Source organism: Phocaeicola sp. (assembly GCF_057861905.1).
This window is the reverse complement of record NZ_DBMACV010000022.1, coordinates 1-46,663: the sequence shown is the minus strand read 5'-3', so window position 1 is coordinate 46,663 and position 46,663 is coordinate 1. Positions and strand designations below refer to the sequence as shown.

Sequence of the window (46,663 nt, the reverse complement as noted above, 5' to 3'; positions counted from 1 at the left end):
ATCTGCCATACAAAATAATTCTGTAACTTTGTCCTCGGTGATCATAGCGATTATTGTTTGTAATACTTTGTAATTGAACACTATAAAGTTACAACAATTTTCGCTAATCACCAAATTTACAAATAGTTATAATTCATCGAACTCACGTTAAAATACTATGAAAAATTTAATTCTGCCGATAGGTCTTTTGTCACTTTACTCATCGGCTTTTGCACAACAAATGCCTGAGCGTCCTAACGTGTTACTTATTTACGCCGATGATATCGGTTATGGAGATTTAAGTTGTAATGGTACGTCGGCTGTACGTACTCCCAATGTTGAGAAACTGGCTTCCGAAGGAATACGTTTTACAAATGCTCATTGTGCCGCTGCTACAAGTACTCCTTCGCGTTATGCTTTGTTAACCGGTGAGTATGCTTGGCGCAGAGAAGGGACTGGCATTGCAGCAGGAAATGCAGCCATGATTATAACCCCCGAACGTTATACCATTGCTGATATGTTTAAGGATGCGGGATATCAGACAGGGGTAGTAGGAAAATGGCATCTCGGATTGGGGAATGAAACCGGCAAGCAGGACTGGAATGGAGTAGTTAAGCCTAATCCGGCAGATCTTGGTTTCGATTATTCTTATATTATGGCGGCAACTGCTGACCGTACTCCGTGTATCTTTATGGAAAATGGCAGAGGGGTTGGTCTGGACCCTAATGATCCTGTGTATGTAAGTTATACAGAGAATTTTCCCGGTGAACCTACAGGGAAGGATAATCCGGAACTGTTGCGTATGTTTCCTTCGCACGGACACGATCAGTCTATCGTCAATGGTATTTCACGTATCGGATATATGAAAGGTGGAAAGAGTGCTTTATGGCGGGATGAAGACATAGCCGATAGTATAACGGCTCATGCCATCCGTTTTATAGAGAAGAGTCAGCAGTCTAAAGAGCCTTTCTTCCTCTATTTGGCTACAAACGATATTCATGTGCCTCGTGTACCTCATCAGCGTTTTGCCGGTAAGAGTGGGTTAGGCCCTCGGGGGGATGCATTGTTGTCTTTCGACTGGACTGTGGGGCAGGTGATGGAAACATTGAAAAAGCTGAATCTGGATGATAATACGATTGTGATTCTTTCGAGCGACAATGGAGCCGTTATAGATGACGGTTATCAGGATCGGGCAGTAGAGTTATTAGGGGATCATAAGGCCACTGGTGTGTATAGAGGTGGTAAGTATAGCAGTTATGAAGGCGGGACACGTGTCCCATGCATTATACGCTGGAAGGGACAGATTACCCCCGGAGTTTCGGATTATTTGGTTAGTCAGGTTGACTGGTTTGCATCGTTTGCTTCGATGTGTGGAGTCGAGCTTCCGGTAGGGAGTGCACCCGATAGTGAAAATCACTTGAATTCATGGTTTGAATCTAATGCGAAGGGACGTATTTGGACGGTAGAACATAATGTGCAGAATAACTTGTCGATAACGGATGGTGTGTGGAAGTATATTCCTGCGGCAAATGGTCCGGCAATTAATAAGGAGACCAACACTGAACTGGGAAATAATCCGGCTGAGGATCAGTTGTATAATTTGTTGTCCGATCCGGGTGAACGGATCAATGTGGCAGACGGAAATCAGGAACTTGTCCAAAAAATGCGTAGTGAACTTGTGCGCATCATAGAAAGTGGGCAGCATATTCAATCTGGGTATTTTATTTCGAAATAAGTTTCTTTATATGTAGTCGCCAACGGGCTGTTGGTTTCGTGTTCCAGATTGACGAGAGAAACCAACAGCTTGTTGGGACATTGTTTGCCGATATAACCCACTGGTAGATTCTCCGTGTGTTCCATCACGTCCTCCTTTCTTTATGAGGTTATACTTCGGTTATCGTTCTTGAAAGTGCGATTTCTCGCCAAGCCCATTGATGCGAGCATCATGGGTCTTCTGGCTTACGAAATCGTTCCGTTACGGGCGGAATTTTTCCCGCCCGACGGTTCACTGTTTCTTCAATGTAGGCAATGCTCCGGTGAGTTCGTAACGCCACTCTGAGCCTGCGTTCTGCAAGGCGGTGTTCATGGCATCAACGGCCTCCTTCCAGTTGACGGTCGTGCCGTCCACCTTGATGGGTGTGCCTATGCTGGCGTTGTCCTTGCCGATACCATTGCCATCATAGTCGCTCCAATAGCAGGCGGTTAGGACACCACCAGTATTCTGTCCTATAGCACCTCCGATGTTGCCTTGTCCGGTAATGGTACCGGAGGCATGGTAACAGGCAGTGATAGTGCCGGTGGTGCTATTTCCTACAGCACCGCCGGCATTTGCTGCATATTCTGTTCTTGTTGCCACCACGTCGCTTGTGGAATAGCAGGCGGTAATGAAGCCGTCAGTTATAACGCCTAATACACCACCAACACTACTTTCTCCTTGGACGGTGGCTGAAGATGAGCAACCAATGATGTCGCCATGTTCTCCAGTTCCAAGTGATCGAGAATATCCAACTACTCCACCTGCCACTGTAAGAGAGGCCGTCACGCTGCCGCCCTCAACCGAGCATCCAATAACGGTACCCAGACTGGCTCCTGCTATGGCACCAACTTCGCTTTCTCCAGATATATTCACATTCTTCAGCTGCACATTCTTCACCGTGCCACCTTTATCTATACAACCAATCAATCCTACAGCAAATCTTGCTTGATTGATCGTAAGTCCGGAGATGGTATGGCCTTGACCGTCGAATGTACCGGTATATCCGGTATAGACATAGTTTATATTGCTGCCTATCGGCGTCCACTCTTTGCCAGTAAGGTCAATGTCGGCGATTAGGGTACAATTTATCGACAGGTCATTCCGTGCGGCTTCGTTCCATTCCAGCAGGCCGTTGGCGTTGTAAACTTCGTAGGTCTTGCCGTCAGCAGACAGGTTATATCCCTTGTCATAATTCAGTGTGATATTGTAGAACTTGCCCGCCTCGGGTGTGAAGGCGGCGGAGAGGTTGCGTTCCTCGGTGCCGTTTGCCCTCAGTTTCTTGATTTCGTAGCCGGACACCACGTTCGCCTCCCAGCAGGTGATGGTTGCGCCGTTCTCGGTGTATTCGCACTTCTTCATCTCTATCCAGCCCTCTTGCGAGCCCTGTCCGGCATTGCCTTTTTCGTAGGTACACTGTGTATAGGTATAGAGCTGAAGGCTTTGCACCTTGCCGAGTGCATCGTCCGAAGGCGTGATGCGTACCTTCGCCAGAGCGTGGGTGAAGTTCAGCGTGACGGGATCCGGATATTTGCCCGTGCCCGTACCGCCCAGCAGATAAGCAAGACTTTGGCTCTGGTTGCCGAGGTCGATGGTGCCGTCCGTGGCGGGGTACCAGGCGGTGACGGTGTGGTCGTTGCGGTCGCTCCAGTACAGGGGTGTTTCGGCTCTGACGGTGTGGTCGTCCTGCACGGTGTAGGTGCCGACCTCTTCCTTGCCGTCTATCTGCACGGCGAACCGGTCGCCCGCGTCGAACACGCTGCCCGTGCCGTCCGCAATCTCGCTGACGCGCGTCTGCGGTGCGCCCCAGGGCTGCGCCTCGCCGCCCTCCACGCCAAGGGTGATGCGGGCTATCTCAAGGGGGTATTGTCCTTCGGGCAGACGGTTGCCGTCCGCCAGTTCGTCCGTCGTGCAGGCAGCCGTGGCAAGGAGCAGCGCGGCTGCTGCCGGGTAAGTAAAATGTTTCAATAAGTTCATATCGCTTCTAAGTTTTATGTTTCCAATACTACTTACAAGCGTTCCGAACAAAAGAATGATAAGGAAAGAAAATGATTATTTCAGCAACTTCCGGTTTGTGTCTTCCAAAATGCGCATCTGCTGTATGGCTATCCGGTTCAGTTTGACGAGCCGTTCGCTCTGGGACAGTCCTTCGTTGATGAGCACGGCATTCAGGCTTTCCATGTTCGACAGGCATATCAGTTCGTTTATGCCTGCATAGTCACGGATGTTGCCTTTCAAGTCTGGATGGGCATCGCGCCATTCAAGTGCCGTCATGCCGAAGAGGGCGACATTCAGCACGTCAGCCTCGCTGGCATATATGCGGCTTGCCTGCTGCGCCGTTACTTCCGCTGGAATGAGATTTTGCTTGATGGCATCCGTGTGAATGTGGTAGTTTATTTTAGAGAGTTCTCGCTTGGCCGACCATCCCAGCAAAGTCTGTTCCTGCTCTTTTAACCTCTGGAACTCCTTGACAAGATACAGCTCGAACTCCACGGAAACCCAGCTGGCAAACTTAAACGCGATGTCGCGCTGCGCATACGTCCCGCCTCCGGCACCGTTTTTCGACAGGATGCCGACAGCCCCGGTCAGTTCCACCCACCTTGAAGGACTCATGGTGAACGCATTGCTGCCCGCTTCTGCTAAAAGGGGGTCGAATTCGACCCCTTTAAACGCAGGGTTGTTCAGCTGCTCCCACAGTCCGAGGTATTCCAGCGTGTTCTTCAGCCGCATCCAGTTCTTCACCACGTCTTTAGGCTCGGCAGGATTTTTCTGGCGGGCGATGTCCGTGATGCAGATGTAGTCGATGCCGTTATGCTGCAAGGTTCTGATGGTGGTACCTTTCACCTGGAGGGACGATTTCTTTGCCATAGTATTCTTTTTCTTTTGATTACGTTAACAAAAATAGCCCTTTTCCGGCAATAATCATTCTGTTTCCTATACAATCTTTTTAAAGAACGCTTATTTTGTGCTGCCGCCGCCTGCGAAAACGGCCGTCGCACCATATTGTCTATGGGCAGCTCCGGCTTGTCGCTTGCGCCGGGGCAGCTGTATGTGGAACTTACAGCGTAGAGTTTGCATTGAACGAATCTCCGTCTTTCCACGGAGTAATTGTGGGTTCGCTCACTTCGATGTCCTTATTATTGAGCGTGATGTTGTAGGTGTAGGCATAGCCTGCTGCATAGAAATTGGCTGTGGGTGTCTCAGGCAGTTTCAGTGTGGCTTTGTAGCTCTGTCCGTTGTAAGACACGCTCAGGTCAAGAGGAATGGTCACTTCCTGCGGTAGAATGATGACTTGCGAAGCGGTGGCGCCGTTAAGCTGCATGTTAATCGGCGAGTTGTCGGCTGCGGTTACGGCAGTCGCGCCGGTAGCCGTGTCGAATGTGCCTTCGTGCTTCAACCCGCCCAACGTGTAGCTGGCAGGTTCCATTCCGTTGAAAATGATGCCATCGCCCGCCTTGAAGGTGAACTTGATGAGACTCATGCAGTGTTGGAAGGAGTTGTCTGGGCCGCCTTTGTCGGTTTTGTCGGTGAAGCTCACCTCTGGGTTGTGGGTGTCGCCCGTGGCTCCCGAGGCAAAGAGGAAGTCGATGCCCGTGCCCTGTTTGTCGGCTGCGGTGCTGACGGTCACCGTTCCGCCCTCAGCCTGATACGGATAGTAGGCATGGAAGGTATGGGTTTCGGTGTCGTCAAAATAGATGACCGTACCGTCAGGCACGAACATACCGTACTCTCTCTTGTAGGGCACGTTGGTAAAGCCTGCGCCGGTGACGCCGATGCGGTCACCTTCGGTCCACTCGGTTCCTTCAGAATTGACGCGGGTAGCGGGCGTAATGTCGGCGATAAACTTGGCGGCTACCGGGCCGTCATTCAGGTTCTCGTTGTCGTTGTTACAGGCGGCAAGTGTCAATGCCAGCGCTGCAAAAGCAAAAAATCTTGTCTTCATTCTGTTTATAGTCTTTAATTGTTAATTTGCATGGGGGCGTTACATTTCCGCACTGGCATCGCCACCTTCCACATCGTGCCACGGTGAAATTGTGGCTTCGCTGACTTCGAGCTCTTTGTTGCGTACCTTGACGGTATAGGTATAGTTGTTGCCCGCCTGCAGTGCGCCTTCGGGCACGGTGAGTATGGCATGATAATTCTGACTTCTGTAATTCACAGTCAACGGCAGGGATGCAGTTGTCTGCGGGAAGAGGATGACCGATGACGTGAGGTTGCCGTCTGCCAGCTCCATGGTCAGTTCTCCGGTCTGTGTCCCGTCGTCTGCGGTGGCAATGCCGTCGGCCGTGTTGAACGTACCGGTGAGTATCAATCCGTCCAGCGTGTAACGTTCAGGCTTGATCACACTGAAATCCACGCCGTCGCTCGCCTCGAAGGTAAGGGTTATCTGGCTCATGCGGTGGTGGAAGGAGTTGTCTGCACCGCCATCCTTCGTTTTGTTGGTGAAGCTCACCACCGGGCTGTTTTTGTCTCCCGTGGCTCCTGAAGCAAAGAGGAAGTCGATGGCAGGCTGGTTCTGCTGCGCCGTGGCATCGGTCGTGGCTGCGAGGGTGCCTCCCGCCGCGTTGTACGGATAGTAGGCGCGGAAAGTATGGGTCTTTGCATCTTCGATATAGATGACCTTTTCTTCTGCCTCAAATGTTCCGTTCTTCAGGATATAAGGCACGTTGTCGTACCGCGTACCGATGTCGGTGATGCCGATACGGTCGCCGGCGTCCCAGGTAGTTCCGTTGGCGCGGGTGGCGGGGGCGATGTCGGCGATAAACCGGGCGGCCACGGGATCGTCATTGTTCAGAATCTCGTTGTCGTTATTGCAGGCTGCCAGTGCGAGGGCGAGCGCTGCAAGTGCAAGGTGTCTTATCTTCATCATTGCTTATAAGTGTTAAAGTTGTTAATAATCAGTTCTTATAAGCGTTCCTTGGCATAAAGGGAAAAACGAACGTCCCGCCATATTCCACAAAAGGAACATGGCGGGACGGGAAACCTTAGACCTATAAAGCGGTCTTAAAGCATGGCGGCGTGCTTGCGCACCTCCTTGAGCCGCTCCATGAACGATGGGTTGTCAGCAGCCTGCCGCATGTTGTATTTCATCTGCAGACGCATCAGCGAATCTGCCGGTATATTGAGAACCGCCTCGAAGAGCATGGCCGTCTGAGCCGTAACAGGGCGGCGACAGTTAAGAATATCGTTCAGCATCTTGTATGAGATGCCCATCTGCTCTGCCAGCCTGCGCTGCGACAGTTTACGGTACTCAACTTCTTCTTTCAGCACTTCACCCGGGTGAGTAGGATATGCCGCCTTAAGGTTGTTGGCAATCATATTCGGATCTGTTCCTTGTATCTCAATCATAATCTGTCACTTATTTATAATGGTTCGACAAATCTGTTATATTGCATATTGTAGCTATGGTTTCGCCTTCCTTTGTCCGTTCCTCAAACTCGATGCGGTACTGGTCATTGACCCTTACTGACGAAAGTCCAGCCTTGTCGCCTTTCAGCTTCTCATAATTCAGCGAATTATATCTCATAAGCCCTTGTACGTTGGATGTCTCCATCATTACATCGATTACGCGGATATATTTGCGCACCACTTGCGGTTGATAGCGGTGTTTTTTGTCAGTATGTCCTGTAACATACATTTCTTGCAAATATTTTTCGTTGAATATGATTTCTATATATTCTGGTTAGTCCACGTGGTAAAGATAGTGAAAGGCGAGAGCAAAGTCAAGCGAAAACGCAGTTTTCAGATTGTTCTATGCCGAGGCGACTCATATTTTTTACAAAAAAAGTAAATTATTTGCAATAGTCCACTAATTAAGTGGATTTATTTTGCATGTCTGCCATCAGTTTCCCGTTTTCCCAATATGTCAAAGAACGCGTAAGTAGAGTCAGAGTCCATTTTCCAAATCATAATTGGATCGCCTTCTTAGTTCCATCGCATGACTGTCTACAGATCCGCATCTACGTCTCCACCGTATCTCTGTGTCCAGTCCGTGATTTCGAACGTGGAGAGCTCGGCTTCTTCCGGTGTCTCTACAAGCGTTCCGCCGAGGGTCAGCGATTCGCCCTTTCCGGTGTTGAACTCCTTGAGAGCTTCCGTAAGGTCGCTTTTCAGCGTGGTGGAGGTCGGGTTGCCGTCAGCATAGCGGATTTCGCCCGTCAGCAACTGTTCCGTGCCGGTCACACCCAGCAGCCGCACCGTGGCTTTCCACTTGCCGGCATCGGCCCCTTCGGTAATCTTTGTGAAGGGCAGCACGACGTTCGAAGCGGCTCCGTAGGTATCGGTAGCGAAGTCGAGTGTCCCGGCTGCACCCGTCAGATGGGCAACAATCTCCGTGATGCGTCCGGCGGCATCACCCGTCGGTTCGACGACAAGCGTCAGCTCGCGCACCTGCTGCTTCATCGCGGCGGTCAGCGGATAGTCCTTGTCTTTCTCGATGCTCAACTGTTCCGTATAGGTGAAGAACCATCCCGGAGCATTGTTCACAAAGGCATCCGTACCTGCTCGGTTTCCCGTGGCGGCGGCAACGGTGGCGGTGGTACCGTTCACCGTGATTCCTTCAGCTGGGTTCCACACCGCGAGTGTGTAGCTGCCCGGAGCAAACAGATGGTCGGGAGCATGGGTGGCGGAAGTCTCCGTATCCGTATAGTCGCCCATGGTGACCGTCCATGTGGCAGGTATGTCGATGCCCTCACCGCGGGCCGACCAGTCGGCTGTCACCGCAATCTTCCCGTAGTCGGGATGCGGCGTGTCATAAAGCGTGTCCTTCACGCAGGAAGAGAGCAGCACGGCGGCTGCCATTCCCATCATATTGATATATTGTCTTGCTTTCATATTCGATTCCTCTCAGTTAAGATTTTCAATCTTCAATAAACGCTGCGCCTCGGCATAACCGGAACAAGTTCCGTTCTGCTCTCGGCTTGCAGTTTATTTAGAATAACTTCCATACCAATGTCACACCGGCATTGATGGGTCCCCACCAGTCCTTTGTTTCGTTGCCGCGGCGCACGCGCACACCGTCGATGACTTCATATTTCTCATAGTCTGTATTCAGGTAGCCCAGACCGAGGTTGAAATCAAGATCTAATGCCTTGTTCAGCCGCAGCCGGTAGCCGGCAGTGATGCCGCCACCCATCAGGTCGCCCTGCTTGCCCGTTTCGGAGAGCTTGTAGTTGAACTGTCCGGCCTTGAACATAGCACCCAGATACCAGGCTTTCTTTTCTCCCATATAGTAACGCACTTCCGGAGCCACTTCCCAGAGTGCATAGCGGCGGTCCTTGTCGCTCCAGCTCCAAGAAGTCCACGAGCCGTTTACGGCAATGCCCCACGACGGGCAGATGCGCCATTCAAGTCCTAAATCGGGTGTCAGGGTAGCCCAACGCAGCAGGTTGGCACGTAGAGAGAGATGATAATCAGTTGGTTTTTTGGTTTCCGACGGCATGTCGGTAAGGGTATTTGGTTGGGCTTCTTCCGCTTTACGCTGTTCTTCGGCAAGCCGTTCTTGTTCGGCACGCTTCTCGGCTGCCAGACGTTCGGCCTCAGCCTTGCGTCGTGCCTCTGCTTCCGCATCAGATACAATAGCCTCCCTTACAGGAACCGTCAGGCGCACGGTGACGAAATCGCCCTCTGTCGCATGGTTGCGGGTGATGAAGTTTTCTTCTTTTATTCCTGCGCGTGTAATCAGTTCCGATTTTACACGGTTGGAACGGATTTTCGCCGTAGCCAGATTCTCGGTTTCGCTGCCCAATGACTTGCAATAGCCGTCAACCAGCAGCGGCAGTCTGCTGTCAAGAATGTCCGTTCGGTTGCTTTCGATGCATTTTAGCAGGCGGGCAAGCTCTATGTTATTTCCACTCCATGGCACATAGAACATATCCTTCTGCGGAACGAACCAGAAGGTGTAGGTCGTGTCTGCTTTTTGCTGTGCCATTGTTGGCAATAATAGTGCAAACATTAGTAAAACAGTAGTCATTAACCTTTTTAATAGCATCATAAATTATTGATTTTTAATACAGCTTAGTCAATCTTATTGGACAAAGTAAAATAAAAAAATTATTAATCCTTGGCTTGGAATAATAAAAAAATCGTTTTGTCCGTTTGACAAATTTTTGCTGTTTAGGCAACCCGCCGGTTGTCGTTTGAGCTATTTTTTGTTATTTAGGCTATAGGAAGACTGTAAAATTATTTTGTTTCAGAACCTTGATTTCCGCCATTTAGCAGGAGAAATACCTTCTTTTTCTCTAAAGATTCTTATAAAATGGCTTAGAGATAAAAAGCCTGATTTTTCGGATATTTCGGCAATGGTTTGCTCTGGATATTGAATCATCAGACGTTTAGCATATTCAATGCGGTAAGCGGTTATCCAGTCGCGGAAAGACTGATGGTATGCAGTTTTGATATAGTTTGAGAGGTATGTACGATTTGTATGAAGTGTTTCAGCAAGTTCTTTGATAGTGAGACCTTGGCGTATGAAACCATCTTCATCCAACCATTTTTTTATGTTTTCTGCTATATCTGTGTAACAAGAGGGGGATAATGTTTCTTTGTTTTCTGATGTTTCTTCTTCCAATGCACGCTCTATCGGTTCGTAGAACAATAAATAGTTCATATAAGAATGATACAGGTAAATATAAAAAGGAATGGAAGAAAGAATCCATATAAAAATATACCGGTCTGGAAGGAAGGTAAGTATTCCGCAACTTACACCAAAAATGGCAGCCCAGTATGTAAAGATGGAAAGCCAGCGTATGTATGCACCAATATCATCGGCATGGGTGTCGTCGAAAAGTCTGACAGCACGCCGGTATGCCAGAATTAGACGGCGTGCCAGCCGGATGCCATACGCAAACAGCCATGTTGCCATACATAGAAGTGCGGAGTTCTGTATCGTTCCCTTGGGCAGATAAAACAGTACGCATCCTGCCAGAATTGTAAACAGCACCCATAGCGTTATGTGTTGTATAAAACGTCGGCGCGTGATGTAAAAGCGGTCAAGCAGTGAAGTCAGAGCAGAACTGAAAAGCCAGTAGCATAAAAAGTAGGTAGACAAGTTCATCAGAATGGCTGCATTGTGGCTGGTAAAGCGAATGCCACAGAACAGATGTACTGCATAGTTTGCCGAAAGTACAAGAAGCGCCGTACCCATTGTACGGCGTGAGCGAAGGTAATTTCTGAAAATAGATTTGTCGGGCGTCTGGGCAAAGATAAAATAGAAGCCGAAAAAAATCATTAGCGCCAATGCCGTGCAAAGTGAATATTCATATAACAGGTGGTTCATACAATTGAGTTATGCTTTTTCAGGCTTATTTCCCGGATGTTTTTTATAAGTACGTTTCTTGCTTTTGTTTCTGCCTGCAGAATTTTTTTTGTGAGTTTCCTTCGGTGCGTACTTTGGGGATTCTCCCAGTTCGTAGGGAACAGGTATCTTGTAGATATCTTTCTCCAGAAAATTTTCTATTTGTTTAAATTTGCTTTGTTCTGTTTCGCTGACGAAAGTAATGGCACATCCGTCATTGTTGGCACGTGCAGTACGGCCAATTCTGTGCACATAGTCTTCACTGTCGTTGGGAACGTCGTAATTGATGACCAATCTGATGTCGTCTATATCGATACCACGTGCTACGATGTCGGTTGCTACCAGCATGTTGATACGTCCGTTACGGAATTCATGCATAATGGCATCACGCTGGCTCTGTTCAAGGTCGGAATGCATTTCTCCTACATTCAGGTTCATTCGTTTCAACGATTTAGCGACTTCTTTTACTTTTAACTTGGATGATGCAAAAATGATAACTCGTTCAGGCTTTTGCTGGCTGAACAGGCTTTCTATGATGCCTAACTTTTGGGCTTCGTAGCATATATAAGCTGCTTGTATTATTTTTTCGGCCGGCTTTGATACTGCCAGCTTTATTTCTACCGGATTTTGCAGTATCGTTTTTGCAAGTTGCTGTATTTTGGCAGGCATTGTAGCCGAAAACATAATGGTTTGTCGCTCTTTGGGCAGATATTTAACTATTTGCATGATATCATCGGCAAATCCCATGTCCAGCATACGGTCGGCTTCATCAAGAATAAAGAAGGAAACTTTCGATAAATCTACATATCCTAAACTTAAATGGCTGATAAGACGTCCCGGTGTGGCAATAACCACATCTGCCCCCAATGTCAGACCTTTCTTTTCCTGCTCAAAGCGTACTCCATCGTTTCCTCCATAGATGGCTACGCTTGAAACCGGCATAAAATAAGAAAAGCCTTCCATTTGCTGGTCTATCTGTTGTGCCAACTCACGGGTAGGGGACATGATGACGCAATTTATGGCATCGGCCGGATAACCTCCTTTACTCAACTGGTTGATGACAGGTAATAAATAAGCTGCCGTTTTGCCCGTTCCGGTTTGAGCTACACCTATTAAATCTTTCCCTTCCAGAATGACAGGTATAGTCTGCTCTTGTACCGGAGTACACTCCTGAAAGTTCATGGCATCGAGTGCCTGTAGTACACTATCTTCTAAGTTCAGTTCTGAAAACTTCATATATTGTTTCTCAAATAAATTAACTATTTCCTCGCTCGTCGAGGTATGAATCCTTAAATCCTAAAAAGTATAATACTCCGTCCAGTCCGATGGTGTTTATTGACTGCTTGGCATTGGCCTTCACCTTGGGCTTGGCATGAAACGCAATGCCTAAGCCTGCAACCGAAAGCATTGGCAAGTCATTGGCTCCATCTCCTACAGCAATTGTCTGTGCGATATCCACGTTTTCTACCTGTGCAATAAGCTGTAATAGTTCGGCTTTGCGTTTTCCGTCTACAATATCGCCTACGTAACGTCCTGTAAGCTTTCCATCTACAATTTCCAGATTGTTGGCGTATACATAATCGATGCCGAAACGTTCTTTCAGGTAGTTGCCGAAATATGTAAATCCTCCTGATAAAATGGCTATCTTATATCCGTAACGTTTCAATACATACATCAAGCGTTCTACTCCTTCTGTGATAGGTAAATGTTCGGCAATATCTTTCATGACGCTTTCATCCAGTCCCTTAAGCAGGGCAACACGTTCTTTGAAACTTTCCCGGAAATCTATTTCCCCTCGCATGGCGCGTTCGGTTATTTCTTGTACTTGCTTGCCTACACCTGCACGTTTTGCCAGCTCATCTATGACTTCAGTTTCTATCAGAGTGGAATCCATATCGAAGCAGATTAGCCTTCGCATCCGGCGATACATGGTATCTTTCTGGAATGAAAAATCCATCTCCAGTGTACTGCTCAGCCGCATTAAGTCTCTTTGCAATTCGTCTATATCGTGAGGAGTACCACGAACTGAAAATTCAATGCAGGCACGTACTTTTGCCTTACGCTCGTCTAAGGGAACACGGCCGGTCAAACGTCTGATAGCATCTATATTCAATCCCTGTTCTGCCAGAATCTTAGTTGCTCCAGCTATTTGCTGAGCTGTAAGTTTACGTCCCAATAGTGTCAGAATATAGCGGTTTTTCCCTTGCATGTTTACCCATTCCTCATATTCTTCCCGTGAAATGGGGTAGAAACGGATGTTGATTCCTAATTCCGATGCTTTGAAAAGCAAATCTTTCATGATATTGCCTGAATCTTTTTCACAGCACTTGAAAAGAATGCCTAACGAAAGTGTGCTGTGAATGTCAGCTTGGCCAATATCCATTATGTCTACATCGTATCCCGAAAGAATTTCGGTGATGGAAGCGGTTAACCCCGGACGATCCAGTCCGCTGATACGTATGAGTACGAGTTCAGTAGTTGTTTTATCCATGTATATAATGCTGATATTAATTGCAAATATACTGTTTTCTTGCTTTTCTACCCATAAAGTCACACAGATTTGTGAATTGTCTTAAAAAATGAAAATATAAAAATATGTTGCAAAACATAAAAAGTAGCATCTTTATTAGGCAATGAAAGAAAAAGTAGTTATCTTTGCGACAGATTTCTCAAGATAATGAAGTTTGTTCTTTGTAAAAAGATGTACTTCATCAGGCAATGTTCCGGGTAGAAATCACTGTGAAAGGGCAGTCCCGGATAGTATTAACTAAAATCAAATTACATGGTTAAAAGTGTAAAATGGTTTTTTGTTGTATTAATTTTAGGTTCCCTAATCTCTCTGAGCTTTAGCAAGGAGAGCGTTCCAGCAGAGAAACTGAAGCTGGGTGATGAAGCCCCTCAGTTGATGCTTTGCGATTCTGTGCAGTTGCTCAATCTGCACAATGCCCGTGAGGGTTACACTTTATTGAGCTTCTGGGCAAGTTACGATGCGGCGTCCAGAGAAAAAAATGCTGCATTGGCGCATCTGGCAGAAAAATATAGCCAGATAAAGTTGATTTCTGTTTCTTTTGACCGCTATGCATCGGTTTTTAATGCAACGGTAAAGCAGGATGGATTGGCAGAATCCGACTGTTATGTAGAAACAGATGGTTCCGATTCGGAGATTTTCCGGGCGTACGACCTGGAGCGTGGCTTTAAGAATTATCTGATAAACAGCCGCGGTATAATTGTGGCTAAGAACGTTACCACAGCCGAATTGGCTTCTTTCCTGAATTGATTTCGGGTAGGAAGGTGGAGGTAGAAAATTTTTGAATACAACAAAAAGCAAAAAGTTGCCCTCTGTACGGATTTTCCGGGAGTGGGCAACTTCTTTTTTATATATAATATATAAGGTGTATTTATTTCTTTTCTGTATCTCTGGCGGAGAATAAAGTCTTGTATAATAATTTATGATTAGCCTTATCTATCTGTTGTTTGTCCAGCGGTTTGATGTATATGCGTGTAGTTCGTTCCGAGGTATGCCCTAATCCTTCGCTGATAACAGGCATTGGGATTCCACACTCTCGTGCCAAAGTTGCCCATGTGTGGCGTGACACATACGACGATAAGCTATATTTTAATCCCAATAAAGTTCCCAGACGGTTGAGTCGTTTGTTATATAATCCCAACTGATAGCGATATTCTTTATAGCACTGTTCGGCTTCCGTACTTGTCAATATCGGAAACAAGTAATCGGCTTGTGAGATGCCACGATATCGGTTGATAATTTTATAAGCAGGCTTTTCCAATCGCACGGATAGGTGTTGGTGTGTTTTGCTGCGCTGGTATTTTAGATAGCCGTTTTCTATGTGTGAATATTGCATATAGGCAATATCTATAAACGAGATGCCACGGGTATAAAAGCTAAATAAGAAAATATCTTTTGTCAGTTGCATTGCCGGATTAGAAGTACAGTCCAGTTCAGAAAGTCTTCGAATGAGCATACATGATACGGCTCTTTTACGTGTAATTTCTGTACCTGTGAAGACATTATTGAAAGGAAATTGCTGGACTACCAGTTGCTGGTCGACGGCTTTGTTATAAATAGCCCTTAATGAACGCATATAGCATGAAATCGTGTTTAGGCTGCATTCCCGGGATTTCAGGAAGTTTTCGAAGTTGGAGATAAATTGTGCTGTAATGCGATTGAAAGGAAGTATGGGAGATTCTGTATACTCTTGCAGGCGTTTGATAGCTGTACGGTGGTTGTGCGAGGTATTATACCTGTGATTAAGTTCTAACTCATTGGCTTCATGGTTGGCAAATCCAAAGAAATCTGGTAAGGAGATATTGCTGCCGGAAACGGAGTGGGGGGACGTCTTATTGTACTTGTTGGGTATGAGTTGAGCCGATTGCTTAAGTTCTTCATAAATAAGTTGAATAAGTTCCTTGTTGCACGCTTGATTTTCTTCCTCGAAAGAAATTTGTAGATTAATGGTTACTGTGTACATGGTTTATATCATTTAAGTTAGTTGATAAAGAGCAATATAAACCATCAAGTGGTAGTTGTGTTCTACGACGGATACATTTCAGGCATATAATGTACGAGGAAAATGTGAGCCCCATAGCATTATATGCCTGAAAAGATAGTATACTGTTTTATTTAGGTGCTTTACGATACAGGTAGATGGCAATAAAAAGATATAGCACATTGGGTATCCATACTGCAATGGCAGGCGACATATTACCGTTTATGGCGAAGGTCGATGAGATAGTCTGGAACAGAATATACGAAAAACTAAGTCCCAGTCCGATACCCAGATGCAGTCCCATGCCGCCTTTTACCTTACGGGACGATAATGATAGTCCGATAGATGTCAGGATAAATGCGGCAAACGACATGGCAATACGCCGATGATATTCTACCTCAAATTCTTTAATGTTGGCAAAACCTCGTTGCTTTTGTTTGGTGATATATTCCCGAAGCTGCGGACTGGTCATTGTTTCCTGCTGTCCACGTGTAATCAGAAAATCCTGAGGTTCCATATTGATGATAGAATCCAGACGGTCGCCCCGCGTGATGTGTTCGCGCATACCTTTCATTTCGCGTATCATGTAATCTCTGATGATCCAACGGTGATACATGGTTGTATCATACGTTGCCCGGCGAGCTGTAAGGTGTGATACAAGTTTATGATCTTCGAATTTGTCCAGCGAAAAATGATAGCCACTCTTGCTGTAGGCGTCATATCTTTCCATATAAGCGACCACTCCACTGTCTACTTCCAACTGGATATTTCGTGCGTAGTCTGCCGATTTCTTCTTCTTGTAGAGCTCTTCAAACCTCAGACGGGTAACACTTCCTGTTGGAATTACTTCCGTACCCAGAACAAATGTTACGGCCGAAATGATGGCAGCCGAAATCATATACGGTACCATGAGTCGTTTAAAACTCATTCCGGTAGAAAACATGGCAATGATTTCGGAGTTTTCCGCCAGCTTTGAGGTGAAGAAGATTACCGCGATAAAAACGAACAACGGGCTGAACAAGTTAGTATAATAAGGTATAAAGTTCAGATAGTAATCAAATATGATTGCTTTCAGCGGTGCCTTATTATTGATAAAGTGGTCAATGTTTTCGTTGACGTCGAATACTACGGCAATAGAGATAATCAAGGCGATGGCGAAAAAGTAGGTTCCCAGAAACTTGACAATTATATAGCGGTCAAGTCTTTTCAGCCATTTCCTTTTTAAAAGTTCTTTCAGTTGGAGTTTGCTTATCAGTTTCATTACCGGAATATTTTATAATCTTGTAGAAATGCGTTTCACCATAGCAGGTTTCCAGGTAGAGAAGTCACCGGCAATGATGTGTTTACGCGCTTCGCCCACCAGCCACAAATAGAAAGCCAGGTTGTGGATAGAAGCTATCTGCAGGGCCAGCAGCTCTTGTGCGTGGAACAGGTGGCGCAGATAGGCGCGGCTATACATTGTGTCTACATACGAAGCTCCGTCGGCTTCGATGGGAGAGTAGTCGTATTCCCATTTCTTGTTGCGCATGTTCATAATGCCGTCTTTGGTAAAGAGCATTCCGTTTCGTCCGTTACGGGTTGGCATTACACAGTCGAACATATCGACTCCGCGTTCAATACCCTCCAGAATATTTACCGGAGTACCTACCCCCATCAGATAACGTGGCCGGTCGGTCGGTAGTATTTCATTGACTACTTCAATCATTTCGTACATCTTTTCAGTAGGTTCGCCTACTGCCAGTCCGCCGATTGCGTTACCATCGGCATTTTTCGATGCGATGTATTCGGCCGAGCGGCGGCGCAAGTCCGGATAAACGCAACCTTGTACGATAGGGAAGAGCGACTGCTGGTAACCGTACTTAGGCTCTGTTTCATTAAAGCGGGTGATACAGCGGTCCAGCCAGCGGTGAGTACGTTCCATCGACTTCTTCGCATATTCGTAATCGGCAGTGCCCGGAGTACATTCGTCGAAAGCCATTATGATATCGGCTCCGATGGTACGCTCAATATCCATCACACGTTCAGGAGTGAACATGTGCTTGGAACCATCGATATGAGAGCGGAACTCTACTCCTTCTTCCTTCATCTTACGGATGCCGGCAAGAGAAAAGACCTGAAAGCCGCCGCTGTCTGTCAGCATCGGGCGGTCAAATCCGTTGAATTTATGCAAACCACCAGCCTTCTCCAGGACATCAAGTCCCGGACGCAGGTAGAGGTGGTAAGTATTTCCTAAAATAATTTGTGCCTTTATATCGTCTTTCAATTCGTGCAGGTGTACGGCTTTTACACTGCCCAGTGTACCTACAGGCATGAAGATAGGCGTTTCTATCTGTCCGTGGTCGGTTGTGATAAGTCCGGCACGGGCATTCGAACGCGGATCAGTATATTGTAATTCGAATTTCATATTCTAAAAACAGGCTTTTACTTTTCTTTCTCTTTTTCTTTTTCGTCGGTTACAGTAAAGTCTATGGCATCGGCTACTTTTTCGTCTGTCAGCGCCAAGGCAAGTACCTCTTTAATATCTTTTACGTAGTGGAAGTTCAGTCCTTTCAGGTATAACGGTTGAATTTCCTCTATATCCTTACGGTTTTCTTCGCACAAGATAATATCGGTGATGCCTGCACGTTTTGCCGCCAGAATCTTTTCACGGATTCCACCTACCGGCAATACCTTTCCACGGAGGGTTATTTCTCCCGTCATGGCCAGATTAGCCTTCACCTTGCGCTGGGTAAGTGCAGAAGCCAGTGAGGTGACCATGGTTATACCCGCAGACGGTCCATCCTTAGGAATAGCTCCTTCCGGCACATGGATATGAATGTTCCAGTTTTCGAAGATTCCCTCCGGCAGGTCGAGCAGATGCGTATGGGCTTTCAGGTATTCCAAAGCCAGCATCGCCGATTCCTTCATGACATCTCCCAGATTTCCTGTGAGGGTAAGGCGTCCGCCTTTACCTTTGCTCAGGCTCGTTTCCACGAACAGAATCTCTCCGCCTACGGCAGTCCATGCAAGTCCCGTAACTACGCCCGCATAATCATTTCCCTGATATTTGTCGCGCGAATATTCGGGAACTCCCAGATATTGGCGGATATCGGCTGGCTTCAGTTCGTGCAATCCTTCGAACTTGTCGCTGGCAATTTCGAGAGCAATCTTTCTCATTACCTTGCTGATCTTCTTTTCCAGTTCACGTACCCCGCTTTCACGCGTATAATTCTCTATGATATACTCGATGGCCGCTTTGGTGAATTTTACATGTTCTTTCTTCAGACCGGTAGCTTCCATTTCCTTTGGAATAAGATGGCGGCGTGCAATCTCGATTTTCTCTTCAGTAATGTATCCGCTCACTTCAATCAGTTCCATACGGTCGAGCAGCGGAGTAGGGATAGTTCCCAGATTGTTTGCCGTGGCAATGAACATTACTTTCGACAAGTCGTAATCCAGATCGATGTAATTGTCGTGGAAAGCATTATTCTGTTCCGGATCCAGTACTTCCAGCATAGCCGAAGCCGGATCTCCCTGACGGTCGCTGCTGAGCTTATCTATTTCGTCGAGGATAATGACCGGGTTTGATGCTTCTGCCTTGATAAGACTTTTGATGATACGTCCCGGCATGGCTCCGATGTAGGTTTTACGGTGTCCGCGTATTTCGGCTTCATCGTGTACACCTCCCAGCGACATGCGTACGTATTTACGCTTCAGGGCTGCGGCGATAGATCGTCCCAGCGAAGTCTTACCGACTCCCGGAGGACCGTAAAGGCAGATAATCGGTGATTTCAAATCTCCTTTCAGTTTCAGCACGGCAAGATGTTCCAGGATGCGTTCCTTTACCTTTTCCAGTCCGTAATGATCCTTGTTCAATATCTTTTCGGCATTAGGAATGTTCAGTACATCGGTAGTATATACATCCCAGGGCAGTGCCAGTAAAGTTTGCAGATAAGTAAGCTGGACGTTATAATCGGGCGACTGAGGGTTGATTCGCTCCAGTTTCGAAACCTCGCGTTCGAAAACTTCAGCCACTTCCTTTTTCCATTTTTTCTTCTTGCCCTTGTCGCGCAGTTCGTCTATCTCGTCTTCCTGACCGCGTCCCAGTTCGTCTTGTATATTCTTGATCTGCTGCTGCAAAAAATATTCCCGCTGCTGTTTGTCCAGGTCTTCCCGTGTACGCATCTGGATATCTTGTTTCAGATTGGCCAGTTTCGTTTCGCGGTTCAAAATCTGTATCAGGCTGTAAAGGCGATCCTTTAACGTGTTTTCGCTGATCATCTGGAACTTGTCTTCTATCGACAGAGGGAAGTTGGTACAGATGTAATTGACAAGAACGTGGTTCTTCGGCAGATTTTTCAGGGCAAAGGCAATGTCGGGACTCATGTGGTCGGCTACATCAATAAAGTTGTTGCTCAGTTCGACGCATGTATCCATGAGTGCCTTGAATTCATCCGAATCCTTAGGCTCCATCTGTTCTTCTATCAGGCTGACCTTTCCTTTCAGGTAAGGACGTGTTTCCGTTGCTTCATCCAGATGCACCTTTACATTGCTGGCCTGCAGGATTACAGTTGTATTTCCGCCCGGCATTTCGAATACGCGCAATACGCGTCCGATAACAGCAACAGGATATAAATCTGCCAGTCCCGGCTCTTCCACTTCCATGACTTTCTGCGTAGCAATGACGATATGTTTCTTTTCCTTCATCGCCTCGTGTACGAGTTTCAGCGTAGTGCGTCTTCCTGCTGTTACAGGCATGACCACGCTTGGAAACATCACCATGTTGCGCAACGTCATGATGGGAATTTCCTTCTCCAGTTCATCGGCAGATAGATTTTCGGGTGCAGTATCTATTTCGGCAACCATTGAGAGTTCATCATCGCCTGCTTTTTTCATCAAACTATCTGTGTCTATTTTTTTTCTTCTTACCATATTCGCGTTTTTGTGTATTTAAAATGAGAGCGTATTTTTACAAAGCTCAGAAACGAGTACAAAGTTAAACATTCCGCTTCGAATACGGAAGCAGATTTGTTGCAAATACAATGTGGCTAACAAAATAAATGCTATTTTTGCGCCCGAAAGCTGCATAATTTATTTATTTTTGACGGAAAATAAGAATTGTAAGTAATATGCCCAATCCATATTTCAAATTCAAACAGTTTACTGTTTACCATGACCGATGTGCCATGAAAGTGGGAACAGACGGGGTGCTTTTAGGCGCATGGACGGAAGTTGCCGGTGCCAAAAGAATTCTTGATGTCGGTACGGGAACAGGACTGATAGCACTGATGATTGCCCAGCGCTCGCAGGCTCCCGTCGTTGGTATAGACATTGATGAACAGGCGGTAGGGCAGGCGCAAGAAAACGTGAAGTCATCTCCCTGGAGAGAACGGATTGATATTTGCCGCAAGGATGTGAGGCAGATGTGCCGGGAAGCCGACGGGACGTTTGATGTGATTGTTTCCAATCCGCCTTACTTCGTGGAAAAAGTTCATTGCCCCGATGCGCGCAGAAATGCAGCCCGCCATACGGCCGGTCTTACCTTTGCCGACCTGCTGGCAGCCGTGGAGAAGCTGCTGGCCGAAGAAGGCGTATTTTCTGTTATCATTCCGGCAGATGCTGCCGACGACTTTATGCTTCTGGCTGCCGACGTACATTTATATCCGGTGCGTAAGACCTTGATACACACTAAACCGGACGCTGTACCCAAACGTGTACTGCTGGCTTTGGGCAGAAAGATAACTGTGTGTGATACGGAACATCTGGTCGTGGAACTTGAGCGACATGTATATAGTCCGGCATATATCGAGCTTACAAAAGATTTTTATTTAAACATGTGATTATTTTCATTTAGGCATGTGGCTTGAATCGTTATGAAGTTCTCTTGAAAATTTGTACAAATTTTCTGAGTTTTTGTACAAAAAATAGGAAAACGTCCCGATGTTTTTAGAAGAACATCGGGACGTTTTTCTCATATCGTGGTGACGTTTTCCGGAACCGGTGCCGTCAATCTCTTTTCGAAAGCCGGCGCAGCAGATTGTGATTAATCTGAAGCAGTTCTTTATGCTTGCGTGTGATGGTCGATGTAATGGGGCGGCTGCCTATAAAATCGGTGAAGTGCTGGAGCACGTTGAAGGCCTCAATGGGCGACTTGCCCTTCTGAGGAGCAATGACTTTCAGCCCTTTAGAGATAATTTCTACTTCCAGATCCTTTCCTCCCATTGCAGGGTCGCCGTCGAAATGGAATACACCTTCCTGTGCACGATGTATTGTTATCTTTTTTTCCTTTAGGGTCTTGATACGGCTGTTCTGGTTGATGGTCTTGTTGAACAACTGAAACGACAAGGCAGGCACATCGAGTACCGTAAACGGTTCCAGTATTGTAACATCCATCATGCCGTCTGTGAGCGACGCCTGAGGGGCGATGTAGGCATTATTGCCGTACTGGGAGGCGTTGGCGCAAGCTATCAGAAAAGCCTTGTAGCGTACCGTTCCCGATGCGTTCTCTATTTCGTATGTTTCGGGGCGGTAAGTAAGGCTCTCGTGTAAGGTATTTTCCAGATAAGTCAGCAGGCCTCTCTTTCCGGAGTCGGCGAACTTCAGGCTTACAAACGCGTCGAACCCGACCCCGCAGGTGCAGAAGAACGGGTGAGAGTCTATCAGGCCATAGTCGATGGTCTTGATGAGTCCCTGGTTCAGGACTTCGATAGCACCGCGTGCTTCCAGCGGAATATGCAGATGGCGAGCCAGTCCGTTGCCCGAGCCGCATGGAATGATGCCCATAGCCGTGTCGGTGTGTATCAGGGCACGTCCTACTTCGTTGATTGTTCCGTCGCCGCCTATGGCCACAACGATGTCTTTCTTTTCTTCGGCGGCCTGCCGTGCTATTTCTATGGCATGTCCGGCATATTCAGTCTTTCGGATTTTATAATTATATAATGTATGGTCCAGTCTTTTTTCTATCTGATGCAGAATGAACTCTTTTCCATGAGTACCTGATATCGGATTGACTATAAATACTATTTCTTTCTTTGGGTCCATCTTGTCTGAGCAGCTTAGTCTTTTCAGTAAACAAAAATACGACTATTTTGTTTATTTCGTGGTACATTTTGTGCAGAAATGATGTTTAAAACGTTTTTTTTGCCGTAACAGGCGTTTAAAACAACGAAAATTATTATCTTTGCGCACTCTTTTTATGAAATTGCCGGCATGAAAGAGTCCGGTTAATTATAATTAATGTAAGTCATCGGGCTTACCAGATATTAGAATATGGGATTATTACAAGACAAACTAAGTAAATTCAGAACACCTCAGATGTACATGGAGAGAGGTGTTTATCCTTACTTCCGCGAGATTGACAGCGCTCAAGACACAGAGGTAATGATGGATGGAAAGAAGGTTTTGATGTTCGGCTCTAATTCGTACATGGGTCTGACTCACGACCAACGTATCATCGATGCAGCGATTGCTGCTACCCGCAAGTACGGAACCGGATGTGCCGGCTCACGTTTGCTGAACGGAACCCTTGATATTCATGTTGAACTGGAGAAGGAATTGGCCGATTTCGTGGGGAAGGACGAAGCTCTCTGTTTTTCTACCGGCTTCACCGTTAATGAAGGAGTTATCCCGCAGTTGGCCGGACGTGGTGACTATATTATTTGTGATGACCGCGATCATGCTTCAATCGTCGACGGACGCCGCCTTTCTTTTGCTACTCAGCTGAAGTATAAGCATAACGATATGGAAGCTCTGGAGAAAGAGCTTCAGAAGTGCGAGCCGGATGCTATCAAACTGATTGTAGTGGATAGTGTCTTCTCTATGGAAGGCGACTTGGCTAATCTTCCTGAGATTGTTCGATTGAAGAAGAAATATAATGCCAGTGTTTATGTAGACGAAGCTCATGGTCTGGGTGTGTTTGGTAGAAACGGACGAGGTGTATGCGATCACTTCGGCGTAACCAAGGACATTGACCTGATTATGGGTACATTCTCCAAATCATTGGCTTCTATCGGTGGTTTCGTTGCCGGTGACAAAGATGTAATTAACTGGTTGCGTCATAATGCCCGTTCTTATATATTCCAGGCAAGTAATACGCCGGCTGCTACTGCTGCAGCAATGGAGGCTCTGCATATTTTCAAAACTGAACCTCAGCGTCAGGAAAACTTGTGGAAGATTACCAATTATGCCTTGAAGAGCTTCCGTGAGGCTGGCTTTGAAATCGGTGATACGGAAAGTCCTATTATCCCGTTGTATGTACGTGATACGGACAAGACTTTCGAAGTTACCAAGCTGGCTTTCGATGAGGGCGTGTTCATTAATCCTGTTATTCCGCCGGCATGTGCGCCTCAGGATACACTGGTACGTTTTGCCTTGATGGCTACTCATACTAAAGAGCAGGTTGACTTTGCTATCGAAAAGCTGGTTAAATGCTTCAAACAGTTGGATTTATTGAAATAATAAATTATAATTTGACTTTTTAAAGGATTTTGAAAGGAGGTTTTTACTATGGGAGCTGCAGGTAATAAAAAACCGAAAGGCATGCATAAAAAACATGCTCCGGCTTATCAAGTAGAAGAGGCCATTCATGAAAATGACCTGAAAAAAGGGAAAAAGAAATAAATCGTTCTGACGGTTTATTTTAGAAAAAGGGTTATATTTAGAGCGTCCGATGCGTTGCAGAGGGGCTCGGATATAACCCTTTTGTTGTTATGTTTTAACTTTAATGCGATATGATACTGAATGAAAGAGACAGCCGCCATGAGCAAGTATTGCAGATTGCTCAGCAGATGATGATTGCTGCTCGTACTGCTCCGAAGGCTAAAGGAGTGGATATCATTGAAGTGGCAATGGTGACGGAAAGTAATATCCGTATTCTTTCGGATACGATGAAACAGATGTATGAGGAAAACGGCTTCAAGTTTTTCTTGCGTGATGCCGACAATATTCTGGAAGCAGAGTGTGTGGTGCTGATAGGAACGCATGAACATCCGCATGGAATGAACTGCGGTCATTGCGGCTTTGCCACTTGCGAGGAAAGAGAGGAGGGTGTTCCGTGTGCCATCAACAGTGTGGATGTGGGTATAGCCATAGGGTCGGCTTGTTCTGTCGCGGCCGACAACAGGGTAGATACTCGCGTTATGTTTTCTGCGGGACTTGCTGCTCAGCAGCTTGACTGGCTGGACGGATGCACACAAGTGTATGCTATTCCTGTAAGCGCATCTTCCAAAAATCCTTTTTTCGACCGTAAACCCAAAAATCCGTAATGGAAAATGAAATAAAATATCGCCGCCGGGAAGAAAAAAACTTTGTTCCCGGCGGCGATAAAATTATGCTAAAATGAACTTTTCTACTACGGCTGCTACACCGTCTTCATCGTTCGACAGTGTAATGTAGTCGGCATTTTCACGTACGACGGGCTGGGCGTTTGCCATGGCGACTCCAAGTCCGGCGTATTTTATCATCGACAGGTCATTGAATCCATCACCTACGGCTATCATCTCGTCTTTGGTCATACCGATTTCCTTGAGGAGAACGGCAAGCGACTGTGCCTTGTCGATACCTTTAGGCACCAGTTCCAAAAAATAAGGTTCCGAACGGAATACTCCCATCCGGTCTTTCAGGTGTTCGTACATTTCTTTTTCGAGTACGGCAAGGCGGGTAGGATCTCCTACAATCAGACACTTGGCTATCGGGTGATGTATTGCTTTAAGAAAATTGTCTACCTTCTTTATTTTCATCACGTTAAGCAATGCTTCTTTTAATACGTATTCGTCATCGGGGTGTTCCGTCAGTACAAATTCGTTTTCGTATGTTACGATGGCAAAGTTATTGTCTTTTGCGCATTGGTATAAATAGGGAAGTACTTCCGGGTCGAGCAGATTTTTATACATTATTTTGCTGGTTTTCCAGTCGATGATTTCTCCTCCGTTGTATGAAAGAATGTATCCTTCGTATTTGTCCAGCTCTAATGCGTTGGCCAGTGGCGCAACTCCGTAGGTAGGTCTGCCGGAGGCAAGCACTATTTTCAGCCCACGTTTTTGTGCTTCAATAAGGGTGGCACGCGTATGTTCTGTGATAGCTTTTTGTGAATTGGTTAATGTTCCGTCGAGATCGAGTACTAAAAGTTTATATTTCATAATTTATCCAGGTGTTTTATCGGCGCAAAGATAGCACAAATCGAATTTTATCCGTATATTCGGGGTAATAAAAGTTTTTTATCAGACTCATTTCTTTTCTGGCAAGATTGTGAAAGTGTATCGGTGTACGGGGAATTTTCGTGAAGGTGGTTGCCGGAGGAAAATGACGAGGGCTTGCAGATGCTGACATCCGGCGATGGCGTGCAGGTTTATTTCTGCACGTGGTAGGGTGCGGATGCAAGGTCTGGGAAGGAAATATAAAAAGGAGTAGATGTTATGAGTATCTTTTGGGATTTTGCCTTGCGCCTTTTTGTTGCTGGAGCAATGGGGGTGCTGATAGGACTGGAACGTGAATACCGTGCAAAGGAAGCGGGGTATCGTACGCATTTTCTGGTAGCGCTGGGCAGTGCGCTTATGATGATTGTTTCGCAATATGGCTTTATGGAAGTGCTTAAGACTGACTTGATTCGGGTGGATCCCAGCCGGATTGCGGCACAGGTGGTAAGCGGAATCGGTTTTATAGGTGCGGGAACGATTATTTTGCAGAAGCAAATTGTCAGGGGACTGACTACGGCTGCCGGTATCTGGGCGACATCGGGGATTGGTCTTGCGGTGGGCGCCGGCATGTATGCTATCGGAATTGCTGCTACGTTTCTGGTGCTGCTGGGACTGGAAACGCTGAGTTACTTTTTTAAAAGCATCGGCTTGCGGAATATGATGATTGATTTTTCTACGGATGATAAGGAGGCAATCAAACGGGTGTCGAAAAAATTTAATACCAGAAATTATGTCGTAGTATCTTATGAAATGACCGAAGCTTATTCGGACGGAAAGAATATTTATCACATCAGTATGGTGGTCAAGGCTAAACGGATGAATGAGGAAGGGCTGCTGTTGATGTTTTTGCAGGAATTTCCCGATATAACCGTAAACAGAATCATCTGATTTTTTGCCTTGACGTGGAAAAATAAAGGTTGCATCTCGAATCTCCTCTGGGAGTGTTTTGATGCAACCTTTGTCTTTTTGCCCGGAAGCTTTGTGGCGTGTTAGCCGATAAATACATTGACTATTAAGAATACGCGGTCGCTTCCTTCATTCATGTCGAAATCAATTTTATCTTCTCTGGCAAGCCAGCCTAAGGCTGCATTCAGGTCTCTGTCGGATAAACCGGAAATTTTTTTAAGGTTGTCATATTCCCAGTGTCTGTTGTCTTTTAGTATATTCCAAACGATCCCTGCATTTTCGCCAATTTGTGTTTTGTTCATATGGCTTCAATTTTAAAGGTTTGTATTCGGTTTTCTAATAGTCTATAGCAAAAATAACTTAAATTCGAGAAAATCGTATGTCTTTTTGATGAATTATTATTATGCAAGTTTTCTTTTAACTTTAATTAAACTCTGTCAGGGAAAGGAGAACGGGAGTGACATTTTTTGTCAGATTAATCTGTATTTCTATTTTTTTCTGCTAACTTTGCACGACATAATAAAAAGATGAATAAGAATTATGAGGAGGAATAGGATGAATTGGGTAGTTCCCAAAGGAGCTGAACTGACAGAGCTCGATAAGAAGGTGCTTTATTTTCAGAACAAGGGACATGAAGTTCCTACCCGTCAATTAATCAAGACTCCTGAACAGATAGAAGGTATCCGTCGGAGTGGTATGCTGAATACAGCTGTATTGGATAAAGTAGCGGAGGTAATCCGTGAAGGAATGAGTACGGCTGAGATTGATAAAATTGTATATGAGTATACGACAAGCCACGGAGGTATACCTGCTCCTTTAAATTATGAAGGTTTCCCGAAAAGTGTATGTACCTCTATTAATGAGGTTGTATGCCATGGTATACCCTCGGAAGAAGAAATTCTGGAGGAAGGGGATATTATAAATGTAGATGCTACTACCATTCTGGATGGGTATTACGCTGATGCTTCGCGTATGTTTATTATAGGTAAGACTACTCCGGAGAAGGAAAAGCTGGTTCGTGTAGCAAAGGAATGCCTTGAAATAGGTATTGAAGCTGCACAGCCTTTCAGCTTTGTGGGAGATATAGGTCATGCTATAGAAAAGCATGCAAAGAAAAACGGATTCTCGGTGGTAAGGGACTTGTGCGGTCATGGTACGGGACTTAAATTCCATGAGGAGCCGGATGTGCTGCATTATGGCAGAAAAGGTACCGGTATGCTGCTGGTTCCGGGTATGGTCTTCACGATCGAACCTATGATCAATATGGGAACCTGGGAGGTTTTCATAGATGAGGAAGACGGATGGACTGTAGTGACGGAAGATGAATTGCCTTCTGCACAGTGGGAGCACACGTTTGTAATGACAGACAATGGTCTGGAGATTTTGACATATTAATAATGAATATATATTATGGATACTATTATATTAGGAATAGAATCTTCTTGTGATGATACTTCGGCTGCTGTAATAAAGAATGGTGTTTTGCTGTCCAGCGTTATAGCAAGTCAGGCTGTACATGAAGCTTATGGAGGCGTGGTGCCGGAACTGGCTTCGCGGGCGCATCAGCAAAATATCGTACCAGTGGTACATGAGGCGTTGAAACGTGCCGGCGTGACAAAGGAACAGCTCAGTGCCGTTGCTTTTACTCGTGGTCCGGGCCTGATGGGTTCTTTGCTGGTTGGAGTATCGTTTGCCAAAGGCTTGGCTCGTTCTCTGGATATCCCGATGATTGATGTAAACCACCTGCAGGGACATGTGCTGGCGCATTTCATCAAAGAATCGGAAGATGATACCGATCAGCCTAAGTTCCCGTTTATTTGCCTGCTTGTTTCAGGTGGAAACTCACAGATTATCCGTGTGAATGCGTATAACGACATGCAGGTGCTGGGGCAGACTATCGACGATGCAGCCGGCGAGGCTATTGATAAGTGTTCCAAAGTGATGGGACTGGGGTATCCGGGAGGCCCTATTATCGATAAGTTGGCACGTCAGGGAAATCCGAATGCCTATACGTTCAGCAAGCCTCATATTCCTGGGTATGATTATAGTTTCAGTGGCTTGAAGACTTCTTTCCTGTATTCGTTGCGCGACTGGCTGAAGGATGATCCGGATTTTATCGAACATCATAAAGTGGATCTGGCTGCGTCGCTGGAAAAAACAATCGTTGACATCCTGATGGATAAGTTGCGTAAGGTGGTAAAAGATACGGGTATAAATGAAGTGGCTGTAGCTGGAGGTGTTTCTGCAAATAATGGTTTGCGTAATGCTTACCGGGAACATGCTGCGAAGTATGGATGGAAAATTTATATTCCCAAGTTCGGTTATACGACAGATAATGCTGCCATGATTGCCATTACAGGCTACTATAAATATTTGGACAAGGATTTTTGCTCGATAGACAAACCCGCATATTCACGGGTTACAATTAAGTAACATTAACCAAAAGAGATTATTATGTCAGTAGAAACTAAAACACTAAGTAAAGAAATAAGCGAAATATTCTGGCGGGAAGGGTATACACTGGCTACAGCCGAGAGTTGTACGGCTGGAAATGTCGCTGCAATTATTACGGCAATTCCCGGAAGTTCTCGTTTTTACAAAGGGGGAGTCATCGCTTATGATAATAAAGTAAAGCAGGATTTGCTCCATGTGGATGCAGAAACACTGGAAAAATACGGAGCTGTAAGCGAAGAAACTGTTGTAGAAATGGTGAAAGGTGTTATGCAGACACTTGATGTTGACTATGCAATGGCTACTTCAGGTATTGCCGGTCCTGCAGGTGGCACTCCTGAAAAGCCTGTTGGCACCATCTGGATTGCTGCTGGCAGTAATAAAAAAGTGATTACTGCAAAGTTGACGGAAGACGAGGGAAGAGAGAAAAATATACAGGCTGCAACGAAAAAGGCGCTCCAATTATTGCTGGAACTCTGCCAAAATCAAGAAAATGAGTGATAAAACTGCAATTAGTTGCTGAAAAGTTTGTGTATATAAAATAAAATCACTTATTTTGCACTCCGTTTGAGAGAAATAGGAATAAAACTATAAAAACTAGATAGAAATGTCGAAAATTTGTCAAATTACCGGAAAAAAAGCCATGATTGGCAACAATGTTTCACACTCAAAGAGAAGAACTAAAAGAACTTTCGATGTGAACTTGTTTACTAAGAAATTCTACTATGTAGAACAGGATTGCTGGATTAGCCTGAATATCTGTGCTAACGGCTTGCGAGTTATTAACAAGAAAGGCCTGGACGCTGCGCTGAATGAAGCTGTTGCTAAAGGTTACTGTGATTGGAAAACTATCAAAATTATTGGTTAATTAAAAGGAGAGAAAGACTATGGCTAAGAAAGCTAAAGGTAATAGAGTACAGGTAATCCTTGAATGCACAGAAATGAAGGATAGCGGTATGCCGGGAACTTCTCGTTATATTACTACAAAAAATAGAAAAAATACCGCTGAAAGATTGGAACTGAAGAAGTACAATCCTATTTTGAAAAGAGTAACAGTACATAAAGAAATTAAATAATAAGAAACCATGGCAAAGAAAACAGTCGCAACCCTTCAGACAGGTAAAGAAGGACGTTCTTATACTAAGGTTATCAAAATGGTTAAGTCACCGAAAACTGGTGCTTACATTTTTGATGAACAAATGGTTCCTAACGACAAAGTTCAGGACTTCTTTAAGAAATAATTGAAAAGAGAATAGTATTTTCTTAATAATGAAAAGCTCCTTTTATCGAAAGATAGAAGGAGCTTTTTTGTTTCTCGATGGTTATCGGTCTGATAAATTCTTCTTGCTTCACTCGTTTTGTGCTGTAATAATGGTGGGGTATTTATTTGTGAGTGAACGAGAATAGTTATATCTTTGTATCATAAATAGATAATAAACGTAAGCCGTATGGGATTTTTTAGTTTTTTTTCGAAGGAAAAGAAGGAAACTTTGGATAAGGGCTTGTCAAAAACAAAGGAAAGTGTTTTTGGGAAGATAGCTCGTGCTGTGGCTGGAAAGTCTAAAGTGGACGATGAAGTGTTGGATAATCTGGAAGAGGTCTTGATTACTTCGGATGTGGGTGTAGAAACAACATTGAAGATTATTAAGCGAATCGAAAAAAGAGTTGCTCAAGATAAGTATGTAAATACGCAGGAGCTTAATAACATCTTGCGGGAAGAGATTGCCGCACTGCTTACAGAAAACAATACAGTCGATACAGAAGAGTTTACTGTGCCTGAAGGTAAGAAACCTTATGTAATAATGGTGGTAGGTGTAAATGGGGTAGGTAAAACTACGACTATCGGTAAATTGGCCTATCAGTTTAAAAAGGCTGGCAAGTCTGTTTATCTGGGGGCTGCCGATACATTCCGCGCAGCAGCCGTAGAACAGCTTGTCATCTGGGGCGACCGTGTTGGAGTTCCTGTTATCAAACAGAAAATGGGTGCAGATCCGGCTTCTGTTGCATTTGATACGTTGAGCTCTGCTGTCGCAAATAATGCTGATGTCGTTATTATTGATACCGCAGGACGCTTGCACAATAAAATCGGTCTGATGAATGAGTTGACCAAGATTAAGAATGTGATGCAGAAGGTTGTGCCGGATGCTCCTCATGAAATCTTGCTCGTTCTTGACGGATCGACCGGACAGAATGCTTTTGAGCAGGCAAAACAGTTTACACTGGCTACAGAGGTGAACGCTATGGCAATTACGAAGCTGGATGGAACTGCTAAGGGAGGAGTTGTGATAGGTATCTCCGATCAGTTTAAAATACCTGTGAAATATATCGGTTTGGGCGAGGGTATTGAAGATTTGCAGATATTCCGTCGTCGGGAGTTTGTTGATTCATTGTTTGGAACAGCTAATAAATGAGAAAAAATACAATAGATATTATTACCTTAGGGTGCTCTAAAAATCTGGTCGATTCGGAAAAGCTGATGAAACAGCTTGAGGCGAATGGCTATAAGGTGACGCATGATAGTGAAAATCCTCAAGGGGAAATTGCAGTTATAAATACGTGTGGATTTATTGGCGATGCGAAGGAAGAGTCTATCAATATGATTCTTGAGTTTTGTCAGGCTAAGGAAGAAGGACGTTTAAAGAAACTTTATGTAATGGGATGCTTGTCTGAACGTTACTTGAAGGAACTGCAGGTGGAAATTCCTCAGGTTGATAAATTTTATGGTAAATTTAACTGGAATGAGTTGCTTGCCGACTTGGGTAAAACTTATCAGTCTGATTATGCTATTGAACGTCATCTGACGACTCCTAAACATTATGCGTATCTGAAAATATCGGAAGGATGCGACCGTAAATGTTCGTATTGTGCTATTCCTATCATTACAGGAAAACATGTTTCTCGTCCGATGGAGGAGATTTTAGACGAAGTCCGTTTGCTGGTTTCCGAAGGCGTGAAAGAATTTCAGGTCATTGCGCAGGAGTTGACTTATTATGGCGTGGATTTGTATAAGAAACAGATGCTGCCGGAATTGATAGAACGTATGGCTGAAATTCCGGGTGTGAAATGGATTCGTTTGCATTATGCTTATCCGGCGCATTTCCCGAAAGATCTTTTCCGCGTGATGCGTGAACACGATAATGTGTGCAAATATATGGATATTGCCTTGCAGCATATTAGCGATAATATGTTGACGAGAATGCGTCGCCATGTGACGAAGGAGGAAACGTATCAGTTGATTGAGGAGTTCCGTAAGGAGGTTCCGGGAATTCATTTGCGTACAACGCTGATGGTAGGACATCCCGGAGAAACAGAACAGGACTTCGAGGAACTGAAAGAATTTGTACGCAAGGCGCGTTTCGACCGTATGGGGGCATTTGCCTATTCGGAAGAAGAAGGCACTTATTCGGCAAAACATTATAAGGATGATGTTCCGCAAGAGGTGAAGCAGAAACGCTTGGATGAGATTATGAGCATTCAGCAGGAGATTTCGAATGAGTTAAGTCATAATAAAATCGGTAAGGAGTTTAAAGTAATCATCGACCGTAAGGAAGGGGATTATTACATTGGACGTACTGAATTTGACTCGCCGGAGGTTGATCCTGAAGTTTTGATTAAAGATGAAGGAAAGTTGTTGCGGACGGGCTCGTTCCATCGTGTGAAAATATATGATGCGGATGATTTTGATCTGTATGCAACATTAGTATAATTAATTTTATTGTGGAGCGGACGACATGAACAATAAAGAATTGACAGGCGAATTGTCACGCCGCTTGGAATATACCAATAAGGATGCTTCGCGTTTGTTGGCATCGGTAACGGCTATTATGGGAGAGGAGTTGCAGGAAGGTAAAACGATTGCAATTCAGAATTTCGGAACGTTTGAAGTTCGGAAAAAGATGGAACGTATTACGGTAAATCCTGTTACCAAGCAACGATTTCTGGTCCCTCCGAAATTGATTTTGAATTTTAAGCCGAGTCCGGTATGGAAGGAACGGCTAAAGAATACTCTGGGTAATGAGTGATAAGTTCACACAGCAAGACTTGGCTGATTTGTTGGCACAACGCCATGAAATGGAGCAGGCAGATGCAGAAGCATTTGTAAAGACTCTGTTTGCCCTGATCGAAGAGTCTATAGAAACGGACAAATATGTAAAGATCAAAGGCTTAGGAACGTTTAAACTGATAGATGTTGATACTCGTGAAAGTATAGATGTCAATACCGGAGAGCGGATTGAAATACAAGGGCATTCACGTATCTCGTTTACGCCGGATTCTTGGATGAGAGAAACGGTAAATAAGCCTTTCGAGCATTTTGAAACCGTACTGCTGAACGAAGGTACTCGGTTTGATGATATAGATGAAGTTTCTTCATTGGACGAGGATGCTGATGCGTCGGAAGAAGAAATCGGCGAAGGTGTTTCTTTGCCGGATGCAAACAGTAATTCTGAAATGGAGGAAGCTGAAGAGGAAAAAGCCAATCAAGAAAAACTTGTACCGGAAGAAGCTGATGGCAATAAGGTCGTGCCTGATAGTCCTCAGAAGGAGCCCGATAGTGAGACGACAGAACCTGTATCTGAAAAAGCGGAAAAGCCTGAAGATGAAACGGCAGAACCTGTACTGAAGGTCCCCGAATCTATACATGAAGATTTGGAGCCTGCCGTAGGAAAAAAGATATTCCGTTTTCCTTGGTGTATGGTTGCTACAGTGTTATTGGTGGGTGTTATTCTGGGAGGTATTATTGTATGGAGTATTTTTTCAGGAAGAAGATACATTCCAGAATCTGTTGTCCATATGCTTATGGAAAAGGAAACTGTACCCCTGAATAAGGATACTGTCGGTATACGCTCAGACTTGGAGAAGGATAGTATATTGCCGGTTAAACAGATTCCTGCGGTTCAGCAAGATACCGTTCGCGAGGTCGTTGCTCAGGTAAAGCCGGATGAAGAAAAACAACAGTTGCCTACCGTTGTCAAACGGGAAACTTTGGCTGATACTGTTGAATATATGATTACAGGTACACGCTCTACTTATACCATAAAATCGGGTGAAAGCCTGGTTCGTGTTGCGCTGAAGTTTTATGGTAATAAGAAGTTGTGGCCCTATCTGGTACAATATAATAAGGATATCATTAAAGATGCGGATGTAGTACCGGTTGGTACGACTATTCGCATACCGGAGCTTACTCCAAAAGAAATGAATAGAAAATAGGAGGAATAGGACAATGTTATTTTTTAAATATCTTTAGTCCAATAAGACTTAAACGAAAGAAGCAACTAATTTTTTTTAATAAAAATTAGTTGCTTCTGTTAATATAATGCCGTACTTTTGGGTTCGATTAAAAAAAGGTCAGTTGACCAATTGATAAAATTGCATATTTGAAACATAAAAATAAAAAATTATGGCTGAAGCTATTGACATTCGTGAATTGAACGAACGCATTGAACGTCAGAGTGCATTCGTGACCAATCTGATGGCTGGTATGGACCAGGTAATTGTAGGTCAAAAACATTTGGTAGAATCATTATTGATCGGCTTATTGGCCGACGGACATATTTTGCTGGAAGGTGTTCCGGGATTGGCAAAGACATTGGCCATTAAGACCTTGGCTTCGTTGATTGACTCTAAGTATAGTCGTATTCAGTTTACTCCCGACTTACTTCCTGCCGATGTGCTTGGTACAATGATATACAGCCAGAAAGATGAACAGTTCGTTACAAAGAAAGGTCCTATCTTTGCAAACTTCGTATTGGCTGATGAAATAAACCGTGCGCCGGCTAAGGTACAAAGTGCTTTGCTGGAAGCTATGCAGGAGCGTCAGGTTACATTGAGCAAGGATACTTTCCGTTTACCTGATCCATTCCTTGTAATGGCAACTCAGAACCCGATTGAACAGGAAGGTACATATCCGCTTCCTGAAGCACAAGTCGACCGTTTCATGCTGAAGGTAATTATCGACTATCCAAAGCTGGAAGAAGAAAAGAAGATTATCCGTCAGAACATTTCAGGTAATAAAACTGAAGTTCGTCCTATCTTGAAAGCTGAAGATATTCTGGAAGCACGTAAAGTGGTTTGTCAGGTATACTTGGATGAGAAGATAGAGCAGTACATTGCTGATATTGTATTTGCAACTCGTTATCCTGAAAAATATGACTTGAAAGATTTGAAGGGTCTGATCAGCTTCGGAGGTTCTCCGCGTGCTTCTATCAATTTGGCCTTGGCTGCCCGCAGCTATGCTTTCATTAAACGTCGTGGATACGTTATTCCTGAGGATGTACGTGCTGTTGCACATGATGTGCTTCGTCATCGTATCGGCTTGACATATGAAGCCGAAGCAACCAATGTTACTTCCGACGAGATAGTAAGTAAGATATTGAACAAGGTTGAAGTGCCCTGATTCGTCTGAAAGAATAAGACATAGCCTGAATGATTGTGTATATTCAATTGTTCAGGCCCCAATTATACATGGCATACAGAGCATACAGAGAAAAGATGTCATGTAAAAAATAGGTATATTTTGCTTTGGTTGTCCGAAGCGTAATCCAAGAAAGAATGGAAACAAGTGAACTATTAAAACGCGTTCGTCAGATTGAAATAAAGACACGAGGGCTTTCCAGCAATATTTTTGCAGGACAGTACCACTCGGCTTTCAAGGGCAGAGGTATGGCATTCTCCGAAGTGCGCGAATATCAGTATGGAGATGATGTGCGCGATATAGACTGGAATGTAACTGCTCGCTTTGACAAACCATTCATAAAGGTGTTCGAAGAGGAACGTGAGCTGACCGTCATGCTGTTGATTGATGTGTCGAATAGTCTGGACTTTGGTACAGTCAAGCAGCTTAAGAAGAGTATGGTTACGGAAATTGCTGCGACATTGGCCTTCTCGGCTATTCAGAATAATGATAAGATTGGAGTAATATTTTTTTCCGACCGTATTGAGAAGTTTATCCCTCCCAAGAAGGGACGTAAACATATTTTGTATATTATTCGTGAACTGCTTGACTTTAAACCGGAAAGTACTCGTACGAATATCCAGTGTGCTATTGAATATCTGACGAATGTTTTGAAGAAACGTTGTACTGCATTTATGCTGAGTGACTTTATTGATGAACGAGATTTTCAGAATGCATTGACTATAGCCAACCGGAAACATGATGTTGTGGCTTTGCAGGTATACGATCGTCGTCTGGAGGAACTCCCGGATGTAGGTTTAATGAAGGTGAAAGATGCTGAAACGGGACATGAGCAATGGATTGATACTTCTTCCAAAGCTTTGCGTAATGCGCATCATGAATGGTGGAAAGCCCGTCAGCAGAAGTTGCACGACATATTTACGCATAGCAACGTCGATTCAGTTTCGGTACGTACCGACCAAGATTACGTAAAAGCATTGCTTAATTTGTTTGCTAAACGAAACTAAAAAGGAATATGAAATACTATAAGAAATATCTGAAAGCGTTGTGGGTTGCTTTATTTTTGTTTATATCCATGCCGGGTATAAAAGCACAGGTTACCGTGGAAGCTACTATTGATTCTTTACAGCTTCTGATAGGTGAACAGGCGAAAATAAAGCTTCAGGTAAGCATGGATGCAAATCAGAAATTACGTTTGCCATTGCTACGTGATACACTGGTCACAGGGGTAGAGATATTAGATGTTGCAAAGCCTGATACTCAGCTATTAAATAATGACAAGCGCTGGTTGATTTCTCAGGAATATACAATTACCTCATTCGATTCGGCGTTATATTACCTGCCTCCTTTTGAAGTTTTTGTAAATGACAAGCCTTATCGTTCGAAAGCGTTGGCTTTGAAAGTTTATTCAGTTCCCGTTGATACCTTGCATCCTGATCAGTTCTTTGGTCCGAAAGATATTCGAGAGGTACCTATTACATGGAATGATATTGCTCCTTTGGTATATTGTGGATTAGCTATGCTCATATTGGGAGCAGCAGCTGTGTTCTTTATCATCCGTTATCGCGATAATAAGCCTATTATCAAGATTATCAAGATAGAACCTAAGTTGCCTCCTCATCAGGCTGCTATGAAGAAAATCGAAGAGATTAAGGCTGACAAGCAGGTACAGCGTGAAGATCCGAAGTTGTATTATACAGAACTGACTGAGGTCTTGCGAACATATATTAAAGAACGGTTTGGATTCAATGCGCTGGAAATGACTTCTTCGGAAATCATCGAACACTTACTGCAAGTAAAGGATCAGCAGTCCATCAACGATTTGAAAAGTTTGTTTGAGACAGCCGACCTCGTAAAATTTGCTAAGCACGCTCCGATGATGAATGAAAATGACATGAATCTGGTTAATGCAGTCGATTTTATCAATCAAACTAAGGTAGAAGAAGATCCGAATGCGAAGAAAGAACCTACAGAAATCAGGGTGGAGGAAAAGCGTTCAAAGCAAGGACGCATCATCTTGCTGTGCAGTATTACTGTGGTAAGTATAGGTGCCGTGGTTTGTCTGTATTTGGTTATCTGTCACATTATCGACCTCTTTTTTTAACGTTTAACATGTAAGGAACTATGATTTTTGCAAATCTGGAATATCTGTTTTTATTACTTCTGCTCATTCCATACATTGTATGGTATTTTATGCGCAGAAAGAAGACAGAGCCTACCATGCAGGTTTCTACGACCCGCATGTATATGAATGCACCAAAGAGTTGGAAGGTATATCTTCTGCATGCTCCTTTTGTCTTAAGGATCGTGACGTTTGTTATGATTGTACTGGTTTTGGCACGTCCTCAAACAACAGATAACTGGCAGAATACTGAGATAGAAGGTATTGATATTATGCTGGCTGTCGATGTTTCGACCAGTATGCTTGCGGAAGATTTGAAGCAGAATCGTCTGGAAGCCGCAAAGCAGGTAGCTGCTGAGTTTATAAATGGACGTCCAAATGATAATATCGGTTTGACTATTTTTGCAGGAGAGGCCTTTACACAATGTCCACTTACCGTAGATCATGGAGTCTTGCTAAATTTATTCAATAGTATAAAAGGTGATATAGCCCAGCGTGGACTTATCGAGGATGGTACAGCTATTGGTATGGGGCTGGCAAATGCTATTAGCCGCTTGAAAGATAGTAAGGCAAAATCGAAGGTAATTATTCTTTTGACAGATGGTAGTAATAACCGAGGAGATATTTCTCCGTTGACAGCAGCCGAAATTGCTAAGCAGTTCGGTATTCGTATTTATACGATTGGAGTCGGCACGAACGGAACCGCTCCTTATCCGATGCAAACATATGCTGGCGTTCAATATGTCAATGTTCCCGTCGAAATAGATGAGCAGACTTTGACGCAGATTGCAGGTACTACGAATGGAAATTATTTCCGTGCAACCAGCAATTCTAAACTGGAGGAAGTTTACAAGGAAATCGATAAACTGGAAAAGACAAAACTGAATGTCAAGGAGTTCAGTAAACGAGAAGAAGCTTATACGACCTTTGCTCTGGTAGCATTCTTCTGTATTTTGTTGGAAATATTGCTGCGTAATACAGTATTAAAGAAAATACCTTAAAACCAAGAATATTATGTTTCGATTTGGAGAACCTGTTTATTTGTATCTACTTATCGTTTTGCCGATATTGGTAGGGCTATATATATATTCCAATTATCGCCGGCGTAAAAAAATTGCTCAATACGGTGATCCTGAATTATTGGCTCATCTGATGCCTGACGTATCGAAATATCGTCCGGATGTAAAGTTTTGGCTGGTTTTTGCAGCCTTGGCTATGGTGATATTTATGCTGGCACGACCTCAGTTCGGCTCAAAAATGGAAACCGTCAAACGTCAGGGGGTTGAAACTGTCGTAGCACTCGATATTTCTAACTCTATGCTGGCGCAAGATGTTACACCCAGTCGTCTGGAAAAGTCGAAAAAGCTGATTTCTCGTTTGGTGGAAACATTCAATAATGACAAGGTTGCCATGATTGTTTTTGCCGGAGAGGCTTTTACACAGTTGCCTATTACAAGTGACTATATCTCGGCAAAGATGTTTCTTGAAACAATCAATCCTTCACTTATCTCGACTCAGGGTACTGATATTGCCGGAGCCATAAATTTGGCAATGAAGAGTTTCACTCCGAATGAAGGGGTCGGACAAGCTATTGTACTTATAACCGATGGTGAAAATCATGAAGGAGGAGCTGTTGAAGCAGCACAAGAAGCAGCCAAAAAAGGTGTTCGTGTTTTTGTATTAGGAGTCGGTTCACCAGATGGTTCACCTATTCCGGCTGAAGGGACAAATGAATTCCGTCGTGATAAGGACGGCAATGTGATTGTAACTCGTCTGAACGAACAGATGTGTCAGGAAATTGCAAAAGCGGGAAATGGTATATATGTACGAGTGGATAATACCAATAATGCTGAAAGAGCTTTGAATGCCGAGATAAATAAATTGGCTAAAGCTGATGTGGAAACTCAGGTCTTTACTGAGTTTGATGAGCAGTTTCAGGTACTGGCATGGCTGGCTTTGATTCTGCTGGCAGTTGATTTGATGTTATTGGAACGTAAAAATCCACTTTTCAAGAATATAAAACTCTTTAAACAGAATTGATTTTATGTTGCGGAAAAAATATGTGATGCTGGGAATAATGTTCGTATCGGTTGCTGCTTACGGACAGAAAACAGAGCGTGATTATTTGCGCAGTGGAAATAAGTTATATAAGGACAGCACATTTGTAAAAGCTGAAGTCGATTATCGGAAAGCTTTGGAATTAGAACCGAAGTCGACGGACGCCATGTATAATCTGGGCAACTCCCTGTTGATGCAACAAAAAGCGAAAGAAGCGATGGAGCAATATGAAGCTGCATCGCGGATAGAAAAAGACAAGAACAAGCTTGCACAGATTTATCATAATATGGGGGTGATTTTGCAGTCGTCTAAACAATTGCCACAATGCATAGAAGCATATAAAAAGGCTTTGCGAAATAATCCGAAAGACGATGAAACTCGTTACAATCTGGCTTTGGCACAAAAGCAGTTGAAAGATCAGCAACAGCAGAAACAGAATCAGGAGAAAGATCAGAAGCAAGATCAAAAGCAGGATGATAAGCAACAAAACAAAGACCAGCAGGATCAGAATAAGAAAGATCAGCAGCAAAATAATCAGCAGCAGCAACAGAACCAGAACCAAATGTCGAAAGAGAATGCAGAGCAGCTTCTGAAGGCAGCTATGCAAGATGAGAAAAATGTACAGGATAAAGTGAAGAAAGCGGTTCAGGTACAAGGACGTAAGTTGGAAAAAGACTGGTAATTAATGGTGAATAATTATAAATGAAATAAAGGAATGATGAGAAAAGTTATTTTCTTTCTACTGTTGATTCTTACTACAGTACATGCATGGGCAGACAACAAAGCTACTTTAACAGCCGATGCACCTGATGTGGTTGTAAGCGGAGATCAGTTCCGCCTGACGTTTACAGTCAACACGCAAAAGGTGAAGGATTTTCGTGCACCTTCTATAACGAAAGGATTTGATGTTTTGATGGGACCAAGTCGTTCTCAGCAAAGCAGTACACAAATTATCAACGGCAAGGTTTCTTCAAGTAGTTCCATTACGTATACTTATATACTGATGGCTGGCAACGCAGGAACTTATACAATACCAGCTGCAAGTATCGAGGCTAATGGAGAAAAAATATTTTCCAATGCCGTTACGATTAAAGTACTTCCACCTGATCAGTCAGCAGGAGGAAGCAAGAGCAGTCAGGGGGGAAGTGCACAGGCTGACCGCCGTCAGACTACAAACGGACGTATTACAAGCAATGATTTGTTTATTACAGCAACTGCCAGTAAGACGACTGTACATGAACAGGAAGCTATATTGCTGACTTATAAGGTTTATACGTTGGTAAATCTTCGTCAGTTATTTGGTAAAATGCCCGATTTGAAGGGTTTTCATACTCAGGAAATTGAATTGCCCCAACAGAAGACTTTCTCATTGGAGCATTATAAAGGACGCAATTACAATACCACCGTGTGGAGCCAGTATGTATTATTTCCACAACAGACCGGTAAGCTGGAGGTTCCTTCGATTACTTTCGAAGGCGTAGTTGCCATACAGACCATGTCGGACGATCCATTTGATGCTTTCTTCAATGGAGGAGGATATCAGGAAGTAAAGAAAAAAATCGTTACACCTAAGCTGACTATCAACGTTCAGCCGCTTCCTGCCAAGCCGGCTAACTTCTCGGGAGGTGTGGGAGAATTTACTCTTGCTTCTTCCATCAATGCCAAAGATGTGAAGACCAATGATGCAGTAACGATAAAACTGACCATCAGTGGTTCGGGAAACATGAAACTGATCAGTACGCCTGAAGTGAAATTCCCTGAAGATTTTGAAGTGTACGACCCGAAAGTAACGAATAACTTTGAAGCATCACGTGCCGGACTGAGCGGAAGCCAGACCATCGAGTATCTGGCCATACCTCGTCATGCGGGAAACTTTACAATACCTCCTGTCGAGTTTACTTATTTTGACTTGAAGTCGAATTCATACAAGACACTGAAAACCGAAGCCTATAATATTAACGTAGCAAAAGGAAATGGAAATGCCGATCAGGTAATTGCCGACTTTACCAATAAGGAAAATGTCAAGGTTCTGGGACAGGATATCCGTTTCATCAAACTGGGCGATACAAAACTGATGCAGAAGGGCGCCGTCTTCTTCGGCACTGTAGGTTACTATTTGTGGTATATCATTCCGTTTGTCTTATTTGTGGGATTAGTTGTCTTCTTCCGCAAGCAGGCTGCCGAAAATGCCAATGTAGCAAAAGTGAAGACAAAGAAGGCTAATAAGGTAGCGACCAAGCGTATGAAACTTGCCGGAAAGCTGCTGGCAGAGAACCGTAAGAATGAGTTCTATGATGAAGTATTGAAAGCCTTATGGGGATATATCAGTGATAAACTGAGTATACCTGTTTCGCAGCTTTCTAAAGATAATATCGAAGCCGAGCTGGTGAAATACGGTGTAGCAGACGATGTAATAAAAGATTTCATCAATGCCTTGAACGAATGCGAATTTGCCCGTTACGCTCCGGGAGATGAAAATGAAGCGATGGACAAGGTATATACGACATCGGTAGAAGCGATCAGTAGAATGGAGAACAGTATCAAACATTAAAAACAGACAGAAGAACCATATTGATATGAAAAGACTATTTATAGTTATTGCATTTCTGATTGGCATAGTCCAGTTCACTTCGGCCGCAGTATCAAAGGCCGAAGCCGACAAGGATTATCAGGAAAACAAGTTTGCTGATGCAATTGAAAAGTACGAAGCTATTCTAAGTTCGGAAGGCGAGTCGGCAGACATTTACTACAATTTGGGAAACAGCTATTACAAGAACAAGAATATAGCCAAAGCCGTTTTGAATTACGAACGAGCCTTATTGATGAATCCTGGTGATGCAGATATACGTTTCAATCTGGAAATGGCGCGAAGCAAGACTGTAGACCAGGTTACTCCTGCCAGTGAAATTTTCATTGTGACATGGATAAACTCATTGATAAACTGTATGAGCGAAAGCGGATGGGGAGTAACAGGTATCGTTTCCTTTATCCTTCTTCTCGCGGGTATGGCATTGTATATTTTTGGAAACAGAATCCTTTTCAAGAAAATAGGTTTTATTTCGGCTGTAGTATTCTTGATTGTAGCCGTATGTGCCAATTTCTTTGCCAGCGAACAGAAGGAAGAGCTTCTGAACCGTACAGGTGCCATTGTAATGTCGCCAAGTATTACAGTTAAAAGTACTCCCAATGAAAGCGGAACCGATCTGTTTGTCTTGCACGAGGGTACTAAAGTCTATATAGAAGACAATTCGATGAAAGGCTGGAAAGAAATCCGTCTGGAAGATGGGAAAAAAGGATGGCTGCCCGTATCGGCAATAGAAGTTATCTGATGTTTTCCAAAATATATAATATTTATGATTGATATACAGCAGCTTATTGAGGCAGATCAGAATCTGTTATTGACCCTGAACGGAAGTGATTCCATGTTCTGGGATGGTTTTATGTGGATTGTATCCGGTACAAAAATATGGATTCCTGTTGCCGCAGTGCTGCTGTATGTCATATTCAAAAATACCAAATTTACTCAGGGACTGCTTATACTTGCCATGATAGCTTTAAGCATAACCCTGGCCGACCAGTTCTCTTCCGGTTTCTGCAAGCCATATTTCATGCGTTTCCGTCCTGCACAAGATCCCGAGATTATGTATATGGTGCATGTTGTCAACGGATACAGGGGAGGAATGTACGGATTTATATCAAGCCATGCAGCCAATACGTTTGCTGTAGCTACTTTTGTTTCGCTGCTTGTACGGAGAAAGGAAATGACCGCTGTCATGTTTATATGGGCATTGATTCCCTCGTATTCACGCATATATCTGGGTGTACATTATCCGGGAGATATTATATGCGGTGCAATTGCAGGCAGCGTTATCGCTTCACTGGTTTATTGGCTTTATGCGTTTATCCGGAAAAAATATTTCGAACAGCCCCAGTTTGTGTCAGAACAATATACTCTGACGGGGTTTGAGGTTGCAGATCTCAAGATTTTCCATACAGTCTTGCTGCTGACTTATTTTTATGCTGTTATGGCAGCTATGGTCATTTCCAGATTATTATCGTTCTGATATATTGCCAGCAAAGTAAAAAAGTTAATTTTTTGTTGGCTTATTCATTTTCTTTCATTACATTTATATCGTGAATTAACAAAAGTTTTGTCTAACACTTTAAATTTTGATTACTATGAATAGAACGATTACTTTCAACGAACTTCGAAAAATAAAAGATTCTTTACCCAGTGGAAGCATGCATCGTATAGCCGATGAGTTAAATTTGAGTGTGGAAACTGTACGCAATTTCTTTGGCGGACATAATTTTAAGGATGGCAAGAGCGTAGGTATTCACCTGGAGCCGGGGCCGGATGGCGGACTGGTAATGCTCGATGATACGACCGTGCTTGATAAAGCGATAGAAATTTTGAAAGAGCAAACAGCCTAAGGTTGAAGATAAGTGGCAAAATCCTAATCGGTATGGTTTCTTACTGATTAGGATTTTTTGTTAATCTCGTAGTGTTTTTATGTGAAACCTTTTAAAACTTTAAACTATGGAAGATAAACTTGTTACATTAGCTATCCTCACTTATTCGAAGGCACAGATTTTAAAGTCTGTACTCGAAAGCGAAGGAATCGAGTCGTACATACATAATGTGAATCTTATCCAGCCTGTTATCTCGTCGGGTGTAAGAGTGCGCATTAAGGAAAGTGATTTGCCTCGTGCCTTGAAGATTATAGAAAGTTCTTCCTGGTTGTCTGAAGAAACTCTGGAAGAGAAGTCCGCCGAATCGAAATCGGAAAAAATCCCCAAGGTACTTGTCCCGGTCGATTTCTCTGCATATTCTCTCAAAGCATGTGATTTTGGTTTTAAGGTAGCTGCACACATGCATGCTGAAGTGGTTCTTCTGCATGTACATTTTACACCTATTTACATACCAAGCTTGCAGTACGATACGGAGAACTATCATGTCCCCTCGGCAAACGATGCCACTACAGTAAGAGGAATGATAGAAAATGTGCACAAGCAACTGAATAAGTTGTCGGCAGACGTAGCCGAGAAAATAGAAAAAGGAGAGTATCCGAACGTGAAATTCACATGCGTGCTGCGTGAGGGTATACCAGAAGAAGAAATAATATATTACATACGTCAGGAGAAACCTCTCATTGTGGTTATGGGAACCCGTGGAGAGCATCAGAAAGATCTGGACCTGATAGGAAGCGTAACGGCAGAAGTTATCGAACGGAGCCGCTCCTTTGTTTATGCGATACCCGAAAATGCTCCGGAGAAATCGCTTGAAGATATTCATAAAATAGCATTGTTTACCAGTTTCGACCAGCGTGATTTGATTGCTTTCGATTCGCTGATTACGACTTTCAAGGACAACAAGTTTGAGATTTCATTCATTCATGTGAACTCCCACGAAGAGAAACGTACATGGAACGAAATAAAACTGGCAGGCATCAAGGAGTATTTCAAGAAGCAATATCCTCAGCTTGAATTTACTTATTTGAATATTGACGAAGAAGACCTGTTGAGCAATGTAGACAAATTTGTACGGGAGAATGGCATTGACGTAATCTGTACTTCTAGCTACAGACGTAATATCTTTGCCCGTCTGTTTAATCCCAGCATTGCACGCAAGATGCTTTTCCATTCCAATACGCCGATTCTGATTATAAAGTAAGGGGAGATTAACCCTATACTCGAAAAGTCTCAGTCCCGCAGAAGGAAATATATAGAATTCTCCGTATATACCTTCGGGACTGAGACTTTTATTTATATTCCTAATTCTAATAGGAGAGGATGAAACAGAGATTCTCCGGCTCTACTTCTTAAGGTGTTTTACGATGAACTTCTCAACCTTATCGAGCATTGCTTCGGTCCAGAACTGCCAACTGCCGTGGTCAGCATTGCGTAAAGCATAAAATTCGTATTCGCATCCGTTTTTCTCCATTTCGTTGGCCAGCAGGTCAGCCTGAGAGAAAGGAACCACCCTGTCTTTTGTTCCATGTGCAAGAAATACCGGAGGCATATCCTTATTATCTTTTATGTAGTAGAAAGGACTTGCTTCCTTAGTCTTCTCAGGGGCGTTCCAGACGGCAATTTTACCGATGAGCAATCCCTCGGGGCTGTTTTCGTCGCCCTTCGAAGCTGCTGTAGGATCATCTTTCAGATGAAGTACGTCGGTAGGAGGATAATAAGCTATGATTCCGTTTATATCCGGAAGAGAATCGTTCTTGCTGTCGGCACCTTTAAGATGAAGTCCCGTAAACAAGGCTGTATGTGCTCCCGATGAACTTCCCCATACAAAGATATTGTTTACGTCGACACTATATTTCTGCGCATTCTCTCTCATAAAGTTTATCGCAGAGATAGCATCATTACGCTGGGCTGGAAAAACAGCCACATCAGACGGACGGTATTCTACAATGGCAACTACATATCCACGCTTTGCCATAGCTGAAATCTGTGGTACATCCACATATAAGTTTTGTTTCATCCATGCAGAACCTCTCACATAAAGAATGCAAGGGAAGGTTTTGTCTGATTCTCCATAGGGCTTAGGCATGACAATCTGCAATTTCAAATCCATATTGTCCTTGGTTGCATATACCACGTCCTTCAGATAATCTAATGAATATACTTCATCTGTCTGATTGAAGAATTGTACTTGACTGTTGGTCGGAACTGCTTCGGGGAAATTTTTACTGTTGTTTCTTGGCCCATTCTGTGCATGCAGAGCCAATGAAAGACTACAGATGCCAAGGCACATTAAAATTTTCTTTTGATTCATATTCTTCCTGTTCTTGATTTTGTATGGCAAAAATAAGACTATCCGTTCGCTTACGCTTCTTGTATAATGCCAAAAACTTATCATATGACGCCAATTCGGATGCGGGCCTGGAGTAAGGGGAGAAAACAAAAAGAAGGTGTGTCAAAAAGCACACCTTCTTTTTTAGCACAAAGCCCCGACTTTCACAAGCTGGGGCTTTGTTATTACCTAAAGATTTTGTATC

48 protein-coding genes and 1 pseudogene are annotated in these 46,663 nt (G+C 44.1%); 28 read left to right on the top strand and 21 right to left on the bottom strand.

Features of this window, described 5'->3' with window-relative positions; all coding sequences use genetic code 11:
• Positions 1-157: 157 nt before the first annotated feature.
• The gene (locus ACZM60_RS06385; protein WP_462507542.1) at positions 158-1,714 is read left to right on the top strand and encodes a sulfatase family protein; all 1,557 of its coding nucleotides are present in this window, start codon (positions 158-160) and stop codon (positions 1,712-1,714) included.
• On the opposite strand, the gene ACZM60_RS06380 is transcribed toward ACZM60_RS06385, so the two are convergent.
• From ACZM60_RS06380 to serB, 12 genes are all read right to left on the bottom strand, one after another.
• Positions 1,687-1,839 (bottom strand): hypothetical protein, encoded by a 153-nt coding sequence (locus ACZM60_RS06380; protein ID WP_489521074.1) that lies wholly within the window; start codon positions 1,837-1,839, stop codon positions 1,687-1,689. The genes ACZM60_RS06385 and ACZM60_RS06380 overlap by 28 nt on opposite strands.
• A 145-nt stretch (positions 1,840-1,984) precedes the next feature.
• Positions 1,985-3,709 (bottom strand): fimbrillin family protein, encoded by a 1,725-nt coding sequence (locus ACZM60_RS06375; protein WP_489521073.1) that lies wholly within the window; start codon positions 3,707-3,709, stop codon positions 1,985-1,987.
• A gap of 75 nt (positions 3,710-3,784) precedes the next feature.
• The gene (locus ACZM60_RS06370; RefSeq protein WP_489521072.1) at positions 3,785-4,600 is read right to left on the bottom strand and encodes a KilA-N domain-containing protein; all 816 of its coding nucleotides are present in this window, start codon (positions 4,598-4,600) and stop codon (positions 3,785-3,787) included.
• A 190-nt stretch (positions 4,601-4,790) separates the two neighbouring features.
• A complete protein-coding gene (locus ACZM60_RS06365) occupies positions 4,791-5,675 on the bottom strand; it encodes a fimbrillin family protein (protein WP_489521071.1) in 885 nt (294 codons plus the stop codon).
• Positions 5,676-5,714: 39 nt separating this feature from the next.
• On the bottom strand, positions 5,715-6,599 hold the full coding sequence (locus ACZM60_RS06360) for a fimbrillin family protein (protein WP_340318608.1): 885 nt from the start codon (positions 6,597-6,599) through the stop codon (positions 5,715-5,717).
• A 137-nt stretch (positions 6,600-6,736) separates the two neighbouring features.
• Entirely contained in the window at positions 6,737-7,081 is a 345-nt protein-coding gene (locus ACZM60_RS06355; protein ID WP_021970084.1) for a HigA family addiction module antitoxin, read from the bottom strand.
• Between the two features lie 10 nt (positions 7,082-7,091).
• Positions 7,092-7,406 carry a type II toxin-antitoxin system RelE/ParE family toxin gene (locus ACZM60_RS06350; RefSeq protein ID WP_489521076.1) on the bottom strand — a complete coding sequence of 105 codons (315 nt, stop codon included), beginning with the start codon at positions 7,404-7,406 and terminating at the stop codon, positions 7,092-7,094.
• A 272-nt stretch (positions 7,407-7,678) separates the two neighbouring features.
• Positions 7,679-8,566 carry a FimB/Mfa2 family fimbrial subunit gene (locus ACZM60_RS06345; RefSeq protein ID WP_489521070.1) on the bottom strand — a complete coding sequence of 296 codons (888 nt, stop codon included), beginning with the start codon at positions 8,564-8,566 and terminating at the stop codon, positions 7,679-7,681.
• Between the two features lie 97 nt (positions 8,567-8,663).
• Positions 8,664-9,725 (bottom strand): DUF3575 domain-containing protein, encoded by a 1,062-nt coding sequence (locus ACZM60_RS06340; RefSeq protein ID WP_489521069.1) that lies wholly within the window; start codon positions 9,723-9,725, stop codon positions 8,664-8,666.
• A gap of 198 nt (positions 9,726-9,923) precedes the next feature.
• Complete coding sequence (locus tag ACZM60_RS06335; RefSeq protein ID WP_340318528.1) at positions 9,924-11,009, bottom strand: AraC family transcriptional regulator; 1,086 nt, start codon at positions 11,007-11,009, stop codon at positions 9,924-9,926.
• Between the two features lie 9 nt (positions 11,010-11,018).
• Entirely contained in the window at positions 11,019-12,263 is a 1,245-nt protein-coding gene (locus tag ACZM60_RS06330) for a DEAD/DEAH box helicase (RefSeq protein WP_021970660.1), read from the bottom strand.
• Between the two features lie 19 nt (positions 12,264-12,282).
• The gene (gene serB / locus ACZM60_RS06325) at positions 12,283-13,518 is read right to left on the bottom strand and encodes a phosphoserine phosphatase SerB (protein ID WP_340318527.1); all 1,236 of its coding nucleotides are present in this window, start codon (positions 13,516-13,518) and stop codon (positions 12,283-12,285) included.
• Between the two features lie 291 nt (positions 13,519-13,809).
• Between serB and ACZM60_RS06320 the strand changes: the two genes are divergently transcribed.
• On the top strand, positions 13,810-14,304 hold the full coding sequence (locus tag ACZM60_RS06320; protein WP_489521068.1) for a thioredoxin family protein: 495 nt from the start codon (positions 13,810-13,812) through the stop codon (positions 14,302-14,304).
• 121 nt (positions 14,305-14,425) lie between these two features.
• On the opposite strand, the gene ACZM60_RS06315 is transcribed toward ACZM60_RS06320, so the two are convergent.
• The 4 genes from ACZM60_RS06315 to lon form a co-directional block, all read right to left on the bottom strand.
• Positions 14,426-15,517 (bottom strand): site-specific integrase, encoded by a 1,092-nt coding sequence (locus ACZM60_RS06315; RefSeq protein WP_489521067.1) that lies wholly within the window; start codon positions 15,515-15,517, stop codon positions 14,426-14,428.
• A gap of 148 nt (positions 15,518-15,665) precedes the next feature.
• The gene (locus ACZM60_RS06310) at positions 15,666-16,796 is read right to left on the bottom strand and encodes an LptF/LptG family permease (RefSeq protein WP_021970664.1); all 1,131 of its coding nucleotides are present in this window, start codon (positions 16,794-16,796) and stop codon (positions 15,666-15,668) included.
• A 12-nt stretch (positions 16,797-16,808) separates the two neighbouring features.
• On the bottom strand, positions 16,809-17,939 hold the full coding sequence (gene tgt / locus ACZM60_RS06305) for a tRNA guanosine(34) transglycosylase Tgt (protein ID WP_021970665.1): 1,131 nt from the start codon (positions 17,937-17,939) through the stop codon (positions 16,809-16,811).
• A gap of 17 nt (positions 17,940-17,956) precedes the next feature.
• The gene (lon, locus tag ACZM60_RS06300; RefSeq protein ID WP_489521066.1) at positions 17,957-20,446 is read right to left on the bottom strand and encodes an endopeptidase La; all 2,490 of its coding nucleotides are present in this window, start codon (positions 20,444-20,446) and stop codon (positions 17,957-17,959) included.
• A gap of 197 nt (positions 20,447-20,643) precedes the next feature.
• Here lon and ACZM60_RS06295 point away from each other — a divergent pair, with 197 nt between their 5' ends.
• Positions 20,644-21,354, top strand: coding sequence for a tRNA1(Val) (adenine(37)-N6)-methyltransferase (locus tag ACZM60_RS06295; RefSeq protein ID WP_489521065.1), 711 nt, complete (start codon positions 20,644-20,646; stop codon positions 21,352-21,354).
• Between the two features lie 166 nt (positions 21,355-21,520).
• Here ACZM60_RS06295 and ACZM60_RS06290 read toward each other — a convergent pair whose 3' ends face one another.
• Positions 21,521-22,555, bottom strand: coding sequence for a diacylglycerol/lipid kinase family protein (locus ACZM60_RS06290; protein WP_489521064.1), 1,035 nt, complete (start codon positions 22,553-22,555; stop codon positions 21,521-21,523).
• Positions 22,556-22,783: 228 nt separating this feature from the next.
• Here ACZM60_RS06290 and spt point away from each other — a divergent pair, with 228 nt between their 5' ends.
• The 3 genes from spt to ACZM60_RS06275 all read left to right on the top strand — a co-directional run bounded on the left by spt (position 22,784) and on the right by ACZM60_RS06275 (position 24,777).
• Complete coding sequence (spt, locus tag ACZM60_RS06285) at positions 22,784-23,971, top strand: serine palmitoyltransferase (RefSeq protein WP_340318522.1); 1,188 nt, start codon at positions 22,784-22,786, stop codon at positions 23,969-23,971.
• Between the two features lie 48 nt (positions 23,972-24,019).
• Positions 24,020-24,133 carry a hypothetical protein gene (locus ACZM60_RS06280; protein ID WP_022053955.1) on the top strand — a complete coding sequence of 38 codons (114 nt, stop codon included), beginning with the start codon at positions 24,020-24,022 and terminating at the stop codon, positions 24,131-24,133.
• Positions 24,134-24,243: 110 nt separating this feature from the next.
• Positions 24,244-24,777 (top strand): ferredoxin domain-containing protein, encoded by a 534-nt coding sequence (locus ACZM60_RS06275; RefSeq protein WP_021970671.1) that lies wholly within the window; start codon positions 24,244-24,246, stop codon positions 24,775-24,777.
• Positions 24,778-24,840: 63 nt separating this feature from the next.
• Here ACZM60_RS06275 and ACZM60_RS06270 read toward each other — a convergent pair whose 3' ends face one another.
• Entirely contained in the window at positions 24,841-25,650 is an 810-nt protein-coding gene (locus ACZM60_RS06270) for a Cof-type HAD-IIB family hydrolase (RefSeq protein ID WP_021970672.1), read from the bottom strand.
• 276 nt (positions 25,651-25,926) lie between these two features.
• Here ACZM60_RS06270 and ACZM60_RS06265 point away from each other — a divergent pair, with 276 nt between their 5' ends.
• Entirely contained in the window at positions 25,927-26,595 is a 669-nt protein-coding gene (locus ACZM60_RS06265) for an MgtC/SapB family protein (RefSeq protein WP_021970673.1), read from the top strand.
• Between the two features lie 101 nt (positions 26,596-26,696).
• Here the strand turns inward: ACZM60_RS06265 and ACZM60_RS06260 are convergent, their stop codons facing one another.
• Positions 26,697-26,915 (bottom strand): winged helix-turn-helix domain-containing protein, encoded by a 219-nt coding sequence (locus ACZM60_RS06260; protein WP_021970674.1) that lies wholly within the window; start codon positions 26,913-26,915, stop codon positions 26,697-26,699.
• A gap of 238 nt (positions 26,916-27,153) precedes the next feature.
• Here ACZM60_RS06260 and map point away from each other — a divergent pair, with 238 nt between their 5' ends.
• The 21 genes from map (at position 27,154) to ACZM60_RS06155 (ending at position 45,330) form a co-directional block, all read left to right on the top strand.
• The gene (map, locus tag ACZM60_RS06255; RefSeq protein ID WP_340318520.1) at positions 27,154-28,008 is read left to right on the top strand and encodes a type I methionyl aminopeptidase; all 855 of its coding nucleotides are present in this window, start codon (positions 27,154-27,156) and stop codon (positions 28,006-28,008) included.
• A 15-nt stretch (positions 28,009-28,023) separates the two neighbouring features.
• Positions 28,024-29,046: a tRNA (adenosine(37)-N6)-threonylcarbamoyltransferase complex transferase subunit TsaD gene (gene tsaD / locus ACZM60_RS06250; protein ID WP_340318519.1), complete on the top strand. Its 1,023-nt coding sequence runs from the start codon at positions 28,024-28,026 to the stop codon at positions 29,044-29,046.
• A 21-nt stretch (positions 29,047-29,067) separates the two neighbouring features.
• A complete protein-coding gene (locus ACZM60_RS06245) occupies positions 29,068-29,565 on the top strand; it encodes a CinA family protein (RefSeq protein ID WP_340318518.1) in 498 nt (165 codons plus the stop codon).
• A 106-nt stretch (positions 29,566-29,671) separates the two neighbouring features.
• Positions 29,672-29,932 (top strand): 50S ribosomal protein L28, encoded by a 261-nt coding sequence (gene rpmB / locus ACZM60_RS06240; protein WP_007569552.1) that lies wholly within the window; start codon positions 29,672-29,674, stop codon positions 29,930-29,932.
• Between the two features lie 19 nt (positions 29,933-29,951).
• A complete protein-coding gene (gene rpmG / locus ACZM60_RS06235) occupies positions 29,952-30,140 on the top strand; it encodes a 50S ribosomal protein L33 (protein ID WP_007569553.1) in 189 nt (62 codons plus the stop codon).
• A 9-nt stretch (positions 30,141-30,149) separates the two neighbouring features.
• A complete protein-coding gene (locus ACZM60_RS06230) occupies positions 30,150-30,305 on the top strand; it encodes a DUF4295 domain-containing protein (RefSeq protein WP_022232989.1) in 156 nt (51 codons plus the stop codon).
• Positions 30,306-30,512: 207 nt separating this feature from the next.
• On the top strand, positions 30,513-31,475 hold the full coding sequence (gene ftsY, locus ACZM60_RS06225; protein ID WP_340318517.1) for a signal recognition particle-docking protein FtsY: 963 nt from the start codon (positions 30,513-30,515) through the stop codon (positions 31,473-31,475).
• A complete protein-coding gene (gene rimO, locus ACZM60_RS06220; protein WP_021971815.1) occupies positions 31,472-32,770 on the top strand; it encodes a 30S ribosomal protein S12 methylthiotransferase RimO in 1,299 nt (432 codons plus the stop codon). Before ftsY ends, rimO begins: the two co-directional genes overlap by 4 nt.
• Before the next feature lie 25 nt (positions 32,771-32,795).
• Positions 32,796-33,086: an HU family DNA-binding protein gene (locus ACZM60_RS06215; protein WP_489521063.1), complete on the top strand. Its 291-nt coding sequence runs from the start codon at positions 32,796-32,798 to the stop codon at positions 33,084-33,086.
• A complete protein-coding gene (locus ACZM60_RS06210) occupies positions 33,079-34,272 on the top strand; it encodes an HU family DNA-binding protein (RefSeq protein WP_489521062.1) in 1,194 nt (397 codons plus the stop codon). The genes ACZM60_RS06215 and ACZM60_RS06210 overlap by 8 nt, the downstream gene beginning before the upstream one ends.
• A 190-nt stretch (positions 34,273-34,462) precedes the next feature.
• Positions 34,463-35,458 carry an AAA family ATPase gene (locus ACZM60_RS06205; RefSeq protein WP_021971818.1) on the top strand — a complete coding sequence of 332 codons (996 nt, stop codon included), beginning with the start codon at positions 34,463-34,465 and terminating at the stop codon, positions 35,456-35,458.
• Positions 35,459-35,613: 155 nt separating this feature from the next.
• Entirely contained in the window at positions 35,614-36,483 is an 870-nt protein-coding gene (locus ACZM60_RS06200) for a DUF58 domain-containing protein (protein WP_340318515.1), read from the top strand.
• 68 nt (positions 36,484-36,551) lie between these two features.
• On the top strand, positions 36,552-37,580 hold the full coding sequence (locus ACZM60_RS06195; protein WP_340318605.1) for a hypothetical protein: 1,029 nt from the start codon (positions 36,552-36,554) through the stop codon (positions 37,578-37,580).
• Positions 37,581-37,600: 20 nt separating this feature from the next.
• Positions 37,601-38,599, top strand: coding sequence for a vWA domain-containing protein (locus ACZM60_RS06190; RefSeq protein WP_489521061.1), 999 nt, complete (start codon positions 37,601-37,603; stop codon positions 38,597-38,599).
• A gap of 13 nt (positions 38,600-38,612) precedes the next feature.
• Positions 38,613-39,638 (top strand): vWA domain-containing protein, encoded by a 1,026-nt coding sequence (locus ACZM60_RS06185; protein WP_489521060.1) that lies wholly within the window; start codon positions 38,613-38,615, stop codon positions 39,636-39,638.
• A gap of 4 nt (positions 39,639-39,642) precedes the next feature.
• Positions 39,643-40,338, top strand: coding sequence for a tetratricopeptide repeat protein (locus ACZM60_RS06180; RefSeq protein WP_489521059.1), 696 nt, complete (start codon positions 39,643-39,645; stop codon positions 40,336-40,338).
• Positions 40,339-40,374: 36 nt separating this feature from the next.
• Positions 40,375-42,207 carry a BatD family protein gene (locus tag ACZM60_RS06175; protein ID WP_489521075.1) on the top strand — a complete coding sequence of 611 codons (1,833 nt, stop codon included), beginning with the start codon at positions 40,375-40,377 and terminating at the stop codon, positions 42,205-42,207.
• A 25-nt stretch (positions 42,208-42,232) separates the two neighbouring features.
• A complete protein-coding gene (locus ACZM60_RS06170) occupies positions 42,233-42,985 on the top strand; it encodes a tetratricopeptide repeat protein (RefSeq protein ID WP_021971825.1) in 753 nt (250 codons plus the stop codon).
• Positions 42,986-43,012: 27 nt separating this feature from the next.
• Positions 43,013-43,720 carry a phosphatase PAP2 family protein gene (locus ACZM60_RS06165; protein WP_340318604.1) on the top strand — a complete coding sequence of 236 codons (708 nt, stop codon included), beginning with the start codon at positions 43,013-43,015 and terminating at the stop codon, positions 43,718-43,720.
• A 115-nt stretch (positions 43,721-43,835) separates the two neighbouring features.
• Positions 43,836-44,090: a hypothetical protein gene (locus tag ACZM60_RS06160; RefSeq protein ID WP_021971827.1), complete on the top strand. Its 255-nt coding sequence runs from the start codon at positions 43,836-43,838 to the stop codon at positions 44,088-44,090.
• Between the two features lie 106 nt (positions 44,091-44,196).
• Positions 44,197-45,330 carry a universal stress protein gene (locus tag ACZM60_RS06155; RefSeq protein WP_489521058.1) on the top strand — a complete coding sequence of 378 codons (1,134 nt, stop codon included), beginning with the start codon at positions 44,197-44,199 and terminating at the stop codon, positions 45,328-45,330.
• A gap of 141 nt (positions 45,331-45,471) precedes the next feature.
• Here ACZM60_RS06155 and ACZM60_RS06150 read toward each other — a convergent pair whose 3' ends face one another.
• Positions 45,472-46,440 carry an alpha/beta hydrolase fold domain-containing protein gene (locus ACZM60_RS06150; protein ID WP_489521057.1) on the bottom strand — a complete coding sequence of 323 codons (969 nt, stop codon included), beginning with the start codon at positions 46,438-46,440 and terminating at the stop codon, positions 45,472-45,474.
• Positions 46,400-46,663: pseudogene (locus tag ACZM60_RS06145) on the bottom strand (hypothetical protein); the annotation flags it as partial. The gene ACZM60_RS06150 and the pseudogene ACZM60_RS06145, both read right to left, overlap by 41 nt.

What these genes read in the sequence shown, in the direction of transcription:
- ACZM60_RS06190 (WP_489521061.1), top strand. Translation starts at nt 37,601, where the DNA reads ATGATTTTTGCAAATCTGGAATATCTGTTTTTATTACTTCTGCTCATT.
- ACZM60_RS06315 (WP_489521067.1), bottom strand. Translation starts at nt 15,517, where the DNA reads ATGTACACAGTAACCATTAATCTACAAATTTCTTTCGAGGAAGAAAAT.
- ACZM60_RS06265 (WP_021970673.1), top strand. Translation starts at nt 25,927, where the DNA reads ATGAGTATCTTTTGGGATTTTGCCTTGCGCCTTTTTGTTGCTGGAGCA.
- ACZM60_RS06380 (WP_489521074.1), bottom strand. Translation starts at nt 1,839, where the DNA reads ATGGAACACACGGAGAATCTACCAGTGGGTTATATCGGCAAACAATGT.
- ACZM60_RS06215 (WP_489521063.1), top strand. Translation starts at nt 32,796, where the DNA reads ATGAACAATAAAGAATTGACAGGCGAATTGTCACGCCGCTTGGAATAT.
- ACZM60_RS06170 (WP_021971825.1), top strand. Translation starts at nt 42,233, where the DNA reads ATGAAAAGACTATTTATAGTTATTGCATTTCTGATTGGCATAGTCCAG.
- ACZM60_RS06320 (WP_489521068.1), top strand. Translation starts at nt 13,810, where the DNA reads ATGGTTAAAAGTGTAAAATGGTTTTTTGTTGTATTAATTTTAGGTTCC.
- ACZM60_RS06155 (WP_489521058.1), top strand. Translation starts at nt 44,197, where the DNA reads ATGGAAGATAAACTTGTTACATTAGCTATCCTCACTTATTCGAAGGCA.
- ACZM60_RS06280 (WP_022053955.1), top strand. Translation starts at nt 24,020, where the DNA reads ATGGGAGCTGCAGGTAATAAAAAACCGAAAGGCATGCATAAAAAACAT.
- ACZM60_RS06210 (WP_489521062.1), top strand. Translation starts at nt 33,079, where the DNA reads ATGAGTGATAAGTTCACACAGCAAGACTTGGCTGATTTGTTGGCACAA.
- ACZM60_RS06330 (WP_021970660.1), bottom strand. Translation starts at nt 12,263, where the DNA reads ATGAAGTTTTCAGAACTGAACTTAGAAGATAGTGTACTACAGGCACTC.
- rimO (WP_021971815.1), top strand. Translation starts at nt 31,472, where the DNA reads ATGAGAAAAAATACAATAGATATTATTACCTTAGGGTGCTCTAAAAAT.
- ACZM60_RS06245 (WP_340318518.1), top strand. Translation starts at nt 29,068, where the DNA reads ATGTCAGTAGAAACTAAAACACTAAGTAAAGAAATAAGCGAAATATTC.
- ACZM60_RS06295 (WP_489521065.1), top strand. Translation starts at nt 20,644, where the DNA reads ATGCCCAATCCATATTTCAAATTCAAACAGTTTACTGTTTACCATGAC.
- tgt (WP_021970665.1), bottom strand. Translation starts at nt 17,939, where the DNA reads ATGAAATTCGAATTACAATATACTGATCCGCGTTCGAATGCCCGTGCC.
- ACZM60_RS06345 (WP_489521070.1), bottom strand. Translation starts at nt 8,566, where the DNA reads ATGAAAGCAAGACAATATATCAATATGATGGGAATGGCAGCCGCCGTG.
- tsaD (WP_340318519.1), top strand. Translation starts at nt 28,024, where the DNA reads ATGGATACTATTATATTAGGAATAGAATCTTCTTGTGATGATACTTCG.
- ACZM60_RS06335 (WP_340318528.1), bottom strand. Translation starts at nt 11,009, where the DNA reads ATGAACCACCTGTTATATGAATATTCACTTTGCACGGCATTGGCGCTA.
- ACZM60_RS06370 (WP_489521072.1), bottom strand. Translation starts at nt 4,600, where the DNA reads ATGGCAAAGAAATCGTCCCTCCAGGTGAAAGGTACCACCATCAGAACC.
- ACZM60_RS06205 (WP_021971818.1), top strand. Translation starts at nt 34,463, where the DNA reads ATGGCTGAAGCTATTGACATTCGTGAATTGAACGAACGCATTGAACGT.
- ACZM60_RS06275 (WP_021970671.1), top strand. Translation starts at nt 24,244, where the DNA reads ATGATACTGAATGAAAGAGACAGCCGCCATGAGCAAGTATTGCAGATT.
- ACZM60_RS06150 (WP_489521057.1), bottom strand. Translation starts at nt 46,440, where the DNA reads ATGAATCAAAAGAAAATTTTAATGTGCCTTGGCATCTGTAGTCTTTCA.
- ACZM60_RS06160 (WP_021971827.1), top strand. Translation starts at nt 43,836, where the DNA reads ATGAATAGAACGATTACTTTCAACGAACTTCGAAAAATAAAAGATTCT.
- ACZM60_RS06290 (WP_489521064.1), bottom strand. Translation starts at nt 22,555, where the DNA reads ATGGACCCAAAGAAAGAAATAGTATTTATAGTCAATCCGATATCAGGT.
- rpmG (WP_007569553.1), top strand. Translation starts at nt 29,952, where the DNA reads ATGGCTAAGAAAGCTAAAGGTAATAGAGTACAGGTAATCCTTGAATGC.
- lon (WP_489521066.1), bottom strand. Translation starts at nt 20,446, where the DNA reads ATGGTAAGAAGAAAAAAAATAGACACAGATAGTTTGATGAAAAAAGCA.
- spt (WP_340318522.1), top strand. Translation starts at nt 22,784, where the DNA reads ATGGGATTATTACAAGACAAACTAAGTAAATTCAGAACACCTCAGATG.
- ACZM60_RS06365 (WP_489521071.1), bottom strand. Translation starts at nt 5,675, where the DNA reads ATGAAGACAAGATTTTTTGCTTTTGCAGCGCTGGCATTGACACTTGCC.
- ACZM60_RS06310 (WP_021970664.1), bottom strand. Translation starts at nt 16,796, where the DNA reads ATGAAACTGATAAGCAAACTCCAACTGAAAGAACTTTTAAAAAGGAAA.
- ACZM60_RS06200 (WP_340318515.1), top strand. Translation starts at nt 35,614, where the DNA reads ATGGAAACAAGTGAACTATTAAAACGCGTTCGTCAGATTGAAATAAAG.
- ACZM60_RS06175 (WP_489521075.1), top strand. Translation starts at nt 40,375, where the DNA reads ATGAGAAAAGTTATTTTCTTTCTACTGTTGATTCTTACTACAGTACAT.
- serB (WP_340318527.1), bottom strand. Translation starts at nt 13,518, where the DNA reads ATGGATAAAACAACTACTGAACTCGTACTCATACGTATCAGCGGACTG.
- ACZM60_RS06185 (WP_489521060.1), top strand. Translation starts at nt 38,613, where the DNA reads ATGTTTCGATTTGGAGAACCTGTTTATTTGTATCTACTTATCGTTTTG.
- map (WP_340318520.1), top strand. Translation starts at nt 27,154, where the DNA reads ATGAGGAGGAATAGGATGAATTGGGTAGTTCCCAAAGGAGCTGAACTG.
- rpmB (WP_007569552.1), top strand. Translation starts at nt 29,672, where the DNA reads ATGTCGAAAATTTGTCAAATTACCGGAAAAAAAGCCATGATTGGCAAC.
- ACZM60_RS06355 (WP_021970084.1), bottom strand. Translation starts at nt 7,081, where the DNA reads ATGATTGAGATACAAGGAACAGATCCGAATATGATTGCCAACAACCTT.
- ACZM60_RS06340 (WP_489521069.1), bottom strand. Translation starts at nt 9,725, where the DNA reads ATGATGCTATTAAAAAGGTTAATGACTACTGTTTTACTAATGTTTGCA.
- ACZM60_RS06270 (WP_021970672.1), bottom strand. Translation starts at nt 25,650, where the DNA reads ATGAAATATAAACTTTTAGTACTCGATCTCGACGGAACATTAACCAAT.
- ACZM60_RS06180 (WP_489521059.1), top strand. Translation starts at nt 39,643, where the DNA reads ATGTTGCGGAAAAAATATGTGATGCTGGGAATAATGTTCGTATCGGTT.
- ACZM60_RS06260 (WP_021970674.1), bottom strand. Translation starts at nt 26,915, where the DNA reads ATGAACAAAACACAAATTGGCGAAAATGCAGGGATCGTTTGGAATATA.
- ftsY (WP_340318517.1), top strand. Translation starts at nt 30,513, where the DNA reads ATGGGATTTTTTAGTTTTTTTTCGAAGGAAAAGAAGGAAACTTTGGAT.
- ACZM60_RS06360 (WP_340318608.1), bottom strand. Translation starts at nt 6,599, where the DNA reads ATGAAGATAAGACACCTTGCACTTGCAGCGCTCGCCCTCGCACTGGCA.
- ACZM60_RS06195 (WP_340318605.1), top strand. Translation starts at nt 36,552, where the DNA reads ATGCCGGGTATAAAAGCACAGGTTACCGTGGAAGCTACTATTGATTCT.
- ACZM60_RS06385 (WP_462507542.1), top strand. Translation starts at nt 158, where the DNA reads ATGAAAAATTTAATTCTGCCGATAGGTCTTTTGTCACTTTACTCATCG.
- ACZM60_RS06375 (WP_489521073.1), bottom strand. Translation starts at nt 3,709, where the DNA reads ATGAACTTATTGAAACATTTTACTTACCCGGCAGCAGCCGCGCTGCTC.
- ACZM60_RS06230 (WP_022232989.1), top strand. Translation starts at nt 30,150, where the DNA reads ATGGCAAAGAAAACAGTCGCAACCCTTCAGACAGGTAAAGAAGGACGT.